This window comes from Staphylococcus schleiferi (assembly GCF_025558325.1).
In the GTDB taxonomy this organism is placed as follows: Bacteria; Bacillota; Bacilli; order Staphylococcales; family Staphylococcaceae; genus Staphylococcus; species Staphylococcus schleiferi.
In genome coordinates this window covers 1,499,458-1,557,128 of sequence record NZ_CP094712.1, presented here as the reverse complement: position 1 = coordinate 1,557,128, position 57,671 = coordinate 1,499,458, and the positions used below count along the sequence as shown (strand labels likewise).

Below are 57,671 nucleotides of genomic sequence, written 5' to 3'. Positions count from 1 at the left end.
TTAAACCGTTAATGGCTGCATTTATTACATCGAGTTTGATTGGTGCAAGTATTAGTTACATTCTTTTACTTGTACTTAAGCGGCGAGGTTTATTAGCATACTTAAAATTAGATAAAAATAAAAGAAGATTAAAATAATTATTAAATCATTGAGGGGCTGGGGGTTTAAACAGAAGTTTATACTCTCAGCCTTGATACATATTTAAATCGCATACATAAAATACCTTCAAAAAGTAAATGAAATATAGAAAATTTTGAACAAAAGGATTGTGAAAGTATATGGCAAATGTTACACCAATGATGAAACAATATTTAAATATTAAAGCGCAACATCAAGATGCGTTGCTCTTTTTTCGACTTGGTGATTTTTATGAGATGTTTTATGATGATGCAATTACTGCCTCTCGCGTCCTTGAAATCACGTTAACGAAACGTGATGCTAAAAAAGAAAATCCTATTCCAATGGCAGGCGTTCCATATCATTCTGCGGATAGTTATATTGAAACGTTAATACAAAATGGTTTTAAAGTGGCTATATGCGAACAAATGGAAGATCCAAGACAAGTCAAAGGCATGGTTAAAAGAGAAGTTGTACGTGTGATTACGCCAGGTACAGTGATGGAAAAAGGTGGCGTAGAGGATACACGTAACAACTATATTTTAAGTTTTATCCATAATGAAGATGGCTATGGGCTCAGTTATTGTGATGTTTCGACTGGTGAATTAAAAGTGACACACTTTGAAGATGAAAGTACGCTTGTAAACGAAGTGACGACCATTCAACCTAACGAAATTGTTGTCACTCAACCTCTATCAGAAACACTTAAACGTCAATTCAGCATGATTACAGAAACAGTTACAGTTGTTGAACGTATTTCGGATGTGCAATATGCTGTTAATCAGTTGTCTGATCCAAGTAAGTTTCAGGCAGTGCAAGTGTTATTAGATTATATATACGATACGCAAAAAAGAGATATGTCGCATATTGAGAATGTGATTGAATACCAAGCGTTAGATTATATGAAAATGGATTTTTATGCTAAGAGAAATCTCGAATTAACTGAAAGTATTCGACTTAAATCAAAAAAAGGGACATTGCTTTGGTTAATGGATAAGACCAAAACCCCTATGGGCGCAAGACGTTTGAAACAATGGATTGATCGACCTCTTATTCAGCGAAATGAAATAACAAAACGTCATGATGCCGTCGATCAATTTTTACAATATTTTATCGAGAGAGACACTTTACGCAACTATTTAACAGAAGTTTACGATATCGAACGATTAGTCGGTCGCGTAAGTTTTGGTAATGTGAACGCAAAAGATTTAATACAACTCAAGCATTCGATTGCACAAATTCCTTCTATAAAAGCACTCTTACAAACTATTGAACATGAAGCGATTGCACATTTTAATGCGTTAGAACCGCTAGATGACCTTTTACAATTGTTAGAAGATAGTTTAGTGAATGAACCTCCGTTATCTGTCAAAGAAGGTGGCCTTTTTAAATCAGGATTTAACGAAGAATTAGATCAATATTTAGATGCTTCAAAAAATGGAAAACAGTGGTTAGCTGAATTACAAGCGAAAGAACGTGAGCGAACAGGGATTAAATCTTTGAAAATAAGCTTTAATAAAGTGTTTGGTTACTATATTGAAATTACACGTGCCAATTTGACGCAATTTAATCCAGCTGAATTTGGCTATGAACGAAAACAAACATTATCCAATGCTGAAAGATTTATCACTGATGAATTAAAAGAAAAAGAAGCTGTGATTTTGGGTGCTCAAGATAAAGCAATCGAGCTCGAATATCAATTGTTTGTAGCGCTTCGTGAAAAAGTAAAAACATATACAGAACGTTTGCAACAACAAGCTAAAATTATATCTGAAATTGATTGCTTGCAAAGTTTTGCAGAGATAGCGCAACAATATAATTATGTCCGACCGCAATTCAGCACAGACAAAACATTAGTTTTAAAAGATTCACGTCATCCAGTTGTTGAGCGTGTGATGGATTATAATGATTATGTACCAAATGATTGTGAATTAAATCAGTCACAATTTATCTATTTGATTACAGGGCCTAATATGTCAGGTAAATCAACCTATATGCGTCAAGTGGCGATTATAAGTATTATGGCACAAATGGGGGCTTTTGTTCCTTGTGAATCTGCGATACTCCCTATTTTCGATCAGATTTTCACAAGAATTGGTGCTGCAGATGATCTTGTATCTGGGAAAAGTACGTTCATGGTTGAAATGTTAGAGGCACAAAAAGCACTCAAATATGCCACACCAGATAGTTTAATTATATTTGATGAAATCGGTAGAGGTACTTCAACTTATGACGGTCTTGCGTTGGCTCAAGCTATGATTGAATATGTTGCGGAAACATCTCAAGCGAAAACTTTATTTTCAACGCACTATCATGAACTGACAGAATTGGAACAAGCACTTCCAAGCTTGAAGAATGTGCATGTCGCTGCAGATGAATATCAAGGTGAGCTTATCTTCTTACACAAAGTTAAAGATGGGGCTGTTGCAAATAGTTATGGGATTCAAGTCGCACAATTAGCCGACCTACCTAAACAAGTGATTGACCGTGCGCAAGTTATTTTAGATGCATTTGAAGCGAAAGAACAAGCCGCGATTAAATCAGAAGCAAATGCTGAAAAAACGGTTGAATTCACAAACCAAAGTCTTGAAACACCTAAACAAGTAACGTCACAGCAACATTCAGATGCAAAGCCCCAATTCGAACAACCTGTTTTCGATTTATTTGAATCAGAAGCACAAAATAGCGAAGTTGAACTTGAAATTAAACAAATGAATTTATCGCAAATGACCCCAATTGAAGCATTAGTTAAGCTCAGTGAACTTCAAAATAGATTACAGTAGAGGGTGAAATTGATGGGAAAAATAAAAACGCTACAAACGTCTTTAGCAAATAAAATTGCTGCAGGTGAAGTAGTGGAACGTCCGAGCTCTGTTGTGAAAGAATTATTAGAAAACAGTATTGATGCAGGTGCAACTGAAATTAATATTGAAGTTTTAGAGTCAGGTGTATCTTCTATTCGAGTTGTGGATAATGGTTCCGGCATATTAGCGGATGATTTAGGACTTGTATTTCATCGCCATGCAACAAGTAAATTACAAGAAGATGATGATTTATTCCATATTAGAACGTTAGGTTTCCGTGGCGAAGCACTCGCAAGTATTGCTTCAGTTGCAAAAGTCACATTACAAACGTCTACGGATGGTATTAATGGTTACGAAGTGTATGCTGAAGAAGGTGCCATACTGAAAGAAAAGCCAGCGAAAGCGCGTAAAGGTACAGACATTCGTGTAGACTCACTATTTTATAACACGCCAGCAAGACTAAAATATATTAAAAGTCTCTACACGGAATTAGGGAAAATAACAGATATTGTGAATCGAATGGCGATGAGCCACCCACATATTCGTCTTTCGCTTAAAAATGATGGTAAGACCATTCTCCAAACGAATGGCTCAGGACGAACAAATGAAGTGATGGCAGAAATATACGGAATGAAAGTAGCGCGTGATTTAGTGCATATTGAAGGCGAAACAAGTGACTATCGTATTTCGGGTTACGTTGCAAAACCTGAACACTCAAGAAGCAATCGGCATTATATGTCGATATTTATCAACGGTAGATATATTAAAAACTTTTTATTAAATAAAGCTGTTCAAGAAGGCTACCACACATTAATGATGATCGGTCGATATCCAATTGTTTATATCAATATTGATATGGATCCCGTTTTAGTCGATGTGAATGTGCACCCTACGAAATTGGAAGTGCGATTATCTAAAGAGGATCAGTTGTTTGATCTCATTGTGAATAAAATACGTGAGGCTTTTAAAGATAAGGTACTCATACCTCAAAATGATTTAAAACAAAAATATGCCCCTAAAAAGGTACTTGAACAATTTGAGCAACAAAAAATGGCTTTTGATCAGCAAGTGCAACAACATGAGAAGCATGAAACAACGGATAAAGATGAAGTACAACCGTCGCCACCACATTTCGAGGTTAAAGAAGAAGCGAATCACTTTACAGCTTCAAATGAACCGTCATCAGCCAATCATTCAGTACATTCAGATGACAATTTTGAAGCAGAACAAAAAGCGATTTTAAATGAACTTGATCGTCATCAAGCTGTAGTGCCTCCATCGTTCGCTGAGTCACCAACTCAAAGTCAAGATGATGCATTACCTCATGACGTACCTCAAAAACCTAAAAGACGCGTGCCTTATATGGAAGTTGTAGGACAAGTACATGGCACATATATTATTGCTCAAAATAATCAAGGCATGTATTTAATTGATCAACATGCCGCACAAGAACGGATAAAGTATGAGTATTTTAGAGATAAAATTGGAGAAGTGGAAAATGAAAACCAAAATCTTCTCATTCCAATCACATTTAACTTTTCAAAAGATGAACAGTTAATTATTGAGCAATATCGTGATACATTAAAAGAGGCAGGTATCTTTTTAGAACCTTTTGGTGGATATGATTATATTGTGAATAGTTATCCAGTTTGGTTCCCAAGTGAGCAAGTTGAAGAAATCATTAAAGATATTATCGAATATGTGATTCAACACAAGAAGATTGACATTGCAAAGTTTAGAGAAGAAGCTGCGATAATGATGAGTTGTAAAAAGTCGATTAAAGCCAATCATTATTTAAAAATAAATGAGATGGCAGATTTAATCCAACAATTAGGGGAAATGGAAGACCCATTTACATGCCCGCATGGAAGACCTGTGATTATCAACTTTAGTAATTATGAATTAGAGCGTCTGTTTAAGAGAATTCAATAATACGATGAAGAGGGAGAATGTTATGAAAAAACATATTTTACCAGCAATTCGTTCGATGAGAGATTTAGAAAGATTGTTTAAAACAGATTATAAAAAATGTGTCATTCTTGATACACATATTGGTCATTTGAAAGGCATGACGCAATTAATTAAAGAGCATGAACTGCAACCTTTTATGCACATCGATCTCATTAAAGGGATGAGTCATGATGAATTTGCATGTGAATATATTATTCAAACTTATAAACCTAAAGGGATTGTATCAACTAAAACTAAAGTGATTAAAAAGGCAAAAGCGCTTGGTGTCGTTACGATTTTTAGAGTGTTTGTTATTGATAGTCACGCTTTACAGAGAAGTATCGATCTCATTCAACGTATCGAGCCAGATTATGTTGAAGTCTTACCCGGTATCGCAGATAAAGTGATACAAGAAATACATGAGAAAACAGGTACTACGGTAATAGCGGGAGGCTTGATTAACACAGAGGAAGAAATTGAAAACGCCATTAATAGTGGTGCTGCCTATGTGACAACAAGTGACGCATCATTATGGTAAGTAAAAAATAGAGGGGGATTTAAATGCTGAACAAACCAGAGAAGCTACAAAAAGGGGATACAATTGCGATTGTTTCCCCGTCTTCTGGCCTTGCGGGTGAGCCGAATATTCAATGGCGTACACAACAAGGTATAGAGAATATCAAAACTTTAGGTTATCGCGTTAAAGTTATGGAACAAGCGCTTAATACGATTGAATGGAACTACAATCATCCAAAAGAACGTGCAGAGACACTGACATCGGCGTTTAAAGATCCAGAAGTAAAAGCCATACTTTGTACGATTGGGGGTAAAGAATCAGCAAGAATTATCCCATACTTAGATGATGAAATCATTCAAGCGCATCCTAAGATTTTTATAGGTTACTCAGATATCACACCACTTCATTTGCATTTAAACCAATTAGGAATCGTTAGCTTTTATGGTCCAGCGTTGCTCACGGACTTTGCAGAAAATGTAGCGCTTGATGACTATACGCTTGATCATATGTTTGATGTCATTTCTAAAGCGGAGCCATTTGGAAAGTTGGCCACGTCGGATTATGTGCGGATTTTTGGCTTGAGATGGGATGAAGAAAATAAAAATATCGCGCGTGAAACAAAGAAAAATGAAAGTTACATATTAGTGAACGGCGAGGGTAACGTTTCTGGAGACCTGATCGGCGGTTGTTTTGAATCATTAGACCACCTCAGAGGTTCACAGTATTTTCCAAAACTTGAACAGTTTGACGGCAAGATTTTGTTTTTAGAAAACTCTGAAGTTAATATTGAACCGTGGGCTTTTGAAGATACTTTTCGTTCTTTTGGATACATGGGCATATTTGATCGTATTGAAGGGATTATATTGGGACGTCCTCAAAATGGAATATATCAAAATGAATATCACCAAATTATTCAAAGCATTTTAAAAGAATTTCAGCAAGAGGATTTACCGGTCATCGGTAACGCTAGTTTTGGTCACAATGAACCTAAATGTACGATTCCATACGGTGTTAAAGCATCAATAAGTACATCTCCTTTAACATTTAGTATTGATGAAGCGGCTGTAAGTGAATAAGATGCGCGTTAGAAGCGTCAAATCAGCAATTATAATCAGGCGTTCAATATTTGTTTGACATCCGTTTTCAAAGCATTTTATCTTTAAAGTGAAGATTATTTAGATTTTAAAAACCAATTAAATAGATAGTTAATTCATTTTCAGTAAAATTAAATTTCCATTTATTTATGAAAGCGTTTAAAATAATGGTTGACAACGCTTACATCAAAATGTAAGATTAAATCAAGTTGATAAATTGTGAGAGACTGAGAGACTTCTGTTGGCGTATTAATTGTTATGCGAAGGAAGTCTCTTTTTCGTTAAAGGGAGGAAAAAGCATGAATGTTTATTTAGCTGAATTTTTCGGTACTGCACTACTTCTACTCATGGGGGGCGGTGTATGTGCCAACGTCAATTTGAAAAAAACAAACGGTAATGGTGCCGATTGGATTGTCATTGCTATTGGATGGGGACTTGGTGTGACGCTAGGTGTCTATGCCGTTGGTCAATTTTCAAATGCACATCTTAACCCAGCAGTGACACTTGCATTTGCAATGAATGGTGATTTCCCATGGTCACAAGTTCCTGGTTACATCATTGCGCAAATGCTTGGTGGTATTTTAGGTGGCGTGTTGACATGGTTAATGTATTTACCACATTGGCGTGCAACTGAAGATAAAGCAACAAAATTAGGCGTCTTTTCAACTGCGCCTGCACTTAAAAACTATACTGCAAACTTTATTTCAGAGATTATTGGTACTGCAGTTTTAACTTCAGGTCTTTTATACATCGGGGCAAATAAGTTCTCTGAAGGATTAAACCCATTAATCGTTGGTGCTTTGATTGTAGCAATTGGTGTCAGCTTAGGTGGTACAACAGGCTATGCAATTAATCCTGCTCGTGACTTAGGACCACGTATCGCACATGCTATTTTACCAATCCATGGTAAAGGTGACAGCGGTTGGGGTTACGCAATTGTACCTGTGTTAGGACCATTGGTTGGTGGTATGGTAGGTACAGTCGTATATCGCTTAATTTTTAAAGGCGCATTTGATGTTTGGACAATTGTAACGATTATCGTATTAGTTTTAACATTATTACTTGGTGCGGCATTAAATAAAAAATCGCCACAAGATGAAATTGCTAAAATCTAATTCATATTACTGTTTTTGTCATAAGTATGAATGTTAAAGTAAGACATACAAAACTTTACAATACGTTGTGATCATAGAGGTATTAATAACATGGTGATGACGTATTGTAGTTTTTTAGTGTTTATGAGCTGGATTTGACATCTTACACCAGCACTTTGGGTTATAATAACCTTATCGTAATACTTTACAAGTTAATATCAGTGAAGAGTTGAGAGGAGACTATGTTATGGGAAACTATATCTTATCGATTGATCAGGGGACAACAAGTTCTAGAGCAATCTTATTTAACGAAAATGGGGAAATCGCAGGCATAGCACAGCGTGAGTTTAAACAACATTTTCCTAAAGGCGGATGGGTAGAGCATGATGCCAACGAAATTTGGACATCAGTTTTATCAGTGATGGCATCTGTTTTAAACGAAAATAACGTATCGGCATCACAAATTAAAGGGATTGGTATCACAAACCAACGTGAAACAACTGTCGTTTGGGATAAAAACACAGGCCGTCCAATCTACAATGCGATTGTTTGGCAGTCACGTCAAACACAACATATTTGTGATGAATTAAAGAACGCTGGTCATGAAGAAACGTTTAGAAACAAAACTGGTTTATTATTAGACCCTTATTTTTCAGGAACTAAAGTTAAATGGATACTTGATAAAGTTGAAGGTGCACGTGAAAAAGCTGAAAAAGGCGATGTTTTGTTCGGAACAATTGATTCATGGTTAGTTTGGAAACTTTCTGGTGGTAGAACGCATGTAACAGACTATTCCAATGCAAGTCGTACATTAATGTATAACATCCATGATTTACAATGGGATGACGAATTGCTTGAAATTTTAGATGTACCTAAAGCAATGTTACCTGAAGTTAAACCATCAAGTGAAGTGTATTGCGAAACAATCGATTATCACTTCTTTGGTCAAAAAGTACCAATTGCTGGTATTGCGGGTGACCAACAAGCTGCACTATTCGGACAAGCATGTTTCGAACGCGGTGATGTGAAAAACACATACGGCACAGGTGGTTTCATGCTTATGAATACAGGTGAGGAAGCAGTTGTATCTGATAATGGATTGTTAACAACGATTGCTTATGGAATTGATGGTAAAGTCAATTACGCATTAGAAGGTTCAATCTTCGTATCAGGTTCAGCCATTCAATGGTTAAGAGATGGTCTCCGAATGATTAACTCGGCTCCGCAATCAGAAGATTATGCTAAACGTGTTGATTCTACAGAAGGTGTCTATGTTGTACCTGCATTTGTTGGTTTAGGTACACCTTATTGGGATTCTGAAGCACGTGGTGCGATTTTCGGTATTACGAGAGGTACAGAAAAAGAGCATTTCATTAGAGCTACTTTAGAGTCTTTATGTTACCAAACTCGTGACGTAATTGAAGCGATGGCACAAGACTCTGGTATTGATGTAAACACTTTACGTGTTGACGGTGGCGCAGTTAAAAATAATTTCTTAATGCAATTCCAAGCCGACTTAGTCAACATCAATGTTGAACGACCAGAAATTAATGAAACAACAGCATTAGGTGCTGCTTATTTAGCTGGTATTGCTACAGGATTCTGGAAAGATAAATCAGAAATTAGTCGTCAATGGAAACTTGAAAAATCATTTGATCCGACGATGGATGAGAAAGAAAGTAATCGTTTGTACAAAGGTTGGAAAAAAGCAGTTGAAGCCACTCAAGTTTTCAAATTAGACGAAGAATAAGTGGTGTGATATACTGTAGTTAAGTTAATAGCATCATACGAGATTGTGAGAGACGTCGTTCGTACAACTTTATTTAAGCTGTGGGAGAAGTCTCTCTTTTTTTATGATATTAGGAGGCGGAATATATGAGTTTATCAACTTTTAAACGTGATTCAGTAAAGAACAAAATGAAAAATGAGGAATATGATTTAGTTGTTGTCGGTGGGGGTATCACTGGCGCAGGTATCGCATTAGATGCAAGTGCAAGAGGTATGAAAGTCGCTTTAGTAGAAATGCAAGACTTCGCACAAGGTACAAGCTCTCGTTCTACTAAATTGGTTCATGGTGGTTTACGTTACTTGAAACAATTCCAAGTTGGCGTTGTTGCTGAAACTGGTAAAGAACGTGCAATCGTTTATGAAAATGGTCCACATGTTACGACACCTGAATGGATGTTATTACCAATGCATAAAGGTGGTACATTTGGTAAGTTTTCAACTTCAATCGGTTTAGGTATGTATGATCGCCTTGCTGGTGTTAAAAAATCAGAACGTAAAAAAATGTTAACTGTACAAGAAACTACTGACAAAGAACCATTAGTTAAACAAGATGGTCTTAAAGGTGGCGGTTACTACGTTGAATACCGTACAGATGACGCTCGTTTAACAATTGAAGTGATGAAAAAAGCAGCTGAGCAAGGTGCTGATATTTTAAACTATGCGAAAGTAAACAACTTCTTATATGATAATAATGAAAAAGTAAACGGTGTGACAGTGATTGACCGCTTAGCGAATGATACTTTTAAAATTAAAGGTAAAAAAGTCGTTAACGCAACAGGTCCGTGGGTAGACGAAGTACGTAGTGCAGACTACTCTAAAAACAACAAACAATTGCGTTTAACAAAAGGTGTTCACGTTGTTATCGATCAATCAAAATTCCCATTACGTCAAGCTGTTTATTTTGATACAGAAAAAGACGGTCGTATGATTTTTGCTATTCCTCGTGAAGGCAAAGCTTATGTTGGTACAACTGATACATTCTATGATAATGAAAAATCAACACCACTTGTTAACCAAGAAGACAGAGATTATTTAATTGATGCCATTAACTATATGTTCCCAACTGTTCAAGTTAAAGATGAAGACATTGAGTCTACATGGGCAGGTATTCGTCCGTTAATTTTAGAAGAAGGTAAAGACCCTTCTGAAATTTCACGTAAAGACGAAGTTTGGGAAGGTAAATCAGGATTATTAACAATTGCTGGTGGTAAATTAACAGGTTACCGTCACATGGCATTAGAAATTGTAAACTTAGTTGAAAAACGATTAAAACAAGAATATAAATTGAAATTCAATAAAGTAGATACAAAATACATTCCAATTTCTGGTGGGGATGTTGGTGGTAGTGCAAACTTCGATAAATTCGTTGAAGAAAAAGTACAAGCTGCGAAAGCATTCAATTTAGATGAAAAATTAGCTCGTCACTTAGCTTCAAAATATGGTTCTAACGTTGATGATTTATTTGCGATTGCGCAAGCAGCACAACATCAAACAACTGGTTTACCATTAGAATTATATGTTGAACTTGTATATAGCGTTCAAAACGAATTAGTTGTAAAACCAACTGACTTCCTTGTACGTCGTACGGGTGCATTATACTTTGATATTAATCGTGTATTAGAATATAAAGATATTGTTGTCGATGTATTAGCTGACTTATTAGGCTACGATGCAAATACTAAAGCAGCTTATCATGCTGAATTAGATAAAGCGATCCAAGAAGCAAGACATGGTCAACACCAACCTGCTGAAAAATAAGATATTAGCTAGCAATTTATGAGATAAAAAGTAACGCAAGTTGATTTTAAGCTTGTGTTACTTTTTATTTTTATCATCAAATATATCAGTGATTTCCACTTTATTTTCGTATTTCAGCTTATTCATACATACAACTGTTTTCATACATTTCGTAAACGATGATTTTTCAACTGTTAAAATTTTTGTTTGATAGTTTCTTGATAACAAGTGAAAGGTATTCTCAATTTATAGTATGCAGTTTAATTTTAATTCTTGTGTTTTTATTCCGATGTTGTGGTAAAGTTGAATTAAGTGAAGAGATGCGGAAAGGTGGATAACAATGGTTAAATCAGAAGCTATGAAAATAGCAGTTACAGACGGCACAATATTAGAAGCAAAAGTAGATCGAACGGATTGTGAGTCCGTTGGGATTGTGCATATTTTCCACGGAATGGCAGAACATTTAGAAAGGTACAATGCGCTTGTTGAAAAATTAAATCAACAAGGCTACCATGTGATTCGACACAACCATAGAGGTCATGGCATTGATATCGATAGTGAAAGAGGCCATTATGATTCAATGATGCAAGTGGTTAAAGATGCACATGAAGTACAAACGACATTGAAAGCACAATTTGATGATACGTTACCTCTAATTGTACTTGGACATTCAATGGGTTCAATTATTGCACGTCAGTATGTGCAAACCTACCCGAATGACTGTCAAGGACTCATATTAAGTGGTACAGGCTTGTTTCCATCGTTTTATAGATTCACTATTGTGCCATTATTAAAATGTATTACATTGATTTGTGGTAAAAAACGCCGTATGAAGTGGCTCAATAATGTGATGACGAATAGCTTTAATAAAAAATTCAAGCCACTACGTACTGAAAGCGATTGGATTAGTTCAAATGAAAGTGAAGTGGATGCTTATATCGCAGACTCATATTCAGGCTTCCTTGTATCTAATCAATTGATTTATAGTGTTGTAAATACGATGATGCAAACAGCACGTATTAAAAACATTGAAAAGATGAATCCACAATTACCAATTTTGTTAGTTTCAGGAAAAGATGATCCGTTTGGTGATTTTGGAAATGCGATTAGAAACTTAGGAAAGTTATTGAAAAAAGGTGGTATTGAACATATCACTGTTCAACTATATAAAAACAAACGCCATGAAGTGTTGTTTGAAAATGATAAAGAGACGGTATGGAAGCATATGTTAGAATGGATGAGTCGTCAAATTATTAAAAAAAGAAAAGTAGGTGAACTCGGTGATAGGTAAGAAACCTTTCATTGTAGTAATCGTAGGTCCCACTGCGAGTGGTAAAACTGAATTAGGTGTGGAACTCGCGAAAGAAATTAATGGAGAAGTCATTAGTGGTGACTCTATGCAAGTTTATCGCGGAATGAACATTGGTACCGCAAAAGTGACAGAGTCTGAAATGCAAGGCATCCCGCATCACTTAATTGATATTTTAAATCCAGGCCAAACATATTCCGCATACGATTTTCAGCAACAGGCACGTACACTCATAACGGATATTACAAATCGAGGGAAAATACCTATCATTGTTGGAGGGACAGGTCTATATATTCAATCTGTAATATACGATTATCAATTTGATAAAGAAGAAGTTTCTCCAGAGGTTGCAGAAAAAGTTCAGCAAAAAATGGAAGAACTCAAATCGTATTCAAATGAAGCGCTCCATGAATACTTAGGGACATTTGATCCTCAATCTTATGCTGATATCCATCCGAACAATCGCCAAAGAGTAGAGCGTGCGATCTCTTATTATTTAACTACAAAAAAAGTTTTAAGTAATCGAAAGAAAAGTACCCAATTGACTGAAAATTATGATACATTATTAATAGGGATAGAAATGTCGCGTGATACATTATATGCAAGAATAAATAAACGCGTAGACATAATGTTGTCTCATGGTTTATTGGATGAAGTGCAAGAACTTATTGAATTAGGTTATGAATCGTGTCAAAGTATGCAAGCTATCGGCTACAAAGAAATCATACCGGTAGTTCATAATGAAATAGAACTTAATGAAGCCGTGGATCAACTTAAACAGCATTCACGTAATTACGCAAAAAGGCAAATGACTTGGTTTAAAAACAAACTTAATGTTCATTGGTTAGATAGAGAGAAGATGTCACTTACTTCAATGTTATCTGAGCTCAAAACCCTAATAAATAAAAGGAGAAATGAACATGATTGAGAAACGCAACATTCAAGATGAGTACCTAGAAACTTTTAAAAACGAGGGTAAGGAACTCACTGTATTTTTAACGAATGGTTTCCAATTACGTGGTACAATTGTTGATTTTGACCAATATGTAATTGATATACTCTCTCAAGGACGTCACCATTTAATTTACAAACATGCGATTAGTACTTTCTTAGAAGGCACAAACTAATTTATTAATCCACAATGGCGGAGTGGGGATGCATGTTAAATGTGCAATCTAAAAGGTTGACCATATGATGACCATCTTTCAATATACATTCATATTGAATAGGTTGGTGTATTTAGCATTCATCTCCACTACCATCCTTGATTGATCTGTTCATTTATAGGGTGTACTCCAATTTTAAATCATTAAATATAAAAACATCACCGCTTTCACTAGAAATAGGAAAGGGTGATGTTTAATTTATAAAACATTTTCAATTTCTTTTGTAATACTTTCTGGTGTCTTTTGTGGTGAAAAGCGCTTAACCACATTTCCTTCTCGATCAACTAAGAACTTCGTGAAATTCCACTTAATTTTATCTCCAAATACACCTTTTTGTTGTGATTTGAGATAGTTGAAAAGTGGATGTGCATTTTCGCCGTTAACTTCAATTTTTTCATGCATTGGAAAAGTAACGCCATAGTTTAGTTGGCAGTTTGATGCTGCTTCTTCCCCGCTACCCGGTTCTTGTTTTCCGAATTGATTACATGGGAAACCAAGAATCGTAAATCCTTTTTCATGATAAGTATCATACAACTTTTGTAAACCTTCAAATTGTGGTGTTAGACCACACTCACTTGCAGTATTTACAATCAATAAAACGTCGCCTTTATACTCAGATAAAGGGTAATTTGTTCCATCAATTTTTGTGACTTCTATATCATATAAATGCATTGTCCTCACCTCTAATAAAAATATAACATAATTATTCAATATAGTCTTAATTGAAACACTATGTTAGAATACGTGATGATATGTTTAAAGAAAATGGTGATGTAATGCAAAAAAATGAACTCCATTCTACCAAAAAAGTTAAAGAAAAAGCACTTTTAATTGGTGTAGATGTTTATCAATCAGATTATGATTTTGACAGTACGATGAGAGAATTACATGCACTGGCGTATACATGTGATCTTGAGGTGAAAGGTGAATTCACGCAAAATAAAAATCAAGTGGATCATAAATATTATGTTGGTAAAGGAAAATTAGATGAGATAGAAGCTTTTGTGGAATCACAAGAAATAGATGTTCTTGTGGCTAATGACGAATTAACGACAGCACAATCTAAACATTTAAATGAATATTTAGGCATTAAGATTATTGACCGTACACAATTGATTCTTGAAATTTTCGCTTTGAGAGCGAAAAGTAAAGAAGGTAAATTACAAGTAGAATATGCACAACTTAATTATCTCTTACCTCGCTTAATGGGACATGGAAAAAGTTTATCTCGCTTAGGTGGCGGTATAGGTACACGAGGACCTGGTGAGACAAAACTAGAAACCGATCGTCGTCATATACGTACGCGTATGAATGAAATAAAACGTAAATTAAAAGAAGTCGAAGCACATCGTGCACGTTATCGCCATCAAAGAGAAGAGAACCAATCTTTCCAAGTTGCACTGATTGGTTATACGAATGCAGGGAAATCTTCGTGGTTCAACACGTTGACCCATGCAGAAACTTATGAGCGCGATTTACTGTTTGCGACGCTTGATCCGAAATCACGACGTCTTAAAATTAATGATGGCTTCGAGTTGGTCATTTCAGACACAGTTGGTTTTATTCAAAAATTACCCACAACATTAATTGAAGCTTTTAAATCAACACTAGAAGAAGCAAGTAATGCAGATTTATTAATCCATGTGGTGGATGCGAGTCATAAAGAATATAAAATTCAATACGATACTGTTAATGAAATTATTAAAGAGTTAGATATGGCTGAAATTCCGCAAGTGGTTATTTTTAACAAAAAAGATTTACATGAAGGCGTAGAGCCTATTGTGGAACAGCCCTCTGTTTTTGTATCCGCTAAAAATCACGATGATATTCAAGTGGTGAAAAATTTATTAATAGAAGCGATTCAAAGCCAACTTCATTTTTATGAAAGACGCCTAGAGAGTCATGAAGCAGACACGTTATATTACTTGAAACAACACACATTAGTTACGAAATTAGAATTTGACGAAACAACAAATGAATATCTAATAGAAGGTTATAAAAAATAATAGAAAGAAGCAGAAAAATGAAGCGATTAGAACAATTGATTAATGAAGTAGAAACAACATTAACCCCTTATTTTAAAGAAATCGAAGCACGTGCACTTGAAAATCAAGCACGCGTCCTTGATGCCTTTCATCATGTAAAAATCACTGAATCAGATTTATTAGGGTCCACGGGATATGGCTATGATGATTTTGGTCGTGATCATTTAGAAGCGGTTTATGCGCATACTTTCAAGGCTGAAGATGCACTCGTACGTCCACAGTTAATTTCAGGCACCCATGCGATTACTGTTGCTCTACAAAGTATGTTAAAGCCTGGAGACAGTTTAATGTATATTACAGGCAAACCGTATGACACATTACTCGAAGTCATCGGTGAAAACGGAAATGGTATTGAGAGTTTAAAAGAATATGGTATCCATTACCAAGAGGTTGATTTAAAGGAAGATCAAATTGATGTTGAGCGTGTTTTACAAGCAATTAACGAAACAACAAAAGTGATTGCGATTCAACGTTCTAAAGGGTATAGTCAAAGACCATCTATAAGCGTTGATGAAATAGGTCGTGCGATTCAAACTATAAAAAACGAATACCCTCATATTATTGTTTTTGTCGATAATTGTTACGGTGAATTTGTAGAAACCAAAGAGCCTATCGAAGTGGGTGCAGATTTAATCGCAGGCTCTTTAATTAAAAATCCAGGAGGAGGTCTCGCGAAAATTGGCGGCTATATTGCTGGACGACGAGACTTAGTAGAACGCTGTGGTTATAGATTAACTGCCCCTGGAATCGGGAAGGAAGCGGGTGCTTCATTATATGCATTACAAGAAATGTATCAAGGCTTTTTTATGAGTCCCCATGTGGTCAGTCAAAGTCTTAAAGGTGCGCTATTTACAAGTTTATTATTAGAACGTCTCAATATGCGTACGACGCCTCGATATGATGTGCAGCGTACGGATTTAATTCAAACTGTGTCATTTGATACACCTGAACAGATGATTCAATTTTGTCAAAGCATTCAACATGCGTCACCTATTAATGCCCATTTTAGTCCGGAACCTAGTTATATGCCGGGGTATGAAGATGACGTGATCATGGCTGCAGGCACTTTTGTACAAGGCTCATCTATTGAATTATCAGCAGATGGCCCAATTCGTCCACCATACGAAGCTTATGTTCAAGGTGGACTCACATACGAGCATGTCAAAATTGCAGTCATTCGTGCTGTTAAAACACTAATGAAAAAAGGATTAATTTCCATTTAAAATACAAAGTTTTACAATTTAAGTGAAATATGAAAATATAACTGATTGTCTGACTTTTCTGATTACCTGATATGACTAGGCTTGGCGCTTTCATGTCAGGTTTTCTTACATATTTTTGAAATGCCTGAAATGATGTGCTATGGTTAATACAAGTTCAAAGTTAAGGAGATGCTGGATATGGACAACGATAGAATTCGACGTAGCATGCCTGTATTTCCGATGAGTGTTGTCAGCCGTCTAACCGAATTAACTGCACGACAAATTCGTTATTATGAAACACATGAACTTGTAAAACCTTCACGAACTGAAGGGAATAAGCGTTTGTTTTCATTAAATGATTTGGAAACTTTACTTTCAATTAAGCATCTTTTAGAGAAAGGCTTTAATATGAAAGGAATTAAACAAATCATGTTGTCAGAAAGTACATACGCGCTAAACGAAGAGGAAGAACGGTTAAGAAAACAAATGCTAGTGGATACGACACAAAAGCCACAGCGCGAGTCGATACCGCTTAACCGTGGAGACTTATCACGATTTTTTAAATAATTAAAATTGGAGGACAATTATCCATGCCGAAACAAAATTTCACTAAAGATGACATCCGACGCTTTGCAGAAGAAGAAAACGTACGTTACTTACGTTTACAATTTACTGATATTTTAGGGACAATTAAAAATGTAGAAGTACCAGTGAGTCAATTAGAGAAAGTTTTAGATAATGAAATGATGTTTGACGGATCTTCAATCGAGGGGTTTGTTCGAATTGAAGAGTCAGATATGTATTTATATCCTGATTTAAACACTTGGGTGATTTTCCCATGGACAGCAGGACAAGGAAAAGTTGCACGTTTAATCTGTGATGTTTATACAACTGATCATCAACCATTTGCAGGGGATCCTCGTAACAATTTAAAACGTGTATTAAAAGAAATGGAAGAACTTGGATTTACAGATTTCAACTTAGGGCCTGAACCAGAATTTTTCTTATTCAAGTTAGATGAAAAAGGCGAACCAACAATGGAATTAAATGACCATGGGGGCTACTTTGACTTAGCACCAACAGACCTTGGTGAAAACTGTCGTCGTGATATCGTACTTGAATTAGAAGACATGGGCTTTGATATTGAAGCTTCACACCATGAAGTTGCACCAGGACAACATGAAATTGACTTTAAATATGCAGATGCAGTAACAGCTTGTGATAATATCCAAACATTTAAATTAGTTGTTAAAACAATTGCACGTAAACACAATTTACATGCGACATTCATGCCAAAACCATTATTTGGTGTGAACGGAAGCGGTATGCACTTTAACGTTTCTTTATTTAAAGGAAAAGAAAATGCTTTTTATGATGAAAGCAGAGATATGCAATTAACTGAAGATGCTTGTCACTTTATTGCTGGTGTTTTGAAAAACGCACGTGGATTTACTGCAGTGTGTAACCCATTAGTTAACTCTTATAAACGTTTAGTACCGGGTTACGAAGCGCCAAGTTACATTGCATGGAGTGGTAAAAACCGTTCACCATTAATTCGTGTCCCAAGCTCTCGTGGATTATCTACACGTATTGAAATTCGATCAGTAGATCCTTCCGCAAACCCATATATGGCATTAGCAACAATTTTACAAGCTGGCTTAGACGGTATTAAAAACAAATTAACAGTTCCAGAGCCTGTAAATCAAAATATTTATGAAATGAATCGTGAAGAGCGCGAAGCTGTTGGTATCGAAGACTTACCTTCAACATTATACACAGCATTAAAAGCAATGCGTGAAAACCCAATTGTAAAAGACGCATTAGGAGATCATATTTATAATCAATTTATTAACTCTAAATCTATTGAATGGGACTACTACCGCACACAAGTGTCTGAATGGGAAGTCGAGCAATATATGAAGCAGTATTAATAGAAGAAACCCTTGAAGCTATTGGCTTTGAGGGTTTTTGTTTTAAAACTATTTTGAGACCAGTGTGCTAAAAATAGCGTTTTGGTCTCAAAATGGTCTCAAAATAGTTGCTAAAAAATATTCGAATCCTTAATAAAGTTTTCAAAGTTCTCTTTTGCCTTATGATTCATCTTTTCAGTCACATGACTATAAACTTGCTCGGTAACTGCCATTGTTTTATGTCCGAGACGTTCTTGAATAACTTTCATCGGAACACCGCTTTCTAATAAAAGCGTAGCATGCGTATGTCTTAACTTGTGGATGCTTAGCTTGTTTTCTTTGCCTAGTAGCTCACCTGTCACATGCATCATAGTATTATGTGTTGTACTGCGTGGAAGCGGGTCGCCAAATGCATTACAGAATATAAAGTCATGAGTTTCATTATAAACATCTTCATTTACCATCCGATTTGCATTTTGAAGGTATTTCAGTTTAGTTAATTCTTTCGCTAAATCATCAGTAATATAAATAGTTCTATGTTCTTTATTTTTCGATGTATTCCATCTGTCATGCTTTTGATCATAAGACTTTGGTTTTATCTTTACTATTGTAATCAGACCATTGCAGCGCATTAGCTTCACCTACACGTATGCCAGTTTCAATCATTGTTCTAAACATATAGTATTGGTGTATGTCTCTTTTCTTAATCATTTCTAGAAATGGTTTGATTTGTTCTTTTGGTAAGTATTGCGCTTTTTGGGGCTCGCTTAAATCTTTGTGTTTAAGTTCAATACCTTCGCAAGGATTAAAGTGAATTAAGCGATCTATGGTAATCTTCCTTTTTATTGTGACTCAGCACGTCCGGAACACGTTGCAAAGTTCCAAGAGGAAGGTCTTAATGCGGTGTTTGCTGATAAACGTGTTATGCGTGGCGTTAAGTTAATTGCACATTATTTTAAAAATAATAAGCTATGGGTTTTATATGATATGTGTCCACGTTTTGCATCTGAAATTTATAACTATTCTTGGGACGATAAAAAAGATTTACCAATAAAAGAATATGATGATGTACTAGATGCATTAAGATATGCGGCATTTAACGCATATTGAAACATTTGAGAATAAGACTGTGGAAGAAGAATTAGAAGCAATTCAACAGTTTGCGATTTAGGTGATAAAAATGCGGTTTAAATCTGAAAGTAATTTAATATTTACATGTAAAGACGATGATGATTCGTTAGCCAAAAATGGTGAAAAATTATTTTGGATTAGAGTCTTGTTATTTTACAGATTAATCACGTTCACTGAAATCACTCTGTAATTCTTGTCGCATTAAGGGGCATTATGTAATTCATAGGAAATTAATCCACGTACACCAATGCCCGGCCATCAAGATATTCAATATGATAAACAAGATCCTAGTAATATATTATCTGCATGTGGCTATGGTCGTCATGACATCGCAATCATAGATAATCTTGTGATTAAATATATGCAAGATGATTCACCTATACCAAAAGTAGCTCCAAATGTTGCCAAATCCAAATCAGGTAAACCACCTAAAACTGTATGGCCATGGAAAGGTGAATTTACTGCATCTAAAAGTAACACAGACCCAATCGTTGTACGTCGCGCCTTTGGTATGGATAAGGAAGAAGTGGACAACGATTCATGGATTAAGCCTGACGAGTGGGTGCTATTTGATCAAGTTATTAAAGATGTAAAAAATAAAATGTGGTAGGTTCAATTTAAGTATCAAGCGGATGGTGCGAATAAGAAAGATAATTTATACATGCCTATAGGTAAAATAACTGATAAAGAAGGAAAATTGTTGAAAAAAAGCACTGTGGGGAAAATTATAGGTTAAGTAATATATTAGGGTTACCTTATATGGTGATACTTTTTGCGCTAATAAACTAGAATATAATTGGTAAGTGTATACATCACAAATTAAAAATTCCGAGGGTCATAATTTATCAAATAATTGGTATAAATAAATCACTATGATATGCTTCAATTGGGATGTTATTAAGGGATTGTTTAACTTCTGAATAAGGAGTTTTTGAAATGTACAAAAAAATATCATCATTATTAATTGTTTTTGGTTTATTGATTTCTTTTAACTACGGAATATTTGAAACTGATTCTGTTACTGCAGGTACTTCGAAGGACAGTGATGATGCTAAAGTGAAAGTTGTCAAAGTTAATGATGCTCAATTTAAAGTTGTTCCCAATAAATTCGCTGAAGGAAAAGTGAAAAATGGCAAGGCAACAATTTTAAATAAAAAAACAAAAAAATCTGAAGAATTGCCTTCGGAAGTAACGACAAAAGATAAAAGAAAAGCTTATGTTACTTATAAGGTCTTAGATGGTAATATTATTGGTAATGTTACATTAAAAGAAAGTGATGATATTGTAACTTATAAAACTAATTGGAAAAAATGTGCTTTAGGTACTGGTAGTGGACTTCTTGGTGGCACTGGAGGAGGTATTGCTAGTGGAGCTGGATATGGAGCTATTGGAGCAACTCCTGTTTCAGTTGGAGCTGGATCTGTTATTGGTGGAGTGATAGGTGGAGTATCTGGAGGAATGGGAGGAGCTGTAGCTAGTTGTTTCGATTAAAAAAAAATAATGTGATTTTAATAATGATTTTGGGAATTATTTTAGCTTGTATTACATTACCATTCGTTATCGGTATATTCTCATTGTTTTTTATATTTCCACCATTGTTTCTATTATTCTTAAATGTATTTGTTTCTGATAAAAAGAAAAGCAAATAGAGGCCTACAACAGGTCTCTATTTTGATGTTTATAGTGCGCCCGGCATGGGTAACATCTTGACGGTGAAAGTCCGTTACAGGCTTGGTAGTAGGAACTGTTAGCGAAAGACAAGGGTGTCCATTGTGAAGTGGAATCTGAAGGAAGTCGGACGTAAACACTCGCACTGACGACTGGATAATATGGGGATGATAATTGCAACGCTTCAATATAATGTTCTTCTTTATAATTCAACTTGGCGTTACTTATAGAGTGGCACGCTATCAGCTTCTTGTTATAATATACATGTAGTTCATGGTTGAACACTTGTAATTGCACGCGCTTTCCGGCATATTCAGATGGTACTGAATATTGATTTTCTTGAAACGTAATCATATTAGAAGCGTTAACTTTTACATGTTGTCCAATGATTCTATAGGAGTCTCTTACTTTTTCCGTTGGAAGGGGAGTAAGTGGCTCTTTTCTTTTTCTAATTCAATAATCGGTATTTTTCCCGTACCCTGGTGTAGCTGATAATTTAATCTTTGATTCAGTTTTGAGATATATTCATGAAGCTCAGACAAATTAAATTCGCCTTGATAGGCATGGATTTCATCAAGTAGTTTCATAGAAGCTTCAACCTTACCCTTTGTCATAGGTCTCCCTGCTATACATGGTCGGACTTTTGTTCCCATATCATGCGCGAATTGTTCGAATCGACGATTGATTTGACCTTTACTGAATCTCGTACAGGGCTGATCCATCACTTCTTTCATATTATCTGTGAGTAGTTCTTTAGGAACCCCACCAATCGAAACACCTAGAACTTGGCACATCTTTACGACACGAAATTCATGTCGGTGTTCATAGATAAACTTATATATTACTTCTGGTCTTTGGCAAAGATGTGCATAGCCTTTTTTAAGATTTTATTTTCTTCCTCTAAGTCTCTTAATCGCTTTTCTAAATCTGCTTCTACTTGTGTATTTGACGTACGTTTACCGCTACCAAAAAAACCTTTTTCACCGTCTTTACGGTATATACTCAGCCATCTTGTTAAGGTTTGAATAGGAATATCTAAATCTCTCGAAACTTCTGAGGCACGTCTCCCTGATTCTACTCATTGAATTGCTTCCATTTTAAAGCTATGATCGAATTTTCTTCTCGCCATCACTGGCACTCCTATAAATTGATTTCTTTTATTATACATTAAATTCCTATCAATTTACTGTGTCCGTTTTTTAGTCTAGCATCAAAGTGATTAATGCGCGTTTCCATTCATATAGTGCATTAGACATTAAAATGAATTAAAAAAATATTAATATCATATTGTCAGTATAATGTAAACGCTTTATAATAATGAGCAGGTCTACAAAAGTTATTGTATAAAACCATTGTTTCATTATAATTGGTAGCGATTAATCATTGTTTTTAATTTAATTTATATAAGCGTGGATAATGTTTAATTATGATTGATAGGTGTGTTATCGAGTCTAATACGCAGTTTATTAACGTTATGATTTCGCACAATAATAATGCAAGCTATACCAAAGCTTTGTAGATTTTATTTTCAAATTTAGTAAAGGGGATTATTATGACGAATATTTTCGCACATAGAGGATTGTCGAGTAAAGCACCTGAAAATACTTTTGCAGCATTTGATTTAGCTCGTAAAGTTGAAGGGGTGAAGTGGCTTGAACTCGATGTCGCTATCACCAAGGATGAAGTTTTAATTATATTTCATGATGATGACTTAGATCGAACAACGAATACATATGGAGAAGTGAGTGAAACGCGTTATGAAGCAATTCAGAATGCATCAGCTGGGGCTTGGTTTCATCCAGAGTTTGCAGATGAACGTATTTTGACATTTGAGCAGCTTATAGCGTTTGCAAATCGTTATAAAATGAATCTTAATATCGAGCTTAAAGGTGTTACGGGTCCAAATGGAACCTATTTAAGTGAACGCATGTTGCAATTAATGAAGACACAAATTGAGAAATTAGATGACTCAGTAGAAGTATTAATTTCTAGTTTTAACTTTAGTTTGCTCAAATTAGCAGAACAATATATACCACAATATAAGCGTGCGGTTTTATTTGAAAAATGTGCGTTTTATAATGATTGGCGTACAGTAGTAGATTATTGTGGTTCATCTATTGTCCATTTAGAAGATATTAACTTAACACGAGAACTCGTTTCAGAAATTAAAAATTCTGGTTATACATTGAGCGTATGGACAGTGAATGATAAAGATCGTGCAAATACACTGATCAATTGGGGTGTAGACGGCATATTTACAGATTATGCTGATGATCTCATTCATTTGCAACAACAATAGATTTTACAACAAAGCGGAAGGGGTACGTCATATGAAACGTATTATGGACAAATTGAACTTTAAAGATAGACAGACGCTTATTGGATTTTTAACTGTTGTGACAGCAGGGCAGTTGATTTACTCAAGTTTCGAAGCCTTCAAAGGGACATTTTATAATTTATTACTCGATGTCTTACAAGTAAGTAATGCAGAGCTAGGAGCGATATTTGGGCTCATTGGTATTTCTATATTCTTTTACATTCCTGCGGGTTGGATTAATAACCGTTTTTCGGTGAAATCTATTTTAATTGTAGGATTGGTAATTCGCTTTATAACTATTTCAGTGATCATTTTCTTCAGTCCAACTTTTCAAATGTTAAAAGTAATTGCGATTATTTGGGGTATTGTGGACTCATTCTTTTGGCCAGCTGTACTTAACGGTGTTATGTTATTCACGAACCAAAGTAATCGAGGTATGGGTTTTGGATTATTAGAATCAATCCGACGTGCCGAAGAAATGATCATGAATTTAATTATTGTAGGAATCATGTCATTAATCAGTGGGATTGTTGTATTTAAAGGGGGCATGCTTGCATATAATTTATTGATTATTCCTTTAATTCTATTAATTATCAAATATGTGCCAAAAAATGGTATTGCTGCAATCGATGAAGAAAAAACAGAAGAGATGCATCTTAATAAATCAGCTGAAGCACTTAAAGGTTTATTCTATGTGCTATTACAGCCTAAAGTATGGTTGGCATCATTGAGTGCGATGTCGATTTATTGGGGCTATATCATTTTAATATATAGCGTGCCGTATTTACAAAAAACTTATGAACTTTCAACAACACAAACTGCGCTTTTCGGAATCTTTAATACAGGACTTATGGGCGTCATTATGGGTGTGTCTGCGGGTTTGATTTCAGACTATGTATTTAAGTCATCTTCGAAAATGATTTTCTCAGCGCTTATTTTATCATCACTCGTTTTACTAGGTGTTGTATTTATCGAAGGAAATCTCTTTATCAGTATGGCGCTTTTAATCGTATTTTCAGTGTCAACGTTTTTAGCTAAAAGTGTAATACTAGCGCCTATTGCTGAGTTTGATATTCCTAAAAAATATGCTGGTTCAGCAATGAGTGTAGGTTCGTTCGCAGCATATGCGCCTATTTTCTGGGTTTACACGATGAATGGTAAGCTCCTTGATGCGCATCAAGATAATGTTGTTACAGCATATCGTATGATATTTGAAATTGGCATTATCGTCTCATTTTTAGGCAGTTTATGTACTTTACTGTTACTCTTTTTAAACCGCAAATCTCGTGCATAGATTTTGATGATGACAGAAGAGAAACGGCGTGAATTTAAAATAATAGATTGAAAATAAAAGCAGTTGTGTTAGATATTAAATCTTTCACAACTGCTTTTAATGTATAATCCAATGAACTAAAGTTAGTTATCTTATGAGTACTAATAATTTTATCTCACTTTTTGGTAAGCTAAATATTAGAATACTGAGTTAACGTTCACATGCAAAATTATCGTTATCTCTGTCTAATTTTGGTTGGTATGCAGGATGTCCTTGTGGAACGCCGTTTGGATAAACCGAACGTAACTGTGTACAATTGGCAAATGATTGAGTGCTTTGAGCTGGTTCTGTATGTGATTGTTGAGGTGCAGGTTGTGCTGTGTTGTCATTTTGAGCAGGTGCTGTTGTTGCAGCAGGTTGTTCATGACTTTCTTCCTCGAAAGCAGAAGTCAAACTCCATATGCCTAACTTTTCTTCTCTTGCTTTTTCTTGAGAAGCTTCTAACTCAGATAAATATCTTGTATTTGGCGGATAAACATAAGCGACTCTCGCTAAGCCTTCTTTGACTAAAATATCGTTTAACATTTTTCCATCAACATAAATATATGCCAAATATCTATGGTACTTATCTTGTTTTTGACCTACATCAAATTCTACTTCAATTTTTTTGGCATTTCTAAGTAGTTCAGCTGTCCGATCAGAAGCTTCTTGACCAAATGGCTGTTTGCCTAAACGAGGGTGCTTCGTTTCAGGTGTATCAATAAGTAGGAATCTAAATGTTTCAGTTTTATTGTTGTAAACGAATTTCGCGGTATCACCATCTACCGCTGCACTTAACTTAACTGGTATGCGGTCCGTAGTTCCTGGTTCGTATGATTCCTTATCTTCTTTTTCTTTTTTTGCTTCATTTTTTTCATCTTTATGTTTAGAAGTTTGTTTTTTGTGTTCTTCCTTATTCGTATGCTCTTGAGTTGTTTCTTGCTTTGTTGAATGAGAATCTTGTGGTTGTTTATTATTTGGAAAATTAATCATAAACATGATTAAGACCACGACTGTAACAATAATTTTAATCCACTTACCCCAAGGCTGATATTTCCACATTAAAAATAGACCTACTGGAAAAACAAAAATAAGCATTAAAATTGTAAACCATTGCGTTTGATACCACTTCCGTTGTTTCATCTGCTTGACTCCTTCTACTATAATCTTATCCTAGTATCTAAATTTTGAATTCATGCTGGGTTAAACCTTCTTATGATGTGTCATTAAAAAGGAGTAAACGTCACTTTAATCCATCTATCAATCGGTTTAAGGTTAGAAAATACGCAAAAGATGATAAATGGTGTGCGATGTCATACAGTTACAAAGCAAATTTTATAAATATGAACTGGAATCATCGCGAATTGTTATTTTTAGAGACTAATGAACAGCACAATTATAGCATTAAAATCAATAGTGATAAATATAATTAAAGGTTTAAATATAAATATGTCGAAAACATTTATGTAATTTAAAAGATTTTGTTCAAATTAGGAATAAATGAGTGGAATTTTAAGCTGTTTTAGTATAAAGATGTGCATATAGATGTGTAAAATTTGTATAATGTTTCAATATAAAAATAAACCTAAATTGAGAATTTGATTCAACAGCCTACAAAGAATGACATAATATCAAGTGTACAAAAGCTGTTTAAGTCATTACGTAGTTACAAAACTGTTATGTATTAGAAAATTAAATTTGTAAATAAAGTTAATTTAAAGTTATAATAAATTGGAGTGAGTCGTTAATTTGTATAAATAGGATAACAATATGAAGAAAAAATCAAATACATTAACAATCATTAATATCGTAGTGAATATACTATCGACATGACTTATTTTACGTTCACTCCTGAAAAGGAAGCCGTAAATATAAAAAGGGAAATACGAGTAATCTTAATTCGATTTCATCGTATTTCCTTTAATGCAAAAGGTGAGCAAAAAGAATCAAATACCACGATCATGTATGTGGTATCATGACTTTATACTGTTTATTTTGCTTTATCGCCAGAAAAAAGTGAACAAAGCAATGATTGTCGTTAAAATCGTACCAATCACTGTTAAAGTAACGGCGATTCGGTTAATAATTTTGTCCCGATCTTTTATTCTTTCACCTCTAAGAATTTCTTTCTCTATTTGAAAAATGAGTTTCATTTTATCTTCTAAGTGCATCGGTAAGGCATGTAATTGTCTTTCTAAATCATCAAATCTATGATTAATTCTTTTTTCTAATTGTTCTAATTCATTTTTGTTTAACTCTCCCATTTTTTCTCTCCTAGTTGAAATAATTCTTAATGATACGAAGCGTAAAATGAATTGCTATTACGAACGAAATGTCAAAAGGTCAATTAAGAATAAGAATCTATCAAAAACAAAGCTCAACTTTTAGTTTATTTTAGAAACAAAAATATGAGGTAAACAAGTTTTAGAGTGTAAAATTATCCACTTGTTTATAAGCCGTAATATACCAAAAAATACATCCATTATCAAATCTTTATTAAATATCAAAAACAGTATTTATTTTCTTGATTTGATATATCATTACTTAGCAATTTAATCACTACAATCAGCTGTAATAGAGTTCTTTAATTCAATAGTGACATCTTAACTATAATTTCATAATCATTTCGTTATTTTTAGAATATCTGCTAACCACTTATATAAAAATATTTGTAAATTTAGTGAAGTCATTGTATATAATTTTAACTTTAAATATAAAAATGATAAGATGTATTTACGATATTTTAGAGGTTGATTAAATTTTGCGTTACATTTATTTATTATCTTGTCACTAAAAAATCTAATGGGTTAAATAAACAAAAAAGAGAAACTCACATTGAACGTAAAGGTTCAAATTTGGAATTTCTCTATGACAACAAAGGCTACTGATGCAATTGGGTTTTGCTATAACCGTTGTAAAAATTGTAACAATATATACATAGAAAAGATTAGTAAAATAATTCCCATAATAAAAAATAGGCGGTTATATTTTTCTAAATGCTTAATTTTATTAATATCAATCATAAATTGAAAGTCAATTTGGTTATTAAGGGATATGGTAATAAATAAAATTAATAACGCATTGGAGGCAAAAAACTGAACATAAACAAGACTATGAGCATGGGTCAATGACACCTCTATTATTCGATAAAGAAACACTTTTTCAACAAGTATTTCTAGACCACTATTTCATTAATAAAAGAATTTTATATTACAATTGTAATATAGAATGATTTGTGACAGATAATGATTTGCTATCAAGGGTATAAAATTAAAACGTACTATTAAAAGTATTGTACAATTTCAAAAAAACCACTGCACAGACTGGCTGTGAGTGGAGAATATTTTGACGATCGAGTTGTATCATCTGTGCGTAAAAAAGTATAGTCTTTTTTATGCTTTATAAAAGTTTTATACATAGGTACGTCCAGTTATAGTTTAAGTGAACTTTTTGTGGATAATCATTGTATTTACTGCCGATTCTTTTGATCAGCATCATGATTTTGATCTTTAGGCATTAAAATTTGTGTGATAAAACCGCCGAGCATGCCGAGGAAGACACCGATGAATGCACCAGCAAATAGTGGCAGGTTGAATTTATGTTGTAAAAAGAAGCCAATCAAAATGGCTATAATGATAACCACTAAAGATAGATAATTATTTTTAAATGTTTTCATGTTTTTTCACTCCTAATGTCAACATTATAGCATTTGTAGATAAAAAGTCACAATTAGGGCAAGAAAACTTATGGAAAATTATATATAAATATAATAATATAAAAGTATTAATTTATAAACAATAAGGAGGAAATGATGAAGAAATTTACATCTGGTTTATTAATTGTTGTAGTAGCAATCTTTGTCTTAACATTACAATATGTAAATGGACAAGGACCGTTTAAAACGACGGAAGGCAGTACAAAAGGCGACTCATATATCGTTACACGTGTCATCGATGGTGATACTATTATAGTTAATAAAGATGGAAAGGAAGAACGCGTGCGTATGATTGGTGTTGATACACCTGAAACGGTTAAACCTAATACGCCAGTTCAACCTTATGGTAAAGAAGCATCTGATTTTACGAAGAAACATCTTACAGGTAAACGTGTCACTTTAGAATATGATCGCGCACCGAAAGATAGATACGGACGTACACTTGCTTATGTTTGGGTAGGCGACAAAATGTTTAATGTCAGACTTGCAAAAGAAGGATTAGCACGAGCAAAATTCTATTCACCAAACTATAAATATCGCCCTCAAATCGAACAAGCACAAAAAGAAGCACAAAAGAAAAAGCTCAACATTTGGAGTGAAGCATAATTGGATAAATTGCTCGCGCGAGGGCATTTTTTAAATCACAAGACGAGCAGAAAACTTTAATTTAGCATGTGCAAATTGACAAACAAGCTGAGTTATCTACAGATTGGATTTATACTGTGATAACTTCAGCTTTTTGTTTTATAAACACTTGTACATTTAACTGTTATTAATAAAAATGAAAAATCTGACTTAAAAAGTCAGAAAAATCAGAAAGTGTTATTGACAAAATCAACACCCACATTATAATTAAAATAACTCAATTGTAATGGAGGGATGTATATGGTAGCTATAATAGGAATTACCGCTAATATTTTACGTGATAAAGATGGTATGTTTCCTGGGTACGAACGTTGCTATATCAACCAAGATTATGTTTATTCTGTTACTAAGCATGCAGGTGTGCCAGTTGTACTTCCTATACATTCAGATAAAAATGCAATCGAAAAACAGGTCGAACAATTAGATGGTCTTATTTTGAGTGGTGGTTATGATGTCAGTCCTCATTTGTATGGAGAAGATCCGAGAAACTTAATAGGAGAAACGTTATTAAAGCGTGATTTATTTGAATATACGGTATTAGAACTAGCAAAAAAACGTGGCATTCCCATTTTAGGTATTTGTAGAGGGGCTCAACTGATTAATGTATACTATGGCGGTACATTGTACCAAGATGTTTCTTATCGTGAACAAGAAACTTTAAGACATTGGCAAGGTGTGAATCCAACTGAAAAAACACATCGTATCCAAATATTAGAACAATGTCATTTAGCTCGGGTGTTTGAAGAACGAGAGATTTTTGTGAATTCATTTCACCATCAATTAATTAAAGATATTGCACCGGACTTCAAAGGCACTGCTAGTTCAAGTGACGGTGTGATTGAATGTATCGAAGCTCAGAACTATCCTTATTTAGTGGGGGTGCAGTGGCATCCTGAAATGTTATGGCGAGAAGAAGCAATGGATAAGTTATTTATAGATTTTATTAAAAATGCGAAAGAAAGTGGTTAAAAATGAAGAAATTAGGATTTTGGTCAATCGTCTTATTAGCAATTAACTCAATTATCGGCTCAGGGATTTTCTTATCTCCAGGTGCAGTCATATCCATTGCTGGGTCATATACGCCTTATGTCTACATATTAGCAGCAATATTTGCTTCTATATTGGCAGTAACATTTGCCGCTGCTTCAAAATATGTAAACAAAAGTGGTGCGGCATATGCGTATGCAACAGCGGCTTTTGGAGATAATATCGGTTTCTATGTAGGTATTACGCGCTTCATAGCGGCATGTATCGCATGGGGAGTTATGTCTACAGCAGTTGTGAAAACAGTCATCACGATATTCGGAGGTGACAATACAAATACCACACTGATTACAATTGGTTTTTTAATATTAATGGTAACACTACTTTTAATTAATATTACAGGGAATAAACTATTTGAAATTATTAATAATTTATCAACGATTGGTAAATTACTCGCACTCGTTACAACAATTGTAGCTGGTATTGTTGTAATTGTAACAACGGGTGAAGTTCGATTTTCGGAGGTCACGCATATCGTTGATACTTCTAAAATCGATACCACAACTTTTGTTTTGGCGATCATTGCTGCATTTTATGCTTTTACAGGTTTCGAAAGTGTGGCGAGTGGATCTGAAGATATGAAAAATCCAGAGAAAAATTTGCCTCGTGCTATTCCATTAGCTATTCTTTCAATTGCCGCTGTCTATTTAGGGATTATTTTAGTTACTATGGCGTTGAATCCACAAGCTTTAATTGAAACAAAGCAAGTTGTTTCCTTAGTAGCTGTTTTTCACTCACCCATTATCCAAAATATCATTTTATATGGTGCACTTATATCCATGTTTGGAATTAACGTAGCTGCTTCATTTTCTACACCAAGAATCATTGAAGCCATTGCGAATCAACAACAAATTTCCCCATGGTTTAAAAAGCGTACAAAATATGATTTTCCGTTTAACGCCTTTATCGTTACTTTTTTAATTGCTATTATTATTCCTATGGCATTTCAATATAATATGACAAGTATTATTGTGTTAAGTTCAATCTCACGTTTTATTCAATTTTTAGTTGTTCCAATAGGGGTGATTGTATTTTATTACAATAAAAATAAAGGGACAGTATTAGAAAACGTTAAGAAAAATGTTTTTACAGATGTAATACTTCCTATCATTTCATTTTTATTTACAATCATATTATTAGTTAAATTCAATTGGAAAGGGCAGTTTTCAATCGTTGAAGGTCAGCATACCACTTTGAACTATTTTGCAATTACAGCTATGGTCATTGGTTATATTGTGTTACCTGCTGTTTTATTTATACTTAATAAAATGAGACATCAGCAAAGTGACATAAAAGAATAAAAAATCTTTTGAAATGATTTAAATCAATCACATAATATTTAAAAAACTTGTTCTCTCTAATCGTGAGGGAGCAAGTTTTTTTATAAAGTCAGAATGATATAGTCTAACTAAAAAAAGCATTATACTTACATTCGTATTTTGAATAAATTTTTATCTAATTAAGCTGCTTTAAATAGGTGACTTAATTAAGATCCAATAGAAATTTTTAAGAGTGCACATATCCAAAGTAATATCACTGATAGATAATAAAGTAAATAAAGCATTTTGATTAACTTGTAAATTCTATTTGTTTACTTATTTTGTTTCATCTAGCCGTATCATCAAAAGATATGAAGGTATACTTATTCAATATGATTTTAAGTGGCGAAAAGAGTTGACATAAGCTCCTGTAATCGTGTAATATAAAGTTACAATATATATTGTATTTATACCTAAAATTACAGAATCTACTAAAACAAGACAAAATGTCGTGTTTATCCCACTAATTTATTAGTGGGATTTTTTTTCGTTTTAAAGTGTATTATAATGTAATAAATAAAATAAAAGGGGGATAAAAATTTGAAAAATAGTTATATTCTCGGTTTAGATGTTGGTATCGCATCAGTTGGATACGGTTTAATTCATAGTGATTCAAAATCAGTAATAGATGCTGGTGTGAGATTGTTTCCTGAAGCGAATGTTGAAAACAACGAGGGTAGAAGAGCTAAAAGGGGTTCAAGACGCTTAAAACGAAGAAGAATTCATAGATTAGATCGAGTTAAAAATTTATTAGCACAATACCATTTAATTATTGACGACAAAATTCCTAAGAGTACAAACCCATATCTAATCAGGGTTAAGGGATTATCATCACCATTATCTAAAAGTGAGCTTGTCATTGCACTATTACATTTGGCTAAAAGAAGAGGAATACATAATGTACATGTTGTGATGGACGAAAATGAAAGTACTAATGAACTATCGACAAAAGAGCAATTAAAAGAAAATGCAAAGCAGTTAGAAAATCGATATGTTTGTGAACTTCAATTAGATAGGTTAAATGAACATTATAAAGTAAGAGGGGAAAGTAACAGATTTAAGACGGAGGATTTTGTAAAAGAAGCAAGACAAATATTAACTACGCAACAAAATTATCATGACATTGATGATCATTTTATAGAACAGTACATACATTTATTAGAAACGAGAAGAGAATACTATGAGGGCCCAGGTAAAGGAAGTCAATACGGTTGGGATGGCGATTTGAAACAATGGTATGAAAAGTTAATTGGAAGATGTACCTACTTTCCAGAGGAATTAAGAAGTGTTAAGTACGCATATTCAGCAGATTTATTTAATGCATTAAATGATTTGAATAATTTAGTAATCGCAAGAGATGAAAATGAAAAGTTAGAATATTATGAAAAGTATCATATTATTGAAAATGTCTTCAAACAAAAGAAATCACCAACATTAAAACAAATTGCCAAAGAAATAAATGTTGAAGAATCTGATATTAAAGGATATAGAATTACCAAAAACGGGAAACCACAATTTACATCATTTAAGTTGTATCATGATTTAAATAAAATATTTTTGGATAAGAAAAACTTAGAAAATATTGAATTATTAGATGAAATTGCATTTATTTTAACGCTTTATCAAGATCCATTAAGTATTAAAGAAGCTTTGGATCAACTACAGGATTTATTAACAGAGTCTGAAAAAGAAGCAATTGCACATTTGAATGGTTATACAGGGACTCATCGTTTATCGTTAAAATGTTTACATCTATTAATCGAAGAGATGTGGCAGACATCTCGAAACCAAATGGAGGTATTTACTGCTCTTAATCTTAAACCTCAAAAGTTTCAGCTTTCTAAACAGAAGCAAATTCCTAAAAACATGGTTGAAGAGTTCATTTTGTCACCTGTCGTAAAACGTTCTTTTATTCAATCAATTGAAATTGTAAATACCGTAATAAAAAAGTACGGACTGCCAGAAGAGATTGTTATTGAATTAGCTCGAGAGAAAAATAGTGAAGATCGAAGAAAGTTTTTAAACCGTATACAAAAAGAAAATGAGAATACAAGAAAACAAGTAGAGGAAGCGATTCGAGAATACGGAAATCACAATGCAAAAGGTTTAGTTGAAAAAATTAAATTGCATCACATGCAAGAAGGAAAATGCTTGTATTCTCTACAAAATATTCCATTAGATGATTTACTTAGAAATCCATCACATTATGAAATCGATCACATTATCCCGAGGTCAGTATCGTTTGATAACTCTTTTAATAATAAAGTTCTGGTAAAGCAAGAAGAAAATAGTAAAAAAGGAAACCGTACACCATATCAGTACTTAAACTCTAATGAAAGCGCTTTATCATATGCGCAATTTAAGCAACACATACTCAACCTAAGTAAATCTAAGGAGAGAATATCCAAGAAAAAGAGAGAGTATTTGTTAGAAGAACGTGACATTAATAAATTTGAAATTCAAAAAGAGTTTATTAATCGCAATTTGGTGGATACACGCTATGCAACAAGAGAGTTAGTGCAATTATTGAAATCTTACTTTAGTGCTAATGATTTAGACGTTAAAATTAAAACTATTAATGGAAGCTTTACAAATTATTTGAGAAAAGCTTGGAAGTTTGATAAAGCTCGAAATAAAGGATTTAAACATCATGCAGAAGATGCGTTAATTATTGCTAATGTAAGTTATTTATTCAAACAGTCTAAAGAACTTAAAGAAGCAAATGCTATCTTAGAAAATAATAATTTAAGTCTAAATAGAAATAAAGAGTCCAAGAATTTACTATCCGAACAAGACTTTCGCAAAATGTTTGAAATTCCTAAGCAAGTCCAAGACATTAAAGATTATAAAGACTTTAAATATTCACATCGAGTAGATAAGAAGCCAAATAGACAATTGATTAATGATAGTCTATATTCTACACGGGAAGTAAATGAAGACCATTATATTGTTCAAACCGTTAAAGATATATATGCCAAAGATAATACTAAAATTAAAGATTTATTTTTAAAAACGCCTGAGAAGTTACTTATGTATAAACATGATCCTCAAACTTTTGAAAAATTAATGCTAGTGATAAAACAATATGGAGAAGAGAAAAATCCGTTTGCCAAGTATTACGAAGAAAATGGTGAATACCTTACTAAATATGCTAAAAATGAAAAAGGCCCCACTATCAAAAAATTAAAGTATATTGGGAAAAAAGTAGGGACTCATCTAGATATAAGCAAAAATTTTCCGGGTGCAGAAAGAAAGGTTGTACAGCTCTCCATTAAGCCTTTTCGCTTCGATGTTTTTCACTCAAAAGCAGGCTATCATATGATTACTTTAACTTACATGGATATAAAGAAAAAAGAGAAGCATTATCAAATATTAAAAAATGAATATCAAGCATTGAAAGAAAGATATAAAGTACCTAGTGATGCTCAATTTATTGGTAGTTTTTATTATAATGACTTGATTTCTATTGATGATGAACTATTTAGAGTAATTGGAGTGAATAATTCTACAAGAAATGTGGTGGAATTAAATATGATTGATATTAATTATAAAGACTATTGTGACTTAATGGAAATTAAAAAAACACCACGAATTTTTAAAACAATAGGTAAAAAAACTGAAAAGATTGAAAAATATTCAACTGACGTTTTAGGTAATCAATTTAAAGTTAAACCTTCAAAAAGTCCTCAACTTATCTTTAAAAGAGGTGTCCTATAATGTCTTGGCGCATCGTCTATGCAAGTGATGTCACTAAGTTATCTTTGTCATTGAGTAGTTTGAAAATTGCTAAGGGAGATCGGGAGATTAAAGTACCTTTGAGTGATATTTTTGCGGTTGTTATTGAAGATTTGACTGTTACGGTAACAGCTAGATTATTAGTTGAATTATCTGATTATAATATTTTAGTAATTTTTTGTAACCAAAAACATTTGCCAGAATGTGTATTGCAACCTATTTCTGGTCATTTTAGTCAGTATGCACAAATGAAAGCGCAATTGTCATGGGATGAATTAAGTAAAAAAGAACTATGGAAACAAATATTGAAGCAAAAAATATTGAATCAAATTAGGTGCATGGAACATAATAATATAAACATACTAAGATTAGCTGTGAAGAAATTTATGACGATAGATTTCTTCACAGCTATTTTTTATAGTTGTAGAGAGAAGTAGATCGAGTAGACTCTTGGATCTTTGAATCCGCAATTTAAACTGATCAGCTTTACTCTCCTTTTGAAATTCGTTTGAAGTATGTTGGGTTCTTGAAACCGTGTATAGGAAAATGAGATGAAAAAGGCTAAGTAAAGTTCAAAGCTTCTCAATTCTTTAAAGGAGGCTATATTTATCAATTACTTAGGTGTTGATATTAGTAAAAGAAGTAGTGTCGTAGCTCATTATCATAACGATCAATTTCAAAGAGAATTTACCATTCAAAATAATAAAAATGGTTATAATTATTTATTAAAGTATTTGAATGATTTAGACCACCTACAAATCATTTTTGAATCTACTGGTATTTATTCAAGAGGTATGACTCGATTTTGTCGCGTAAATCAAATTAATTATATTGAGATGAACCCGTTAGAAGCTAAATTCAGAACAAGTTCTTTAAGATCATGGAAAACCGATCAAGCTGATGCACATAAACTTGCGCTTTTGGCATTCAATATGAAGGACGCTAAAATTCAACGTCATACTGAAGAAATATATTTTGAGCTTAGAGAACGTGCAAGATTTCATTTAGAAATGGAAAATGATCAAAATAAACTAAAGGTAGAATTAGTTGAAGTGCTTCATCAAACATTTCCAGGCTTAGAAAAGTTATTTAAAAATAGGTACTCTAAGATTGCTTTAAATATAGCTAAAGTATTTCCTCATCCCAATTGTGTTTTCGCATTAACACATGACGAATTAACTCATACCATACTTAATTCAACAGCTAAAGGCATGTCCATTAAAAAAGCTCAAAAGTATACGAATGATTTGATTTCAATAGCACAAAATAGCTTCCCTACAGTTAAACAATCTTCATTTCTCGTAGAGAAATTAAGACATCTATGTGATAAATTACTTAAATCTATGCATGAAAAAGATTTGTTTGATAAAGAGATGATTAAATTAGCTAAGACAACTGATGCGTTTGAAAATATAGTTTCTATTCCTGGGTTAGGAGAATTAACCACTGCTTTACTGATTGGAGAGCTTGGAGATATAACACATTTTGAAACAAACAAACAACTCAATGCGTATGTCGGAATTGATATAAAACGTTATCAATCAGGTAATTCTATGAGCAGAGATACAATTAATAAAAGAGGTAATAAGAAAGCTAGACGTTTATTGTTTCTAATCATCATGAATATCATTAGAGGACGAAATCGTTATAAAAATCATGTTGCAGACTATTACTACAAATTAAGAAAGCAGCCAAATGAGAAACCTCATAAGACTGCAGTCATAGCTAGTGTGAATCGTTTGTTAAAAACCATTCATTATCTTATTACTAACAATCAATTATATGATTATCAAAAAGCACCACACTAATGTAACCATATAATCATATACATCATAACACCTTATTCAAAAAAATTAAATTGAACGGGCTAATTTAGTAATGCTTATTTTAAACATAAAGACTTGACTAATCGTAGGAAATGAGGCTAGGATTCGTAAAATGCAAGAATTGAGAGATGTCGTTCAATTAAAAGATGAACACAATATTGAAGGACAAGCTGCAAAATATTATTTTAATAGCTTTTTTGAAGATTTTAAACGTGATGATGACAATTCATTAGAGAATGCAGTTCTTAATTATGGATACACGATTCTGAATGCAGCTATTGCAAGAACTATCGTAGCAAAAGGGCTCATTCCCGCGTTAGGTATTCACCATATAGGTGGTAGAAATCATTTTAATCTCGCATCAGACTTTATTGAACCCTTTAGACCTTTAGTAGATTTATTTTTACTCAAACATCCGCCAGAAGATTTTTTGACAAAAGCATATAGATTAAAGCTTGTGAATTTGTTACATGCGAGGGTGCTTATAGACGGTAAGATGCAAACAGTTATACGCGCTATTGAAATCATGATTCAGTCTATCATTGATTATTTTAGAGAAGGTCAAAAACAATTGCTTAAATTTCCAGATATTAAGCAATTTACTTTCTATGAGCTATAGGTTTATGAGAGTAATGATTATGTTTGACTTACCAGTTGAGACGAAAAAACAGAGGCGAATTTATAGTAAATTTAGAAAAAGGTTACTTGAAAATGGTTTTTTGATGATGCAATATTCAATTTATATTAAAAGTGTTGCCAATAAAGATGCTGCAGATTTTTCAGTTTTACAAATAAAACAATTCTTACCTCAAGACGGTCATGTAAGATCTTTAATTATAACCGAGAAACAATATGAAAAAATGCAAATTTTGTTAGGTAAGGAAGATCAAAATATAGCTTTACTCGGTGATAATCGAACAATAATATTTTAAAGGATAATTATAATGAACAATATGATTTGGGAGATAAAAAGTACGCTTATCCCAAAGACTGAAATGAACATTGGGATGTACACTTCAATATATAATGAATTTGAGACTAAGGAAGAAGATATATTAAATATCATATGTGACTATTTTCAAAAGCGTCATTCAAATAAGGATGAAACAAGCATTTATGACAGAATTAATCAAGAACAATTGCCATCTAATCTTTATCAATGCTACATGTTAAGTCACGAAGCAATAGATAAGGAACATACTTTGGCTGCTAACGCAATAATAACTAAAAAGCTCAATCGACTTTTGTCAGAACAATACGAATTAGACAGCTATTTAAACTCTATTAATGTTTTATTAGAAGATTTGTTAAACCTTGTTAAAAATGATTTACCTTTAAAAACAAAGAGATTTGATACAAAATCCTTTATTAAAAATATAGAGTTTGCGTATGATTTAGATCACGAATATAGTCGCTTAATTGTAAGATTAGAGTCACTCATACCTTTAATTGTTGAAGAGTTAAGTTATCAATCTAATAATAAAGCATTATTGATTTATTGCTATCCCGAATCTAATTTAAGTCCGAAAGAACAAATTCGATTTAGGAATATTTTAGAAGACTTAGGGGTTCCAATAATTGTATTAACAGGATCGAAACATTTTATAGCTCATGATTTAGCGCATATGAATTATATTAGAAATGAAAAGCAATTATTGACAGTAGATTTTATTAATCATTTAGTATGGGATGCGCCACTTAATTTTGAAAAACTTGAGATTAAACGTAGCTTAGAAAAAATTATTAAATTATATCAAGAGGTCATTGAATTAACACCGAAGATTTCAAATTATAATTTAGCTGATATCATTGTCTTCGAACCAATAGATATCTATGTTGTCGTAAAATACCTTAAACATGCAAAACAAGATTTTGTATTGGATATCCATTATGACAATCTACCGATTGCTGTAGCGAAATATATAAAAATGTATGATTTGAAGTTTAATAAATAAATCTAAGAGCTTATTATAGGAAAAGGCTCTAGCGCTTGGTCAATTGACTTGTAAATTAATCGATTTATCAAGCGCTGCTAAATTATTTTAGTCGAAATTGTGCGAGATTTTAAAAATGTCTAACATTAAATTTGGTTATAATAATCATAAAAATAAGCTATAATTATAGCTAGAGGTTTTAGTACTCTGTAATTTTAGGTATAAATGATACGCTTGTCTTGTAGTTCAATGGCACGTCGTTGTTTTAGTACTCTGTAATTTTAGGTATAAATGATACTTATGCCATGTTGGTATGGTTCAAACAATCGTTTTAGTACTCTGTAATTTTAGGTATAAATGATACGTAATTATTCAACTGGCGGCGATACGACAAGTTTTAGTACTCTGTAATTTTAGGTATAAATGATACAAACGTTGGGATAAAACAGCATTACCTGAAGTTTTAGTACTCTGTAATTTTAGGTATAAATGATACAAAAACTCGATTCGATTAGCAATAACTCGTGTTTTAGTACTCTGTAATTTTAGGTATAAATGATACCACGAAGCATGGCAAGAGTGGGGCGACCTTGTTTTAGTACTCTGTAATTTTAGGTATAAATGATACCTTTTGCAGGTAACTCACCCTTTACAATCAAGTTTTAGTACTCTGTAATTTTAGGTATAAATGATACTTACTCATGAGGTTTTCTGTTAAATGGTCTGTTTTAGTACTCTGTAATTTTAGGTTCTTAGTCAACATCGGTTGGCGAGACGATAACGCATTAAGCAACGTTATTTTGTTGTTTAATGCGTTTTTTATATTCACTTACAAATACCTTGGAAATGATTAAGATTCTATTCCTAAAATTCCAGAAATTTCTATAGCCATAAGAAACCCGTTTAATCAGTTTTATTTTATTATTAATGCCCTCAATTGGCCTTCGTATAATAATGCCTTTACGTTTTTATGTACATGTAATCCTAGATTTTGAGTGATTTTTAAATTTTTGACTTTAATTCCAAGCATTTCTGATATATCATTATACATAGGCACAATATCTCCTTAATGGTTTGTTTAGGCACTTACAATTATAGAGATATTTGTGCTTTTTTGATATCAAAAATTAAAATAACGGTCAGTGAATATTTCACCAACCGTTAAAAAATATACAACCTTATTTAATGCACTTGCATATTGGATACACTAAAATTCAGAATTTAATTTTTATGTTCAATATTGTTAATCACTTGTTCATATGATGCATCTGAAAGGTTAGTATGTGTTGTAGCAACAAATTGTTGTAATGCATTTTGGAAATCTTGGTTGTTTTCACAAGTATAAACTTGACTATATGGTGTTGCATCACCATCAATACGTTCTCCATTTTGTTTCGCACAGTAGATCACGCCAATTGTAGAAACCGGCACATCTACTAAGGATTCAAAATGCATTTGCAGATTTTGTGTTGCTTTCTCAGCCATTTCATATGAATCATATTTGTTAAATTGATACGTCACTTCATTCTCATGAATGTTTTCACTAAATGTATAGTGTGTTCTTAATTCTGATTGAAATTGGTTGTGATATTGGTAGGCAATGTAATGCCCTACAATTTGATGAATGTCACTTTCATCTTTTAAAGGTAAGCGTCCTTCAAAGTGATAGAATGTTTTCGCTTTTAAAGCTTTAAGATTCAATAGAATTAAACCAATATTTGTGACTACAAGAATATCAAACTGCGAAATAAAAGGATATATCGTATTCTTAGGTGCAATTTGACTTGTAGTAAATATACGATAATGACGGATTTTCTCATCATCAACAAGTGCATCCAAATCTTCAGTTAATGTCTGTTTGGCACGACGCAAGTCGAGATGATATTCACTTGAATCTTTTTCTTTAGTTTGGAATTGATATTTTTCTTGCTTCATTTTAGATATTTTATTTAACAGCTGACTCTTTGTATAAAGTTCAACTTCTAATTTGTTTTGATAAAATTTAACACGCAATAAACTGAGCAAGACAATAATAAATAAGGCAGATATGATAACCCAAATCATAATTGACATGGCATTTATCCTCCTTTCATAACCTTGTTGTAATGAGATATAAGTTAATATTTATCTTATGTTAATTTTAAATGAATGTCTAATTTCATGCATGTATAAAGTGAAAATATTTTTGAATAATAAAAAGACAGATACCACGGAGAATGATATCTGTTATATCGTACGGTCATTTTGTTGGGGTAGAAGGCCTATTGAAGCACTTCTTTTTGGATTTGGTTAAAATCATCTAATAATTGATTCATCGTCTTAGCTTGTTTGTCATCAATAGTAATAAACACTTTTCTTTCATCTTCTGTAGAACGTTCTTTACCAATGATGTCTTTTTCAGTCAACGCCGTTAAAGATTTATGTATCTCCATTAAACTGAAGTCAATCGATTGTTTGACTTTGTGCAAAGAAATACGGCGGCTATTTGTCGTTTTTAAGTGATATAAAAACAAGATGTCATTCAACTTGAGACCATGTTGCTTTTTTAATTCACTGATAATTTTCTTTCTATTTGATTCATAAAAGAAGATAGCTTCAGTTTCCATTTTAAAATGGTTATTCATAATTTCACTCCTTTTCTAAATTCTTAATACCCTAAGTCATATTATATTAAAATTTTTATAGTTTTAAAAGAATATTCTTAAGGAAATTCAAAAAAACTGTTTATGTCATTTAAAAGTACACAAAATATCCAATCCATACATGTAAAATTTTAACTGTTATTAAATAGGAATTCAATTATTTTTAAACCGAAATAGTTATTGTTCAAATGTAGGAGTGATATATTTAATAGCTTACAATGAAATAATATATAATTCAACGTAAAAGTATGAATATTAAAGATTTTTGTTATTAAATTTTCTGAAACTAAACAACTATTACTAGTATTATAATTTAATAATGGATTTGCATTGCCTAAAGATTATAATTATTATACTTAATAAAAAAATATCAAAATAATTGTGACAAATGTAGTAACAAATGTTTTTTTAACGCAAGTTGATTGATAAGTGAAAACTTATCTTGTATAATTACTGTCGTGTGTAAGCGTTTTCTAAGGAGGTGCGAATTGATGGAAGGAAATCAAAAATGCCATGTCAATCAATTGATGTACACATTAATTGAACGTGTTCCCAATGATTTTAAATTTCACGGAGAAGCAGCGACTAATTTATTTTTAAATGATCAGTTATGTTTGGAAGATGGGATAGAAATATGCGTCAACAGAATGGATTTGTTGACCGTTTTAAGTGCGATTCCTCAGAATTATCGAATTAAGGGTTTGGATAAATATGGGAAAATGGTGAATTGTGAGAAGCATCGTCTACATCAAATCGCATCTGTAGAAATTTATGAAAATGAAATATTATTACTCAATATAATTATTTATGATGTAGATAATGAAGAGTGGATGTTCCAATTAAATAATAATATTAGAATTCCTGAAAAACAAATATATTATCATTCGTTAAAATGGAATGTGGATTATATAAAACCTGAAATAGTTTTGATGTATTTATTACATGAACCTGTGAGTCAAAAACAAGTTCAATATTGTCGCCACTTAATAGATCGCATGAGTTATTATCAGTTTATTACGTTAAAAGTGGCAGTAGGCGAAGATTTATTAAGAAAGGTACTTACAGAAAGAAGTACTTATCACTAACATCTCATTAGAGAGGGAGGATAAGTACTTCTTCTTTACTTATTTTAGATAACAATGTTGGTAGCACGCTTTGACTGCGTCGTTGGCATCTTTAGTAGATATACCAAACATCATTGAGATTTCAGATGAACCTTGATTAATCATTTTTAAGTTGATATTGGCCTGTGCGAGTGCGTCAGTAATTTTATTTGCTGTGCCTACCGCTGCACTCATTCCTTCACCGACAACCATTAAAATAGCCAAATCATTTTCAACACTTAATTCGTCAATTTCGCAGCGTTGACGGATTTCTTCTAATACTTTTTGTTCTTTTCCAGCGAGTTGTGCTGAGCGCATGATAATACTAATATTATCGATTCCAGACGGCATGTGGTCAAATGAAATATGATGTTTAGCCAAAATATCAAGAATATTCACGGTGAAGCCCACTTGTCTGTTCATTAAATACTTTTTAATGTTAATGCTCGTAAAGTTTTTATCACAACTGATACCGGTTACGACATTTTTTCGATCAATTTCTCGATCATGTACAATATAAGTCCCCGGATCATCAGGTCGATTTGTATTTTTAATAACAACAGGTATACGGTAACGATAAAGAGGTTGTAATGCTTCATCATGAAAGACACTAAATCCAGCGTAAGATAACTCACGCATTTCACGATAAGTAATTTCGCTAATAATTTCTGGTTTAGAAATCACTTTTGGATTTGCCCGATAAATCCCTGAAACATCTGTGAAGTTTTCATACAAATCAGCTTTAACACCTCGAGCTACAATGGCACCAGTAATATCTGAGCCGCCACGAGGGAATGTCACAATATGATTTGTTTCAGAATAGCCAAAAAAGCCAGGGATAATGATTTTTTTATCGTAGCTTTGAAGTTGGTTGATTTGGTCGTAACTTGATTCGAGAATTTGAGCATTACCCGGATCATCTGTCACAATAATACCCGCTTCTTTCGGTGACAAATACGTCGTTGGAATCCCTTGTTCATTATTATATGCAGCAATAATTTGAGCATTAAAATTTTCTCCTGAAGATTTCAGCGCATCTAATAAACGTGCAGGCTGATCTTTTAATGTAGAAATATGGTGTTCTAATGTTTGATCGATTTCGTTTAGGACATCTGTTTTCAGTGAGAGCCCATCAATAATATCTTGAAAACGTGTTAATATTTCTTCTTTTTTATGTATATAATCCAGCCCATTAACTACTTTTTCATACAACCTAATGAGAAGATCGGTTGTCTTGATATCATCATCATTTCGTTTACCAGGTGCAGAAACAACAACGATGCGTCTATCATTGTCACTGTTTACAATGTTTAAAACTTTTTTGATTTGTTCAGCAGACGCTACTGAACTTCCCCCAAATTTTGATACTTTCATAAATTTTGACAACCTTTCTTTAATGATGCTTTGCCTATTTAGTTTGTTAAAGACTAATGGTAATATAAAGGTATATTTCTAAATTTTTAGAACTTTACAAACTTTGTGAATGAATTTATACTAAACCATATTTACATATATTTCAACTGTACTTGAATAATTTTTGAGAGAATTTAAGCGGAGGGATTTAGATGAAACAACTCAATGTTGCGTTATTAGGATTAGGTACTGTCGGTTCAGGTGTCGTAAAAATCATTGAAGAGAACCATCAACAAATTAAAGATACAATTCAAAAAGATATCCACATCAAACATATTTTGGTCCGAGACACATCAAAAAAACGTCCATTGAACATTTCTCGATATCACTTAACCGAGGACATCAATGACATTTTAAATGACAATGATGTTGATATTATTATTGAAGTGATGGGTGGGATTGAGCCGACTGTGGACTGGTTAAAAGCAGCATTGACTCAAAAGAAACATGTCATTACGGCGAATAAAGATTTGTTGGCTGTTCACTTACGTGTTTTAGAAGACCTAGCACAAGAAAATGCAGTGGCGCTTAAATATGAAGCGAGTGTAGCTGGGGGTATACCGATTGTCAATGCAATAAACAATGGATTGAATGCGAATAATATCAGTAAATTCATGGGTGTCTTTAATGGTACTTCGAATTTTATTTTGACTAAAATGACAGAAGAAGGCACACCTTACGAAGATGCTTTAAAAGAAGCACAAGATTTAGGATTTGCAGAAGCCGATCCAACAGATGATGTTGAAGGTATCGATGCAGCGCGTAAAGTCGTTATTACTTCCTATTTATCATTTAACCAAGTAATTAATTTAAAAGATGTTGAAACAGAAGGGATTAGTGGTGTAACGACCCACGATATAGATGCAGCAAAAGCATTAGGATACAAGATTAAACTTATCGGTAAGGGTGCCTATGTCAGCGGTAAAGTGGAAGCATCCGTGAAACCGACTTTAATTGCGCATTCACACCAACTTGCAGCGGTTGAAAATGAATACAATGCGATATATGTTATCGGAGACGCTGTAGGAGAAACTATGTTTTATGGGAAAGGTGCCGGCAGTTTAGCGACAGGCTCAGCAGTCGTGAGTGACTTATTAAATGTTGCACTCCAATTTGAGTCTGATCTTCATACATTACCACCGCATTTTGAATTAAAAACCGATAAAACAAAAGAAATGATGGATGATGGCGAAACAGTAACGATAAAAGAAAAGGAAAGTTATTATTTAGTGGTTAATACACCTGAAGTTTCACAAAAACAAGTCGAAGCGACATTGAAAAGCAAGCTACCTTTTCATAAGTCTCTTCAAATTGAACCGTTATCGCCTCATAGTGTAGCAGTGGTTGTTGTAGGTGTTGATCATCATCCAACAACTTACGTCGAATCAGAAGAAGGCTATCACGTACAAAAAGTATATCCAGTTGAAGGAGTTTGATAAGCATGAAATTATGGAAAGGTCTTGTTGAAGAATATCAATCATTTTTACCAGTCACAGATGATACACCTAAAGTGACATTAAATGAAGGGCATACGCCTTTAATTTATTGCGATACAATTTCTGAAATGTTAGGTATCGAACTCTACGTCAAATATGAAGGTGCCAATCCTACAGGTTCATTTAAAGATAGAGGTATGGTGATGGCAGTCACTAAAGCTAAGGAACAAGGGCGTAAAATTGTGATTTGCGCATCAACAGGCAATACATCTGCTTCGGCAGCTGCTTATGCTGCAAGAGCAGGTTTAAAAGCGATTGTAGTTATTCCGGAAGGTAAAATCGCATTGGGTAAATTATCACAAGCTGTGATGTATGGTGCAGAAATTGTTTCTATTGAAGGAAATTTTGATGAAGCTTTAGAAATCGTAAAAGAAGTAGCGCAAGACGGTGAAATTGAATTAGTAAACTCTGTCAATCCATACCGAATTGAAGGTCAAAAAACAGGTGCATTTGAAATTGTCGACCAACTTGATGGACAAGCACCCGATGTTTTAGCGATACCAGTCGGTAATGCAGGCAATATTACTGCATATTGGAAAGGATTTAAAACTTATCATGATGCAAATCAATCTGGATTACCACAGATGTTTGGCTTTCAAGCAGAAGGCGCTTCGCCAATTGTGCAAAACAAAGTCGTGAAAAATCCAGAGACTATCGCAACGGCGATTCGTATTGGTAATCCTGCAAGTTGGGAGAAAGCAGTACAGGCTATTGATGAGTCACAAGGACTTATTGATGCTGTCACAGATGAAGAAATTTTAGAAGCTTATCAATTGATGACGTCTAAAGAAGGTATTTTTAGTGAGCCAGCAAGTAATGCGTCTATTGCAGGTCTGATTAAATTACATCGTCAAGGTCGACTCAAACCAGGACAACGTGTTGTTGCGGTATTAACAGGAAATGGTTTAAAAGATCCAGACACTGCGATTGGTTTATTAGAGAATCCAATTCAAGCATTACCAAATAATAAGGAAAGTATTATTCAATATATTAAGGATGCGTTACAATGACAAAAAATAATTTGAGCTTAAAAGTTCCCGCATCGACAGCGAATCTGGGTTGTGGCTTTGATTCAATTGGTATGGCATTGAACAAGTTTTTATACATCGAGGCGCAAATCATTTCAGGTGAAAAATGGAGATTTGTTCATGAAGGCCCGCATTTGGTCGGTTTACCTGAAGATGAGGGGCATTATATGTATCAGATTGCTCAAAAAGTGGCCAATAAGTATCAAGTGACCTTACCTGCTTTAGAAATAAGAATGTTTAGTGACATTCCTCTAGCGCGAGGTCTTGGCTCTTCGGCATCTGCACTTGTTGCTGCTTTATACATCGCCAATTATTTTGGCGATATAGAGTTATCCAAGTACGAGCTTTTACAACTTGCCACTAATATTGAAGGTCATCCTGATAATGTCGCACCGACGATTTATGGCGGATTAGTAGTGGGCTATCATAATGAAGAAACACATGTCACAAGTGTTGCACATATTGATGTACCAGATGTTGATTTTATCGTTACAATACCAAGCTATGAGTTAGCGACAACAACAGCACGAAAAGTATTGCCAGAGACACTGACGCATAAAGAAGCGGTGAAATATAGCGCTATTAGCAATACCATGATAAGTGCGCTAATTCAGCATAATTATGTTCTCGCAGGTCAAATGATGGAACAAGATGGCTTGCACGAACCGTTTCGTCAACATCTTATTCAAGATTTTGATCAAATTAAAACAATTGCTCATCGTTATCATGCTTATGCCACTGTTTTATCAGGAGCGGGGCCAACCATTTTAACGATGGTAAAAAAAGAAAACAGCGGTCCGCTTGTGCGCGCATTACGCAAAGAAGTTAAAAGTTGTCATTCAGAGTTAGCAACTGTAAATACAACAGGTGTGGTGAGCGACGTCATTCATCATTATTAAACAGGTACCGTGTCGCGTTTGATTTACATATCAAATAAGATGGAAACTTGACACTGAAATATTATACATTTAGTCTAATGTGGGCTTTAAATAAAAGGTGCATAGATGTACTCTTTACGTATGTTTTTGTATGAAAGTTTGTACATTATTAGTCATCTTTGCCGTGGAAGGGTGGGACGAATCCGAATTGATTTCTGTCTCACTCTTCTTTTTTATCTGTGTTGATTCATTAGTGCACTATAAAAGGACTTTATTTGTTATTTACCAATCGGTTTGATTGTATATGTTCGGAAGACTATTGTAAGATATAAACAAGTTGAAAGGAGATTGTTAGATGAAAATTGAATTAATTGTAATGGATATGGATGATACATTAATGACTTCTGAAAACCATCTTTCAGAAAAAACAAAATCTTATTTGCTTGATCTACAAAATGAAGGTTATAAACTTGCTTTAGCTTCAGGTCGTCCGACTGAAGGGATGTTACCGACAGCAAAAGAACTTAAAATGGATCAGTATGGCAGTTATATAATGAGCTATAACGGTGCTCAAACAACTGATTTAGCTGCTGATAAGGTTGTATCAAAAAAAGATATTGAGAAGGAAGAATTTGATAAAATTGTAGATTTTTGTCGAGAACATGATTTATTTGTTCTTACGTATGATCACGGCAAGATTATCTATGATGGTGAACATGAATACATGAATCGAGAATCTGAATTGACTGGTTTAGAAATGGAAAAAGTAGATGATTTGAAAAGTTACATTCAAAAATCAGTTCCGAAAGTAATGGGTGTTGACTTTGAAGAAAACATTGAAAAAATTACTAAACAATTCGGAAACGAATTTAATGAAGCTATCGACATGACTACAAGTAAACCATTTTTCCTAGAATTCATGAGAAAAAGCGTTTCAAAAGGTGCAGCCATTGAAGCGTTAGCGGAGCGATTGGATATTGATGTAAATTATATTGTAGCTTTTGGTGATAGCGCCAATGATTTAGAAATGTTTAAAACTGCTGGGACTGCAGTTGCAATGGATAATGCATCTGATGAAGTAAAAGAACAAGCAGATATGGTAACCAAAAGTAATGATGAAGATGGAATTCCATACGCGTTAGAACAACTTATAAACAAATAAGCAGCACTCGGACTCGTGAAATAAAATAGATTAAAGCCGTACACTGTTCGCATATAAAAATTTAAAAAGCAACACAAGTCTTTAGATAACGATAAAATGGATTATAAAGTGAAATTCAGCTGTTATCATTATGACTTGTGTTGTTTTTTATGGAACAAATAGATGATGCTATTTTGCAGTATGTGTCCATTCGTGTTTGCCACGATGACGTTTAATATGGGCATACACTTGATCTGCAGTATAGTCTAAGTTCGTATAGACTGTAATTGTGAATGCAGATTGATTCGCTTCAAACTCAGAGTCTAAATATAGTTCTTTTAAATGTTGAAATAAATTGTTCATCTGATCATGGGTTAAGCTACTATATTCTCTTAACGTACGTTTTGCTAATTGCCCATTTTTATTTTCTAAAGCTTGAACGACGATGACAAAACGTTCATCCGGCTTTAAAACATCATCGAAAAGGTTTGTTTGACCGACCATACAATAACCACCTTTACAATTTATTAACTTAATTATACATTATTTAACGATTTATAGTAAATGGGAGATAAATAGGTTTTCACATCAATATAGGCAAGTTAAAAATGATGGGGGATAAAAAGAAACATGGAGCGTGACTTTGTACGTCTCACTCCATGATAGTGCACGATGACTACTGAAAATAGTCATCGAGTATAGGGTGTAATTCAAGAAAGTGATTAAAGTGATATTTATGATTCGCGATAGGACTCATGTTCACTTAAATCTATTTCTTCAAGAGGAATCACTTTTGTTTTATTGATTGCTTTGTGTACGAAATAAACAACAATTAGCACAATAATAGGTAAAAAGCTTTGAAGTAATTTAGAAACTTCAAAATGAACAATAGCTTCTGCTGAACTACCAAATATTAAGAACAACAAGATTGCAATAACGATAATCGGTCCCACAGGGAAGAACGGTGCTTTATACGCAAGTAGTTGATCAATATCTTTATTTTGTTTCTTAATTGCACGTCTCATTCGGATTTGTGCAATTAAACTTGAGCCCCATACAAATGTGACCAGTGCACCAATAATATTTAGCAACCCAATGACGCTTTTTGGATTGTAATTGGCATAGAGCGTAACAATCGCAATAAAAATAAAAGTTGTAAATAAAGCATTTAAAGGTAATTTTGAGCGATGATGAATTTTACCTAAAAATTGAGGCGCTTGCCCATGTTGACTTAATGAATAAAGCATACGACTTGTAGTAAAGACACCAGAATTAGCTGCTGAAAGTAATGAAGTTAAAATGACCGCATTAATAACAGAAGCAGCAAATGCAATACCTACTTTGTCGAATACAATCGTAAATGGGCTTTGTGCAATGGATCCACTCTCGTTAAGTAATGTCGGATCAGTATAAGCTAAAATGGCTGAAATAACAGCGATGGATAATACATAAAACAGTAAAATTCTCCAGAACACTTGTTTAATCGCCTTAGGCATAGATTCTCTTGGATTATCAGATTCCCCTGCAGTTACCGCCACAACTTCAGTACCACCAACTGAAAATCCAGCAATTAACAGCACGATTAAAAATCCTGAAATGCCGCCTACGAACGGTGCTTCTCCAATCGTAAAGTTTTTAAGACCATAGTAATGCCCACCTAGAATACCAAAAATCATTAAAATACCGAGTATTATGAAAATAATAATTGTAATGACTTTGATTAATGAGAGCCAAAACTCAGCTTCTCCAAAGGCTTTTACAGTGAATACATTAACTAAGAATAGTAATGTTAGAAAAAGCAGACTCCAAACAAGAGGTGAGAAGAAATGAAAGGTATCCCAATAACTAATCACATTAGATGCGACGATGACATCTACACTTGTAACCAACGACCAGATAGTCCAATAAAGCCATCCCATCGTGAAACCAAGTGACGGATCAACGAAACGTGTTGCATAACTACTAAATGCACCTGACACTGGATAAAATGTAGCCATTTCCCCGATAGATGACATTAAAAAGTACAACATAATACCTATAATCATGTATGCGAGTATGGCACCACCTGGGCCAGCTTGTGCGATAACGCCACCGGTTGCTACAAACAATCCTGTTCCGATAGCACCCCCAATGGCAATCATTGTGATATGCCTTGATTGGAGGGTTCTACTCAAATTCTTTTCTTCCATAAACAATTTCTCCTCATAATTTAGATTTTCATTTATTTTACTTCTAAAGTAGTATAGTTTCAATAGAAATTTAAGACTTTAAAGTGATAAAAATAAGGTTTTTAAGCATATTCATTAAGAGTGGAATATGTCAAATAGCCTGGATGGCGTTTAAGGCTACGATTCAATTTTGCTTCTAAGTAATTAAAATAGTAAGCAAACATTTCGTTCAGTGGGCTAAATAAAAGAGGAGTAGACTCAAAATTTAACATGGTATGTATAACATAATAAATATATACTGAAGAGAGTTTGAAGTGACTCAATTGACTTCATTGAGCTTTAAAACACATAAAAAAAGTCAAATTACGTATTCGCGTGTGTGACGTAATTTGACTGGTGTCGTATTTTAAATAAAAGATAGGTATCCTGCTCTACTGTTAAAACATACTAAGATTAGCTGTGAAGAAATTTATGACGATAGATTTCTTCACAGCTATTTTTTATAGTTGTAGAGAGAAGTAGATCGAGTAGACTCTTGGATCTTTGAATCCGCAATTTAAACTGATCAGCTTTACTCTCCTTTTGAAATTCGTTTGAAGTATGTTGGGTTCTTGAAACCGTGTATAGGAAAATGAGATGAAAAAGGCTAAGTAAAGTTCAAAGCTTCTCAATTCTTTAAAGGAGGCTATATTTATCAATTACTTAGGTGTTGATATTAGTAAAAGAAGTAGTGTCGTAGCTCATTATCATAACGATCAATTTCAAAGAGAATTTACCATTCAAAATAATAAAAATGGTTATAATTATTTATTAAAGTATTTGAATGATTTAGACCACCTACAAATCATTTTTGAATCTACTGGTATTTATTCAAGAGGTATGACTCGATTTTGTCGCGTAAATCAAATTAATTATATTGAGATGAACCCGTTAGAAGCTAAATTCAGAACAAGTTCTTTAAGATCATGGAAAACCGATCAAGCTGATGCACATAAACTTGCGCTTTTGGCATTCAATATGAAGGACGCTAAAATTCAACGTCATACTGAAGAAATATATTTTGAGCTTAGAGAACGTGCAAGATTTCATTTAGAAATGGAAAATGATCAAAATAAACTAAAGGTAGAATTAGTTGAAGTGCTTCATCAAACATTTCCAGGCTTAGAAAAGTTATTTAAAAATAGGTACTCTAAGATTGCTTTAAATATAGCTAAAGTATTTCCTCATCCCAATTGTGTTTTCGCATTAACACATGACGAATTAACTCATACCATACTTAATTCAACAGCTAAAGGCATGTCCATTAAAAAAGCTCAAAAGTATACGAATGATTTGATTTCAATAGCACAAAATAGCTTCCCTACAGTTAAACAATCTTCATTTCTCGTAGAGAAATTAAGACATCTATGTGATAAATTACTTAAATCTATGCATGAAAAAGATTTGTTTGATAAAGAGATGATTAAATTAGCTAAGACAACTGATGCGTTTGAAAATATAGTTTCTATTCCTGGGTTAGGAGAATTAACCACTGCTTTACTGATTGGAGAGCTTGGAGATATAACACATTTTGAAACAAACAAACAACTCAATGCGTATGTCGGAATTGATATAAAACGTTATCAATCAGGTAATTCTATGAGCAGAGATACAATTAATAAAAGAGGTAATAAGAAAGCTAGACGTTTATTGTTTCTAATCATCATGAATATCATTAGAGGACGAAATCGTTATAAAAATCATGTTGCAGACTATTACTACAAATTAAGAAAGCAGCCAAATGAGAAACCTCATAAGACTGCAGTCATAGCTAGTGTGAATCGTTTGTTAAAAACCATTCATTATCTTATTACTAACAATCAATTATATGATTATCAAAAAGCACCACACTAATGTAACCATATAATCATATACATCATAACACCTTATTCAAAAAAATTAAATTGAACGGGCTAATTTAGTAATGCTTATTTTAAACATAAAGACTTGACTAATCGTAGGAAAGAGCCTAGGACATAAATAATTCAACTCAAAATTAATAATCAAATCGTTTAAATATAAAAATCCTCAATGAATGTCTAATTGCCTCGAAAATATGACAAGGCAATGACACTTGTGATTTAAGTTAAAGAAATGATAGATTCATTTTCTTTTATACTTTATAATCGTAGTGTTATGATATAAGCACTACGATTATTTAGTTTCTCTGTGTAAAGTATGTTTGTTTAATCTTGGGCAGTATTTCATCATTTCAATACGCTCAGGATTAGTTCGTTTGTTTTTAGTTGTGATATAGTTACGATCACCACATTCAGTACATGCTAAAGTAACGTTTACGCGCATGGGTAGGACCTCCTTTTCAAATTGAAACTATTACGATTTAATATTTTAGCATGTCACTCCATTTTTGCCAACTCTTTTTTACTTTTTTATATTTTAAAGGCTTGCGAATAGGGAAAAGAATGTGCTATGATGTAAAACGTAATAATTACGATTCAAAGGAGTTGTTCATATAAATGGCTAAGAAGTCTAAAATAGCTAAAGAGAAAAAAAGAGAAGAAATGGTCGCTAAATATGCTGAAATTAGAAGAGAATTAAAAGCAAAAGGTGACTATGAAGGTCTTAAAAAATTACCTAGAGACGCATCACCTACACGTTTAACTCGTAGATGTAAAGTTACAGGTCGTCCTCGTGGTGTTATGCGTAAATTTGAAATGTCTCGTATCGCATTTAGAGAACATGCACACAAAGGACAAATCCCTGGTGTTAAAAAATCAAGCTGGTAAAACCGATCTCCCTTTATTTACTTTGTTTCCTAAAGATAGTATATTATCATAGGAATAAATATATAAAGGGGCTTTTTTTATGAAAATTTTTGATTATGAAGATATACAACTCATCCCTAATAAAAGTGTAGTTAAAAGTCGTTCAGAAATCGATACTTCCATTCAATTTGGACCGAAGCGTTTTAAATTACCTGTTGTCCCAGCAAATATGCAAACCGTGATGAATGAATCATTGGCAGAGTGGTTTGCTCAAAATGATTACTTCTATATTATGCATAGATTTGACGAAGCAGCACGTTTACCATTCGTTAAAAGAATGCATGAAAAAGGCTACTTTGCATCAATTTCAGTAGGTGTAAAACAAGGTGAATTTGATTTTATCAATCAATTAAAAGCAGAAGGTCTTTCTCCTGAGTATATTACAATCGATATTGCACACGGTCATTCAGATCAAGTTATTGAAATGATTCAGCATATTAAAAAACAATTACCGAATGTATTTGTTATCGCAGGGAATGTGGGTACCCCTGAAGGCGTAAGAGAACTTGAAAATGCGGGTGCAGATGCTACAAAAGTAGGTATCGGTCCAGGTCGCGTGTGTATCACTAAAATTAAAACTGGTTTTGGTACCGGTGGATGGCAACTGGCAGCGGTGAATCACTGTAGTAAAGCGGCGCGTAAACCGATTATTGCAGACGGTGGTATTCGAACACATGGTGATATCGCAAAATCAATCCGTTTTGGTGCTTCAATGGTAATGATAGGGTCATTATTTGCTGCCCATGAAGAATCACCAGGAGAAACGGTTGAAATAGATGGTAAAACTTACAAGGAATACTTCGGTAGTGCATCAGAATTTCAAAAAGGTGAACGTAAAAATGTTGAGGGTAAAAAAATGTTTGTCGAACATAAAGGTGCATTAAAAGATACCCTCACTGAAATGAAAGAAGACTTACAAAGTTCGATTTCATATGCAGGTGGCAAAGACATTGATGCGCTCAGAAAGGTAGACTACGTCATCGTTCGTAATTCTATTTTTAATGGTGACAGAGATTAAAGGAGCTGTTGATCATCCGTAAATTCCTTTTGTTTTTTCTTATAGGATTGTTAATCATTCTTTTTGTCCCCATTCAACCGAGTACGGTAATATCTGATTTTGTGAAGCCAGCGAATGAAAAAATTGATCAATTTGTCGATGGTGAAACAAATGAAACGACGTTAAAAACGCCAGAACAGCAAGTTTTTGCGATGAGGAATATTCAAATGAATATGACTAAAAAGCAAGTTGAAGCAAAACTTGGGCAACCAGTATCCAAAATAGGAAACGAATATGGTACACGTTGGTATGTCTACCATCATGATTTTAACGAATTTGTCATGGTCAGTTTTATCAATGATAAAGTACACGGGTTGTATACGAATCAAAATATGATTACTTCTAAAAATGGGATTAAATATGGAAGCCCTAAAGATTTTGTCCGTGATAAACTCGGAACACCTGTAGAGGAAATTAAAAAAGGTCATACGATTTATAAAAAAGAGCAACAAGATTATGATATTTTTGATAAAAATGGCATCTACACAACTGCTTTCTATGATAAATATGACAACAATCGACTCATGGGATTGATGCAAATCAGTCATACGATGGAGAATAAATTAAATGCGCAGTACGCTGCCCCTTCAAAATATTTGAGTGATAGTTTTGAAAAAGGTGATTATGTCTTGTTAAATGCTACAAGAGTTCAAAAAGGCTTAAAACCATTAGCTTATTCTGATTCTCTTGCGCAAACAGCAAGAAAGCATAGTACTGATATGGCAAAAAATCATTACTTTGATCATAATGATTTAAGCGGTAAAACACCATTTGATCGTATTAAAGCTGATGGACATCAATATCAAGTTGCTGCAGAAAACTTAGCATATGGTCAAACGAGTCCTATATATGCCCATCATGGACTTATGAATTCTAAAGGACATCGTAAAAATATATTGAATAGAAGTGTGAAAACAATAGGTATTGGTGTTGATTTTAATTCAGACCGTCAACCATTTTTCACAGAAAACTATATCGGTTAATGTTTGATGCTGAGATAAAGGGGAATAGCTTCTTTGGAAGTGATTAACAGTGAATATGATTTGGAGAAAAGAAATTAATCAACAAAATCAACCTCCTTTAAATCAATCGGAAGATATTTTAGATCGTATTAAAAAATTACTCAATAAAAAATAAAAAAATAAAGCGAGCGACTAATGAATGTGCTTCATTAAGTCGCTTGCTTTTTTTAGAAGGAGTGATCAAATGTCATTTTTACATTTCTCTGAATAAGCCAATCACTTTTCCGAGTACAGTGACATTATCTAAATAAATAGGTTCTAAACTACTGTTTTCTGGTTGAAGACGGTATCTATTTTTTTCTTTATAAAATCTTTTTACTGTAGCCTCGTCTTCATCAGTCATAGCTACAATGATGTCACCATTTTCAGCGATAGATTGGCTTCTAACGATAACTTTATCTCCGTCTAATATACCAGCTTCAATCATACTCTCTCCTATAACATTTAGGATGAATATTTGGCCGTTATGTGTTGAAGTGAAATGTTCTGGTAATGGGTAGTATTCTTCAACGTTCTCAATAGCAGAAATAGGTGTCCCTGCAGTAACCTTACCAATGACAGGCACATAGATCGTTTCTTCCATATTCACAGGTTCTCCCATGAGTTCATTCACAATTTCTATGGCACGAGGCTTAGTGGGGTCTCGTCTAATATACCCTTTTTCTTCTAATCTAGATAAATGACCGTGCACAGTTGAACTTGAAGCTAAACCAACTGCTTCACCGATTTCTCGAACACTCGGTGGATACCCTTTTGTTTGCACGACATGCTTTATAAATTCAAATATTTCGCTTTGTCTCTTTGTGAGCTCTCTCATTTCGCACACTCCTTCTTCGCTTGGTTTGAAATTAGTATAACATATTGATGAAATAATCACAAACGTTTGTTCGTTTTGATGTTGACATAGAACATTTGTTCTGTTAGAGTATTAATACAAACAAACGTTCTAGGAGTGATAGCAATGATTCATGTTAAAATTTCAGAAATATACCTGTTCTTAGCGGTATTTATCATATCTATACTACTTTTCTTTACATTCTTTGTATTAGCAAGCGATAGTAGCCATACAGAACAAACGTACGAAATGACAGATCATCAATTGAAAACAAACCAAACAGAAAAAGTTCAAAAACACGAACACATCGATACGAATCAGCCAGCCATTGCGACAACACTTGGTCGTTAATCAAAATCAACTTTTTCTGCGTACGAAATACTTTTAACCTCCATTTTTACTTCCATTTCTTTTCCAATTAGACATCCCATATATTATGACACATCGAAGTTTTCAGTCTCATTTGAACCTCGAGTCAAAATATGCTCGAGGTCAGTTAGACTGGTAGACGAACTATTGATAAAGTCTATAAAAGAAAAAGACAACCTTCTTTTGAATTAGCTATTTTAATTTTTTAATAAATTGTACCTTTCTATATGCCTATTTTTTCACAAGATAAGAAAGATTTGACTATAAAACGGACGCTATTCCGCTTAAATTGTAATATAAGTCCAAGTGTTTGGT

At 33.5% G+C, this 57,671-nt stretch carries 52 protein-coding genes, 4 pseudogenes and 1 CRISPR repeat array (1 of these 57 running past the window's edge); of the genes and pseudogenes, 39 read left to right on the top strand and 17 right to left on the bottom strand.

Going from position 1 to position 57,671, the window contains the following annotated elements; all coding sequences use genetic code 11:
- From thiW to hfq, 11 genes are all read left to right on the top strand, one after another.
- Window positions 1–137 carry the end of an energy coupling factor transporter S component ThiW gene (gene thiW / locus MUA40_RS07325; protein ID WP_167732664.1) on the top strand. Its footprint begins 379 nt before the window's first position, so only the last 137 of its 516 coding nucleotides appear in the window; its start codon lies off the left edge, out of view; the stop codon is at window positions 135–137.
- A 141-nt stretch (window positions 138–278) separates the two neighbouring features.
- Window positions 279–2,900, top strand: coding sequence for a DNA mismatch repair protein MutS (mutS, locus tag MUA40_RS07320; RefSeq protein ID WP_155976398.1), 2,622 nt, complete (start codon window positions 279–281; stop codon window positions 2,898–2,900).
- 12 nt (window positions 2,901–2,912) lie between these two features.
- Window positions 2,913–4,853 carry a DNA mismatch repair endonuclease MutL gene (gene mutL, locus MUA40_RS07315; protein WP_167732663.1) on the top strand — a complete coding sequence of 647 codons (1,941 nt, stop codon included), beginning with the start codon at window positions 2,913–2,915 and terminating at the stop codon, window positions 4,851–4,853.
- A gap of 22 nt (window positions 4,854–4,875) precedes the next feature.
- Entirely contained in the window at window positions 4,876–5,409 is a 534-nt protein-coding gene (locus tag MUA40_RS07310; protein WP_016424954.1) for a glycerol-3-phosphate responsive antiterminator, read from the top strand.
- 23 nt (window positions 5,410–5,432) lie between these two features.
- Window positions 5,433–6,464 (top strand): S66 family peptidase, encoded by a 1,032-nt coding sequence (locus MUA40_RS07305; RefSeq protein ID WP_191876916.1) that lies wholly within the window; start codon window positions 5,433–5,435, stop codon window positions 6,462–6,464.
- 317 nt (window positions 6,465–6,781) lie between these two features.
- On the top strand, window positions 6,782–7,597 hold the full coding sequence (locus MUA40_RS07300) for an MIP/aquaporin family protein (RefSeq protein ID WP_126496004.1): 816 nt from the start codon (window positions 6,782–6,784) through the stop codon (window positions 7,595–7,597).
- Between the two features lie 226 nt (window positions 7,598–7,823).
- Window positions 7,824–9,326 carry a glycerol kinase GlpK gene (gene glpK / locus MUA40_RS07295; protein ID WP_016424957.1) on the top strand — a complete coding sequence of 501 codons (1,503 nt, stop codon included), beginning with the start codon at window positions 7,824–7,826 and terminating at the stop codon, window positions 9,324–9,326.
- A gap of 125 nt (window positions 9,327–9,451) precedes the next feature.
- The gene (locus MUA40_RS07290; protein WP_016424958.1) at window positions 9,452–11,122 is read left to right on the top strand and encodes a glycerol-3-phosphate dehydrogenase/oxidase; all 1,671 of its coding nucleotides are present in this window, start codon (window positions 9,452–9,454) and stop codon (window positions 11,120–11,122) included.
- A gap of 319 nt (window positions 11,123–11,441) precedes the next feature.
- Window positions 11,442–12,392 carry an alpha/beta hydrolase gene (locus tag MUA40_RS07285; RefSeq protein WP_016424959.1) on the top strand — a complete coding sequence of 317 codons (951 nt, stop codon included), beginning with the start codon at window positions 11,442–11,444 and terminating at the stop codon, window positions 12,390–12,392.
- Window positions 12,382–13,338, top strand: a complete 957-nt coding sequence (miaA, locus tag MUA40_RS07280) for a tRNA (adenosine(37)-N6)-dimethylallyltransferase MiaA (RefSeq protein ID WP_016424960.1) — start codon at window positions 12,382–12,384, stop codon at window positions 13,336–13,338. Before MUA40_RS07285 ends, miaA begins: the two co-directional genes overlap by 11 nt.
- The gene (gene hfq, locus MUA40_RS07275; RefSeq protein WP_016424961.1) at window positions 13,331–13,537 is read left to right on the top strand and encodes an RNA chaperone Hfq; all 207 of its coding nucleotides are present in this window, start codon (window positions 13,331–13,333) and stop codon (window positions 13,535–13,537) included. Before miaA ends, hfq begins: the two co-directional genes overlap by 8 nt.
- Window positions 13,538–13,774: 237 nt before the next feature.
- Here hfq and MUA40_RS07270 read toward each other — a convergent pair whose 3' ends face one another.
- Window positions 13,775–14,248 carry a glutathione peroxidase gene (locus MUA40_RS07270; protein ID WP_126496002.1) on the bottom strand — a complete coding sequence of 158 codons (474 nt, stop codon included), beginning with the start codon at window positions 14,246–14,248 and terminating at the stop codon, window positions 13,775–13,777.
- A 104-nt stretch (window positions 14,249–14,352) separates the two neighbouring features.
- Between MUA40_RS07270 and hflX the strand changes: the two genes are divergently transcribed.
- The 4 genes from hflX to glnA all read left to right on the top strand — a co-directional run bounded on the left by hflX (window position 14,353) and on the right by glnA (window position 18,754).
- Window positions 14,353–15,582 carry a GTPase HflX gene (hflX, locus tag MUA40_RS07265; RefSeq protein WP_037559245.1) on the top strand — a complete coding sequence of 410 codons (1,230 nt, stop codon included), beginning with the start codon at window positions 14,353–14,355 and terminating at the stop codon, window positions 15,580–15,582.
- Window positions 15,583–15,599: 17 nt separating this feature from the next.
- A complete protein-coding gene (locus MUA40_RS07260) occupies window positions 15,600–16,844 on the top strand; it encodes a methionine gamma-lyase family protein (protein ID WP_016424964.1) in 1,245 nt (414 codons plus the stop codon).
- Between the two features lie 177 nt (window positions 16,845–17,021).
- The gene (locus tag MUA40_RS07255; RefSeq protein WP_016424965.1) at window positions 17,022–17,390 is read left to right on the top strand and encodes a MerR family transcriptional regulator; all 369 of its coding nucleotides are present in this window, start codon (window positions 17,022–17,024) and stop codon (window positions 17,388–17,390) included.
- A 23-nt stretch (window positions 17,391–17,413) separates the two neighbouring features.
- Window positions 17,414–18,754, top strand: a complete 1,341-nt coding sequence (gene glnA, locus MUA40_RS07250) for a type I glutamate--ammonia ligase (protein WP_016424966.1) — start codon at window positions 17,414–17,416, stop codon at window positions 18,752–18,754.
- Between the two features lie 110 nt (window positions 18,755–18,864).
- Here the strand turns inward: glnA and MUA40_RS07245 are convergent, their stop codons facing one another.
- The gene (locus MUA40_RS07245) at window positions 18,865–19,365 is read right to left on the bottom strand and encodes a tyrosine-type recombinase/integrase (RefSeq protein WP_016424967.1); all 501 of its coding nucleotides are present in this window, start codon (window positions 19,363–19,365) and stop codon (window positions 18,865–18,867) included.
- Complete coding sequence (locus MUA40_RS07240; RefSeq protein ID WP_231371808.1) at window positions 19,313–19,444, bottom strand: site-specific integrase; 132 nt, start codon at window positions 19,442–19,444, stop codon at window positions 19,313–19,315. The genes MUA40_RS07245 and MUA40_RS07240 overlap by 53 nt, the downstream gene beginning before the upstream one ends.
- A gap of 111 nt (window positions 19,445–19,555) precedes the next feature.
- Here MUA40_RS07240 and MUA40_RS07235 point away from each other — a divergent pair, with 111 nt between their 5' ends.
- The 3 genes and pseudogenes from MUA40_RS07235 (at window position 19,556) to MUA40_RS07225 (ending at window position 21,355) form a co-directional block, all read left to right on the top strand.
- Window positions 19,556–19,843, top strand: a complete 288-nt coding sequence (locus MUA40_RS07235) for a phage terminase large subunit family protein (protein WP_167512913.1) — start codon at window positions 19,556–19,558, stop codon at window positions 19,841–19,843.
- 268 nt (window positions 19,844–20,111) lie between these two features.
- Window positions 20,112–20,600: pseudogene (locus tag MUA40_RS07230) on the top strand (hypothetical protein).
- Between the two features lie 200 nt (window positions 20,601–20,800).
- A complete protein-coding gene (locus MUA40_RS07225) occupies window positions 20,801–21,355 on the top strand; it encodes a hypothetical protein (protein WP_016424970.1) in 555 nt (184 codons plus the stop codon).
- A 330-nt stretch (window positions 21,356–21,685) separates the two neighbouring features.
- Here the strand turns inward: MUA40_RS07225 and MUA40_RS07220 are convergent.
- Both MUA40_RS07220 and MUA40_RS12125 read right to left on the bottom strand, forming a co-directional pair.
- Window positions 21,686–22,299 (bottom strand): annotated as a pseudogene (locus tag MUA40_RS07220) (Mu transposase domain-containing protein); the annotation flags it as partial.
- 74 nt (window positions 22,300–22,373) lie between these two features.
- Window positions 22,374–22,595 (bottom strand): annotated as a pseudogene (locus MUA40_RS12125) (transposase); the annotation flags it as partial.
- Window positions 22,596–23,084: 489 nt separating this feature from the next.
- Between MUA40_RS12125 and MUA40_RS07215 the strand changes: the two are divergent.
- Window positions 23,085–23,831 carry a glycerophosphodiester phosphodiesterase family protein gene (locus MUA40_RS07215; protein WP_126496102.1) on the top strand — a complete coding sequence of 249 codons (747 nt, stop codon included), beginning with the start codon at window positions 23,085–23,087 and terminating at the stop codon, window positions 23,829–23,831.
- Between the two features lie 31 nt (window positions 23,832–23,862).
- Window positions 23,863–25,143, top strand: coding sequence for an MFS transporter (locus MUA40_RS07210; protein ID WP_016424973.1), 1,281 nt, complete (start codon window positions 23,863–23,865; stop codon window positions 25,141–25,143).
- A gap of 189 nt (window positions 25,144–25,332) precedes the next feature.
- Here the strand turns inward: MUA40_RS07210 and MUA40_RS07205 are convergent, their stop codons facing one another.
- The 3 genes from MUA40_RS07205 to MUA40_RS07195 form a co-directional block, all read right to left on the bottom strand.
- Window positions 25,333–26,304, bottom strand: a complete 972-nt coding sequence (locus MUA40_RS07205; RefSeq protein ID WP_016424974.1) for a thermonuclease family protein — start codon at window positions 26,302–26,304, stop codon at window positions 25,333–25,335.
- An 857-nt stretch (window positions 26,305–27,161) separates the two neighbouring features.
- A complete protein-coding gene (locus tag MUA40_RS07200) occupies window positions 27,162–27,425 on the bottom strand; it encodes a hypothetical protein (RefSeq protein WP_016424975.1) in 264 nt (87 codons plus the stop codon).
- A 1,205-nt stretch (window positions 27,426–28,630) separates the two neighbouring features.
- Window positions 28,631–28,837, bottom strand: coding sequence for a hypothetical protein (locus tag MUA40_RS07195; protein ID WP_126496103.1), 207 nt, complete (start codon window positions 28,835–28,837; stop codon window positions 28,631–28,633).
- Window positions 28,838–28,972: 135 nt separating this feature from the next.
- Here MUA40_RS07195 and nucI point away from each other — a divergent pair, with 135 nt between their 5' ends.
- From nucI to MUA40_RS07150, 9 genes are all read left to right on the top strand, one after another.
- Window positions 28,973–29,482 (top strand): thermonuclease NucI, encoded by a 510-nt coding sequence (nucI, locus tag MUA40_RS07190; RefSeq protein WP_016424977.1) that lies wholly within the window; start codon window positions 28,973–28,975, stop codon window positions 29,480–29,482.
- 279 nt (window positions 29,483–29,761) lie between these two features.
- Window positions 29,762–30,490 (top strand): gamma-glutamyl-gamma-aminobutyrate hydrolase family protein, encoded by a 729-nt coding sequence (locus MUA40_RS07185; protein ID WP_262569323.1) that lies wholly within the window; start codon window positions 29,762–29,764, stop codon window positions 30,488–30,490.
- Window positions 30,491–30,492: 2 nt separating this feature from the next.
- Window positions 30,493–31,866 carry an APC family permease gene (locus MUA40_RS07180; protein WP_126496104.1) on the top strand — a complete coding sequence of 458 codons (1,374 nt, stop codon included), beginning with the start codon at window positions 30,493–30,495 and terminating at the stop codon, window positions 31,864–31,866.
- Window positions 31,867–32,424: 558 nt separating this feature from the next.
- A complete protein-coding gene (gene cas9 / locus MUA40_RS07175; protein WP_194368697.1) occupies window positions 32,425–35,601 on the top strand; it encodes a type II CRISPR RNA-guided endonuclease Cas9 in 3,177 nt (1,058 codons plus the stop codon).
- The gene (locus tag MUA40_RS07170) at window positions 35,601–36,056 is read left to right on the top strand and encodes a CRISPR-associated endonuclease Cas1 (protein WP_016424982.1); all 456 of its coding nucleotides are present in this window, start codon (window positions 35,601–35,603) and stop codon (window positions 36,054–36,056) included. The genes cas9 and MUA40_RS07170 overlap by 1 nt, the downstream gene beginning before the upstream one ends.
- A gap of 171 nt (window positions 36,057–36,227) precedes the next feature.
- The gene (locus MUA40_RS07165) at window positions 36,228–37,427 is read left to right on the top strand and encodes an IS110 family RNA-guided transposase (RefSeq protein WP_281182775.1); all 1,200 of its coding nucleotides are present in this window, start codon (window positions 36,228–36,230) and stop codon (window positions 37,425–37,427) included.
- Between the two features lie 130 nt (window positions 37,428–37,557).
- Window positions 37,558–38,064, top strand: a complete 507-nt coding sequence (cas1, locus tag MUA40_RS07160) for a type II CRISPR-associated endonuclease Cas1 (RefSeq protein ID WP_016424984.1) — start codon at window positions 37,558–37,560, stop codon at window positions 38,062–38,064.
- Window positions 38,054–38,377: a CRISPR-associated endonuclease Cas2 gene (cas2, locus tag MUA40_RS07155; RefSeq protein WP_316251769.1), complete on the top strand. Its 324-nt coding sequence runs from the start codon at window positions 38,054–38,056 to the stop codon at window positions 38,375–38,377. The genes cas1 and cas2 overlap by 11 nt, the downstream gene beginning before the upstream one ends.
- A gap of 12 nt (window positions 38,378–38,389) precedes the next feature.
- On the top strand, window positions 38,390–39,400 hold the full coding sequence (locus MUA40_RS07150; RefSeq protein ID WP_016424986.1) for a hypothetical protein: 1,011 nt from the start codon (window positions 38,390–38,392) through the stop codon (window positions 39,398–39,400).
- 175 nt (window positions 39,401–39,575) lie between these two features.
- Window positions 39,576–40,074: a CRISPR direct-repeat array (repeat unit 36 nt; unit sequence GTTTTAGTACTCTGTAATTTTAGGTATAAATGATAC).
- A 90-nt stretch (window positions 40,075–40,164) separates the two neighbouring features.
- On the opposite strand, the pseudogene MUA40_RS07145 reads toward MUA40_RS07150, so the two are convergent.
- The 4 genes and pseudogenes from MUA40_RS07145 to MUA40_RS07130 form a co-directional block, all read right to left on the bottom strand.
- Window positions 40,165–40,320: pseudogene (locus tag MUA40_RS07145) on the bottom strand (transposase); the annotation flags it as partial.
- Window positions 40,293–40,430 carry a hypothetical protein gene (locus MUA40_RS07140; RefSeq protein WP_016424987.1) on the bottom strand — a complete coding sequence of 46 codons (138 nt, stop codon included), beginning with the start codon at window positions 40,428–40,430 and terminating at the stop codon, window positions 40,293–40,295. The pseudogene MUA40_RS07145 and the gene MUA40_RS07140, both read right to left, overlap by 28 nt.
- Window positions 40,431–40,600: 170 nt before the next feature.
- The gene (locus MUA40_RS07135) at window positions 40,601–41,452 is read right to left on the bottom strand and encodes a hypothetical protein (RefSeq protein WP_016424988.1); all 852 of its coding nucleotides are present in this window, start codon (window positions 41,450–41,452) and stop codon (window positions 40,601–40,603) included.
- Window positions 41,453–41,640: 188 nt separating this feature from the next.
- A complete protein-coding gene (locus MUA40_RS07130) occupies window positions 41,641–42,003 on the bottom strand; it encodes a transcriptional regulator, SarA/Rot family (RefSeq protein WP_016424989.1) in 363 nt (120 codons plus the stop codon).
- A 509-nt stretch (window positions 42,004–42,512) separates the two neighbouring features.
- Here MUA40_RS07130 and MUA40_RS07125 point away from each other — a divergent pair.
- Window positions 42,513–43,106, top strand: a complete 594-nt coding sequence (locus tag MUA40_RS07125; protein ID WP_262569320.1) for a hypothetical protein — start codon at window positions 42,513–42,515, stop codon at window positions 43,104–43,106.
- 39 nt (window positions 43,107–43,145) lie between these two features.
- Here the strand turns inward: MUA40_RS07125 and MUA40_RS07120 are convergent, their stop codons facing one another.
- A complete protein-coding gene (locus tag MUA40_RS07120; protein ID WP_167732846.1) occupies window positions 43,146–44,498 on the bottom strand; it encodes an aspartate kinase in 1,353 nt (450 codons plus the stop codon).
- Window positions 44,499–44,689: 191 nt separating this feature from the next.
- On the opposite strand from MUA40_RS07120, the gene MUA40_RS07115 reads away from it, so the two are divergent.
- From MUA40_RS07115 to MUA40_RS07100, 4 genes are all read left to right on the top strand, one after another.
- Complete coding sequence (locus MUA40_RS07115) at window positions 44,690–45,973, top strand: homoserine dehydrogenase (RefSeq protein WP_016424992.1); 1,284 nt, start codon at window positions 44,690–44,692, stop codon at window positions 45,971–45,973.
- A 5-nt stretch (window positions 45,974–45,978) separates the two neighbouring features.
- Window positions 45,979–47,043 carry a threonine synthase gene (gene thrC / locus MUA40_RS07110; RefSeq protein WP_016424993.1) on the top strand — a complete coding sequence of 355 codons (1,065 nt, stop codon included), beginning with the start codon at window positions 45,979–45,981 and terminating at the stop codon, window positions 47,041–47,043.
- On the top strand, window positions 47,040–47,960 hold the full coding sequence (gene thrB, locus MUA40_RS07105) for a homoserine kinase (RefSeq protein WP_016424994.1): 921 nt from the start codon (window positions 47,040–47,042) through the stop codon (window positions 47,958–47,960). Before thrC ends, thrB begins: the two co-directional genes overlap by 4 nt.
- A gap of 334 nt (window positions 47,961–48,294) precedes the next feature.
- A complete protein-coding gene (locus tag MUA40_RS07100; protein WP_126496132.1) occupies window positions 48,295–49,101 on the top strand; it encodes a Cof-type HAD-IIB family hydrolase in 807 nt (268 codons plus the stop codon).
- Between the two features lie 168 nt (window positions 49,102–49,269).
- Here MUA40_RS07100 and MUA40_RS07095 read toward each other — a convergent pair whose 3' ends face one another.
- Together MUA40_RS07095 and MUA40_RS07090 are read right to left on the bottom strand one after the other, a co-directional pair.
- Entirely contained in the window at window positions 49,270–49,584 is a 315-nt protein-coding gene (locus tag MUA40_RS07095; protein ID WP_016424996.1) for a hypothetical protein, read from the bottom strand.
- A gap of 230 nt (window positions 49,585–49,814) precedes the next feature.
- A complete protein-coding gene (locus tag MUA40_RS07090) occupies window positions 49,815–51,269 on the bottom strand; it encodes an amino acid permease (RefSeq protein ID WP_262569319.1) in 1,455 nt (484 codons plus the stop codon).
- A 672-nt stretch (window positions 51,270–51,941) separates the two neighbouring features.
- On the opposite strand from MUA40_RS07090, the gene MUA40_RS07085 reads away from it, so the two are divergent.
- Window positions 51,942–53,141, top strand: coding sequence for an IS110 family RNA-guided transposase (locus tag MUA40_RS07085; RefSeq protein WP_281182775.1), 1,200 nt, complete (start codon window positions 51,942–51,944; stop codon window positions 53,139–53,141).
- Window positions 53,142–53,441: 300 nt separating this feature from the next.
- Here the strand turns inward: MUA40_RS07085 and rpmG are convergent, their stop codons facing one another.
- Window positions 53,442–53,591, bottom strand: coding sequence for a 50S ribosomal protein L33 (gene rpmG / locus MUA40_RS07080; protein WP_014613994.1), 150 nt, complete (start codon window positions 53,589–53,591; stop codon window positions 53,442–53,444).
- A 173-nt stretch (window positions 53,592–53,764) separates the two neighbouring features.
- On the opposite strand from rpmG, the gene rpsN reads away from it, so the two are divergent.
- The 3 genes from rpsN (at window position 53,765) to MUA40_RS07065 (ending at window position 56,113) form a co-directional block, all read left to right on the top strand.
- Window positions 53,765–54,034: a 30S ribosomal protein S14 gene (gene rpsN, locus MUA40_RS07075; protein WP_016424998.1), complete on the top strand. Its 270-nt coding sequence runs from the start codon at window positions 53,765–53,767 to the stop codon at window positions 54,032–54,034.
- A gap of 79 nt (window positions 54,035–54,113) precedes the next feature.
- Window positions 54,114–55,091 carry a GMP reductase gene (gene guaC / locus MUA40_RS07070; RefSeq protein ID WP_016424999.1) on the top strand — a complete coding sequence of 326 codons (978 nt, stop codon included), beginning with the start codon at window positions 54,114–54,116 and terminating at the stop codon, window positions 55,089–55,091.
- Between the two features lie 5 nt (window positions 55,092–55,096).
- The gene (locus MUA40_RS07065; RefSeq protein WP_170166963.1) at window positions 55,097–56,113 is read left to right on the top strand and encodes a CAP domain-containing protein; all 1,017 of its coding nucleotides are present in this window, start codon (window positions 55,097–55,099) and stop codon (window positions 56,111–56,113) included.
- Window positions 56,114–56,345: 232 nt separating this feature from the next.
- On the opposite strand, the gene lexA is transcribed toward MUA40_RS07065, so the two are convergent.
- The gene (gene lexA, locus MUA40_RS07060) at window positions 56,346–56,969 is read right to left on the bottom strand and encodes a transcriptional repressor LexA (protein WP_016425001.1); all 624 of its coding nucleotides are present in this window, start codon (window positions 56,967–56,969) and stop codon (window positions 56,346–56,348) included.
- Window positions 56,970–57,113: 144 nt separating this feature from the next.
- Between lexA and sosA the strand changes: the two genes are divergently transcribed.
- Window positions 57,114–57,338 carry a DNA damage-induced cell division inhibitor SosA gene (sosA, locus tag MUA40_RS07055; protein WP_016425002.1) on the top strand — a complete coding sequence of 75 codons (225 nt, stop codon included), beginning with the start codon at window positions 57,114–57,116 and terminating at the stop codon, window positions 57,336–57,338.
- Window positions 57,339–57,671 lie beyond the last annotated feature (333 nt).

Bases quoted from the DNA above. Each gene is read 5' to 3' on its own strand.
- lexA (WP_016425001.1), bottom strand. From the start codon at position 56,969: ATGAGAGAGCTCACAAAGAGACAAAGCGAAATATTTGAATTTATAAAG.
- nucI (WP_016424977.1), top strand. From the start codon at position 28,973: ATGAAGAAATTTACATCTGGTTTATTAATTGTTGTAGTAGCAATCTTT.
- sosA (WP_016425002.1), top strand. From the start codon at position 57,114: ATGATTCATGTTAAAATTTCAGAAATATACCTGTTCTTAGCGGTATTT.
- MUA40_RS07100 (WP_126496132.1), top strand. From the start codon at position 48,295: ATGAAAATTGAATTAATTGTAATGGATATGGATGATACATTAATGACT.
- MUA40_RS07195 (WP_126496103.1), bottom strand. From the start codon at position 28,837: ATGAAAACATTTAAAAATAATTATCTATCTTTAGTGGTTATCATTATA.
- rpsN (WP_016424998.1), top strand. From the start codon at position 53,765: ATGGCTAAGAAGTCTAAAATAGCTAAAGAGAAAAAAAGAGAAGAAATG.
- MUA40_RS07260 (WP_016424964.1), top strand. From the start codon at position 15,600: ATGAAGCGATTAGAACAATTGATTAATGAAGTAGAAACAACATTAACC.
- MUA40_RS07120 (WP_167732846.1), bottom strand. From the start codon at position 44,498: ATGAAAGTATCAAAATTTGGGGGAAGTTCAGTAGCGTCTGCTGAACAA.
- MUA40_RS07225 (WP_016424970.1), top strand. From the start codon at position 20,801: ATGTACAAAAAAATATCATCATTATTAATTGTTTTTGGTTTATTGATT.
- hflX (WP_037559245.1), top strand. From the start codon at position 14,353: ATGCAAAAAAATGAACTCCATTCTACCAAAAAAGTTAAAGAAAAAGCA.
- MUA40_RS07090 (WP_262569319.1), bottom strand. From the start codon at position 51,269: ATGGAAGAAAAGAATTTGAGTAGAACCCTCCAATCAAGGCATATCACA.
- MUA40_RS07285 (WP_016424959.1), top strand. From the start codon at position 11,442: ATGGTTAAATCAGAAGCTATGAAAATAGCAGTTACAGACGGCACAATA.
- guaC (WP_016424999.1), top strand. From the start codon at position 54,114: ATGAAAATTTTTGATTATGAAGATATACAACTCATCCCTAATAAAAGT.
- MUA40_RS07130 (WP_016424989.1), bottom strand. From the start codon at position 42,003: ATGAATAACCATTTTAAAATGGAAACTGAAGCTATCTTCTTTTATGAA.
- MUA40_RS07125 (WP_262569320.1), top strand. From the start codon at position 42,513: ATGGAAGGAAATCAAAAATGCCATGTCAATCAATTGATGTACACATTA.
- cas2 (WP_316251769.1), top strand. From the start codon at position 38,054: ATGAGCTATAGGTTTATGAGAGTAATGATTATGTTTGACTTACCAGTT.
- hfq (WP_016424961.1), top strand. From the start codon at position 13,331: ATGATTGAGAAACGCAACATTCAAGATGAGTACCTAGAAACTTTTAAA.
- thrB (WP_016424994.1), top strand. From the start codon at position 47,040: ATGACAAAAAATAATTTGAGCTTAAAAGTTCCCGCATCGACAGCGAAT.
- MUA40_RS07255 (WP_016424965.1), top strand. From the start codon at position 17,022: ATGGACAACGATAGAATTCGACGTAGCATGCCTGTATTTCCGATGAGT.
- mutS (WP_155976398.1), top strand. From the start codon at position 279: ATGGCAAATGTTACACCAATGATGAAACAATATTTAAATATTAAAGCG.
- rpmG (WP_014613994.1), bottom strand. From the start codon at position 53,591: ATGCGCGTAAACGTTACTTTAGCATGTACTGAATGTGGTGATCGTAAC.
- MUA40_RS07135 (WP_016424988.1), bottom strand. From the start codon at position 41,452: ATGTCAATTATGATTTGGGTTATCATATCTGCCTTATTTATTATTGTC.
- glnA (WP_016424966.1), top strand. From the start codon at position 17,414: ATGCCGAAACAAAATTTCACTAAAGATGACATCCGACGCTTTGCAGAA.
- MUA40_RS07305 (WP_191876916.1), top strand. From the start codon at position 5,433: ATGCTGAACAAACCAGAGAAGCTACAAAAAGGGGATACAATTGCGATT.
- MUA40_RS07300 (WP_126496004.1), top strand. From the start codon at position 6,782: ATGAATGTTTATTTAGCTGAATTTTTCGGTACTGCACTACTTCTACTC.
- MUA40_RS07140 (WP_016424987.1), bottom strand. From the start codon at position 40,430: ATGTATAATGATATATCAGAAATGCTTGGAATTAAAGTCAAAAATTTA.
- MUA40_RS07095 (WP_016424996.1), bottom strand. From the start codon at position 49,584: ATGGTCGGTCAAACAAACCTTTTCGATGATGTTTTAAAGCCGGATGAA.
- MUA40_RS07245 (WP_016424967.1), bottom strand. From the start codon at position 19,365: ATGCGCTGCAATGGTCTGATTACAATAGTAAAGATAAAACCAAAGTCT.
- MUA40_RS07200 (WP_016424975.1), bottom strand. From the start codon at position 27,425: ATGGGAGAGTTAAACAAAAATGAATTAGAACAATTAGAAAAAAGAATT.
- MUA40_RS07180 (WP_126496104.1), top strand. From the start codon at position 30,493: ATGAAGAAATTAGGATTTTGGTCAATCGTCTTATTAGCAATTAACTCA.
- mutL (WP_167732663.1), top strand. From the start codon at position 2,913: ATGGGAAAAATAAAAACGCTACAAACGTCTTTAGCAAATAAAATTGCT.
- MUA40_RS07270 (WP_126496002.1), bottom strand. From the start codon at position 14,248: ATGCATTTATATGATATAGAAGTCACAAAAATTGATGGAACAAATTAC.
- MUA40_RS07205 (WP_016424974.1), bottom strand. From the start codon at position 26,304: ATGAAACAACGGAAGTGGTATCAAACGCAATGGTTTACAATTTTAATG.
- MUA40_RS07150 (WP_016424986.1), top strand. From the start codon at position 38,390: ATGAACAATATGATTTGGGAGATAAAAAGTACGCTTATCCCAAAGACT.
- cas1 (WP_016424984.1), top strand. From the start codon at position 37,558: ATGCAAGAATTGAGAGATGTCGTTCAATTAAAAGATGAACACAATATT.
- glpK (WP_016424957.1), top strand. From the start codon at position 7,824: ATGGGAAACTATATCTTATCGATTGATCAGGGGACAACAAGTTCTAGA.
- MUA40_RS07215 (WP_126496102.1), top strand. From the start codon at position 23,085: ATGACGAATATTTTCGCACATAGAGGATTGTCGAGTAAAGCACCTGAA.
- MUA40_RS07210 (WP_016424973.1), top strand. From the start codon at position 23,863: ATGAAACGTATTATGGACAAATTGAACTTTAAAGATAGACAGACGCTT.
- thrC (WP_016424993.1), top strand. From the start codon at position 45,979: ATGAAATTATGGAAAGGTCTTGTTGAAGAATATCAATCATTTTTACCA.
- MUA40_RS07290 (WP_016424958.1), top strand. From the start codon at position 9,452: ATGAGTTTATCAACTTTTAAACGTGATTCAGTAAAGAACAAAATGAAA.
- MUA40_RS07115 (WP_016424992.1), top strand. From the start codon at position 44,690: ATGAAACAACTCAATGTTGCGTTATTAGGATTAGGTACTGTCGGTTCA.
- MUA40_RS07310 (WP_016424954.1), top strand. From the start codon at position 4,876: ATGAAAAAACATATTTTACCAGCAATTCGTTCGATGAGAGATTTAGAA.
- MUA40_RS07185 (WP_262569323.1), top strand. From the start codon at position 29,762: ATGGTAGCTATAATAGGAATTACCGCTAATATTTTACGTGATAAAGAT.
- MUA40_RS07240 (WP_231371808.1), bottom strand. From the start codon at position 19,444: ATGATTAAGAAAAGAGACATACACCAATACTATATGTTTAGAACAATG.
- MUA40_RS07170 (WP_016424982.1), top strand. From the start codon at position 35,601: ATGTCTTGGCGCATCGTCTATGCAAGTGATGTCACTAAGTTATCTTTG.